This is a genomic window from Staphylococcus sp. FSL W8-1268 (assembly GCF_038003965.1).
Lineage (GTDB): Bacteria > Bacillota > Bacilli > Staphylococcales > Staphylococcaceae > Staphylococcus > Staphylococcus hominis.
Genome location: NZ_JBBOQE010000001.1, coordinates 2,112,501 through 2,170,171 on the forward strand (window position 1 = coordinate 2,112,501; position 57,671 = coordinate 2,170,171).

General features: G+C 34.8%; 46 protein-coding genes, 9 tRNA genes, 6 rRNA genes and 1 other RNA gene (2 of these 62 cut by a window edge). All 62 read right to left on the reverse strand.

Annotated elements, in window-relative coordinates; genetic code table 11:
• A 23S ribosomal RNA gene (locus NST64_RS10715) occupies nucleotides 1–1,334 on the reverse strand (it extends 1,588 nt beyond the left edge of the window).
• Nucleotides 1,335–1,634: 300 nt separating this feature from the next.
• A 16S ribosomal RNA gene (locus NST64_RS10720) occupies nucleotides 1,635–3,185 on the reverse strand.
• A 122-nt stretch (nucleotides 3,186–3,307) separates the two neighbouring features.
• Nucleotides 3,308–3,383: transfer RNA gene (locus NST64_RS10725), tRNA-Ala, on the reverse strand.
• 15 nt (nucleotides 3,384–3,398) lie between these two features.
• Nucleotides 3,399–3,472 (reverse strand) — tRNA-Pro (locus NST64_RS10730).
• A gap of 23 nt (nucleotides 3,473–3,495) precedes the next feature.
• Nucleotides 3,496–3,572 (reverse strand) — tRNA-Arg (locus tag NST64_RS10735).
• An 11-nt stretch (nucleotides 3,573–3,583) separates the two neighbouring features.
• Nucleotides 3,584–3,672: transfer RNA gene (locus tag NST64_RS10740), tRNA-Leu, on the reverse strand.
• An 8-nt stretch (nucleotides 3,673–3,680) separates the two neighbouring features.
• A tRNA-Gly gene (locus NST64_RS10745) sits at nucleotides 3,681–3,755 on the reverse strand.
• 18 nt (nucleotides 3,756–3,773) lie between these two features.
• Nucleotides 3,774–3,846 (reverse strand) — tRNA-Lys (locus tag NST64_RS10750).
• 5 nt (nucleotides 3,847–3,851) lie between these two features.
• A tRNA-Thr gene (locus NST64_RS10755) sits at nucleotides 3,852–3,927 on the reverse strand.
• An 11-nt stretch (nucleotides 3,928–3,938) separates the two neighbouring features.
• Nucleotides 3,939–4,014: transfer RNA gene (locus NST64_RS10760), tRNA-Val, on the reverse strand.
• Between the two features lie 10 nt (nucleotides 4,015–4,024).
• A 5S ribosomal RNA gene (rrf, locus tag NST64_RS10765) occupies nucleotides 4,025–4,139 on the reverse strand.
• The 16S, 23S and 5S rRNA genes sit together here with 8 tRNA genes alongside, the layout of an rRNA operon.
• 330 nt (nucleotides 4,140–4,469) lie before the next feature.
• Nucleotides 4,470–5,960 (reverse strand): lysine--tRNA ligase, encoded by a 1,491-nt coding sequence (gene lysS / locus NST64_RS10770; RefSeq protein ID WP_002455832.1) that lies wholly within the window; start codon nucleotides 5,958–5,960, stop codon nucleotides 4,470–4,472.
• Between the two features lie 161 nt (nucleotides 5,961–6,121).
• Nucleotides 6,122–6,601: a 2-amino-4-hydroxy-6-hydroxymethyldihydropteridine diphosphokinase gene (gene folK / locus NST64_RS10775; protein ID WP_002449970.1), complete on the reverse strand. Its 480-nt coding sequence runs from the start codon at nucleotides 6,599–6,601 to the stop codon at nucleotides 6,122–6,124.
• Nucleotides 6,601–6,966 (reverse strand): dihydroneopterin aldolase, encoded by a 366-nt coding sequence (gene folB, locus NST64_RS10780; protein ID WP_002449960.1) that lies wholly within the window; start codon nucleotides 6,964–6,966, stop codon nucleotides 6,601–6,603. The genes folK and folB overlap by 1 nt, the downstream gene beginning before the upstream one ends.
• The gene (folP, locus tag NST64_RS10785; RefSeq protein ID WP_002488167.1) at nucleotides 6,944–7,747 is read right to left on the reverse strand and encodes a dihydropteroate synthase; all 804 of its coding nucleotides are present in this window, start codon (nucleotides 7,745–7,747) and stop codon (nucleotides 6,944–6,946) included. The genes folB and folP overlap by 23 nt, the downstream gene beginning before the upstream one ends.
• Before the next feature lie 187 nt (nucleotides 7,748–7,934).
• On the reverse strand, nucleotides 7,935–8,867 hold the full coding sequence (cysK, locus tag NST64_RS10790) for a cysteine synthase A (protein ID WP_002488166.1): 933 nt from the start codon (nucleotides 8,865–8,867) through the stop codon (nucleotides 7,935–7,937).
• A 196-nt stretch (nucleotides 8,868–9,063) separates the two neighbouring features.
• A complete protein-coding gene (hslO, locus tag NST64_RS10795; protein ID WP_002488155.1) occupies nucleotides 9,064–9,948 on the reverse strand; it encodes an Hsp33 family molecular chaperone HslO in 885 nt (294 codons plus the stop codon).
• Between the two features lie 211 nt (nucleotides 9,949–10,159).
• Nucleotides 10,160–12,292 (reverse strand): ATP-dependent zinc metalloprotease FtsH, encoded by a 2,133-nt coding sequence (ftsH, locus tag NST64_RS10800; protein ID WP_002488156.1) that lies wholly within the window; start codon nucleotides 12,290–12,292, stop codon nucleotides 10,160–10,162.
• Nucleotides 12,293–12,575: 283 nt separating this feature from the next.
• On the reverse strand, nucleotides 12,576–13,115 hold the full coding sequence (hpt, locus tag NST64_RS10805) for a hypoxanthine phosphoribosyltransferase (protein WP_002455836.1): 540 nt from the start codon (nucleotides 13,113–13,115) through the stop codon (nucleotides 12,576–12,578).
• Nucleotides 13,116–14,417, reverse strand: a complete 1,302-nt coding sequence (gene tilS, locus NST64_RS10810) for a tRNA lysidine(34) synthetase TilS (RefSeq protein ID WP_107632326.1) — start codon at nucleotides 14,415–14,417, stop codon at nucleotides 13,116–13,118.
• Nucleotides 14,418–14,624: 207 nt separating this feature from the next.
• A complete protein-coding gene (locus tag NST64_RS10815) occupies nucleotides 14,625–15,026 on the reverse strand; it encodes a S1 domain-containing RNA-binding protein (protein ID WP_002449946.1) in 402 nt (133 codons plus the stop codon).
• A 134-nt stretch (nucleotides 15,027–15,160) separates the two neighbouring features.
• A complete protein-coding gene (gene divIC, locus NST64_RS10820) occupies nucleotides 15,161–15,556 on the reverse strand; it encodes a cell division protein DivIC (RefSeq protein ID WP_002449948.1) in 396 nt (131 codons plus the stop codon).
• A 35-nt stretch (nucleotides 15,557–15,591) separates the two neighbouring features.
• On the reverse strand, nucleotides 15,592–15,873 hold the full coding sequence (locus tag NST64_RS10825) for an RNA-binding S4 domain-containing protein (RefSeq protein ID WP_002449975.1): 282 nt from the start codon (nucleotides 15,871–15,873) through the stop codon (nucleotides 15,592–15,594).
• A complete protein-coding gene (locus NST64_RS10830) occupies nucleotides 15,870–17,060 on the reverse strand; it encodes a MazG nucleotide pyrophosphohydrolase domain-containing protein (protein ID WP_107632325.1) in 1,191 nt (396 codons plus the stop codon). Before NST64_RS10830 ends, NST64_RS10825 begins: the two co-directional genes overlap by 4 nt.
• A gap of 2 nt (nucleotides 17,061–17,062) precedes the next feature.
• Nucleotides 17,063–18,637, reverse strand: coding sequence for a polysaccharide biosynthesis protein (locus tag NST64_RS10835; RefSeq protein WP_107632324.1), 1,575 nt, complete (start codon nucleotides 18,635–18,637; stop codon nucleotides 17,063–17,065).
• Nucleotides 18,621–22,130 (reverse strand): transcription-repair coupling factor, encoded by a 3,510-nt coding sequence (gene mfd, locus NST64_RS10840; RefSeq protein ID WP_107632323.1) that lies wholly within the window; start codon nucleotides 22,128–22,130, stop codon nucleotides 18,621–18,623. Before mfd ends, NST64_RS10835 begins: the two co-directional genes overlap by 17 nt.
• On the reverse strand, nucleotides 22,127–22,699 hold the full coding sequence (pth, locus tag NST64_RS10845) for an aminoacyl-tRNA hydrolase (protein ID WP_049334921.1): 573 nt from the start codon (nucleotides 22,697–22,699) through the stop codon (nucleotides 22,127–22,129). Before pth ends, mfd begins: the two co-directional genes overlap by 4 nt.
• Before the next feature lie 305 nt (nucleotides 22,700–23,004).
• Nucleotides 23,005–23,661: a 50S ribosomal protein L25/general stress protein Ctc gene (locus NST64_RS10850; protein WP_049334922.1), complete on the reverse strand. Its 657-nt coding sequence runs from the start codon at nucleotides 23,659–23,661 to the stop codon at nucleotides 23,005–23,007.
• A 172-nt stretch (nucleotides 23,662–23,833) separates the two neighbouring features.
• Complete coding sequence (locus tag NST64_RS10855; protein WP_002449951.1) at nucleotides 23,834–24,799, reverse strand: ribose-phosphate diphosphokinase; 966 nt, start codon at nucleotides 24,797–24,799, stop codon at nucleotides 23,834–23,836.
• Between the two features lie 210 nt (nucleotides 24,800–25,009).
• Complete coding sequence (gene glmU / locus NST64_RS10860; RefSeq protein WP_002455843.1) at nucleotides 25,010–26,365, reverse strand: bifunctional UDP-N-acetylglucosamine diphosphorylase/glucosamine-1-phosphate N-acetyltransferase GlmU; 1,356 nt, start codon at nucleotides 26,363–26,365, stop codon at nucleotides 25,010–25,012.
• A 262-nt stretch (nucleotides 26,366–26,627) separates the two neighbouring features.
• Nucleotides 26,628–26,939, reverse strand: a complete 312-nt coding sequence (spoVG, locus tag NST64_RS10865; protein ID WP_002449945.1) for a septation regulator SpoVG — start codon at nucleotides 26,937–26,939, stop codon at nucleotides 26,628–26,630.
• A gap of 68 nt (nucleotides 26,940–27,007) precedes the next feature.
• The gene (locus NST64_RS10870) at nucleotides 27,008–27,388 is read right to left on the reverse strand and encodes a RidA family protein (protein ID WP_002449962.1); all 381 of its coding nucleotides are present in this window, start codon (nucleotides 27,386–27,388) and stop codon (nucleotides 27,008–27,010) included.
• Nucleotides 27,389–27,403: 15 nt separating this feature from the next.
• The gene (purR, locus tag NST64_RS10875; RefSeq protein WP_002449943.1) at nucleotides 27,404–28,228 is read right to left on the reverse strand and encodes a pur operon repressor; all 825 of its coding nucleotides are present in this window, start codon (nucleotides 28,226–28,228) and stop codon (nucleotides 27,404–27,406) included.
• Between the two features lie 14 nt (nucleotides 28,229–28,242).
• Nucleotides 28,243–29,091 carry a 4-(cytidine 5'-diphospho)-2-C-methyl-D-erythritol kinase gene (gene ispE, locus NST64_RS10880; protein WP_002455844.1) on the reverse strand — a complete coding sequence of 283 codons (849 nt, stop codon included), beginning with the start codon at nucleotides 29,089–29,091 and terminating at the stop codon, nucleotides 28,243–28,245.
• 276 nt (nucleotides 29,092–29,367) lie between these two features.
• On the reverse strand, nucleotides 29,368–29,631 hold the full coding sequence (veg, locus tag NST64_RS10885; protein WP_002449940.1) for a biofilm formation stimulator Veg: 264 nt from the start codon (nucleotides 29,629–29,631) through the stop codon (nucleotides 29,368–29,370).
• A gap of 99 nt (nucleotides 29,632–29,730) precedes the next feature.
• Nucleotides 29,731–30,621, reverse strand: a complete 891-nt coding sequence (gene rsmA, locus NST64_RS10890; RefSeq protein ID WP_002455845.1) for a 16S rRNA (adenine(1518)-N(6)/adenine(1519)-N(6))-dimethyltransferase RsmA — start codon at nucleotides 30,619–30,621, stop codon at nucleotides 29,731–29,733.
• Nucleotides 30,622–30,623: 2 nt separating this feature from the next.
• On the reverse strand, nucleotides 30,624–31,172 hold the full coding sequence (gene rnmV, locus NST64_RS10895; RefSeq protein WP_039984282.1) for a ribonuclease M5: 549 nt from the start codon (nucleotides 31,170–31,172) through the stop codon (nucleotides 30,624–30,626).
• A 150-nt stretch (nucleotides 31,173–31,322) separates the two neighbouring features.
• Nucleotides 31,323–32,093, reverse strand: coding sequence for a TatD family hydrolase (locus tag NST64_RS10900; RefSeq protein ID WP_002449955.1), 771 nt, complete (start codon nucleotides 32,091–32,093; stop codon nucleotides 31,323–31,325).
• 23 nt (nucleotides 32,094–32,116) lie between these two features.
• The gene (gene metG / locus NST64_RS10905) at nucleotides 32,117–34,093 is read right to left on the reverse strand and encodes a methionine--tRNA ligase (protein WP_002449967.1); all 1,977 of its coding nucleotides are present in this window, start codon (nucleotides 34,091–34,093) and stop codon (nucleotides 32,117–32,119) included.
• A gap of 225 nt (nucleotides 34,094–34,318) precedes the next feature.
• Nucleotides 34,319–35,161: a 16S rRNA (cytidine(1402)-2'-O)-methyltransferase gene (gene rsmI / locus NST64_RS10910; protein WP_002455848.1), complete on the reverse strand. Its 843-nt coding sequence runs from the start codon at nucleotides 35,159–35,161 to the stop codon at nucleotides 34,319–34,321.
• Between the two features lies 1 nt (nucleotide 35,162).
• Nucleotides 35,163–35,411 carry a GIY-YIG nuclease family protein gene (locus NST64_RS10915; RefSeq protein WP_049418298.1) on the reverse strand — a complete coding sequence of 83 codons (249 nt, stop codon included), beginning with the start codon at nucleotides 35,409–35,411 and terminating at the stop codon, nucleotides 35,163–35,165.
• Nucleotides 35,404–36,129 (reverse strand): tRNA1(Val) (adenine(37)-N6)-methyltransferase, encoded by a 726-nt coding sequence (locus NST64_RS10920; protein ID WP_049418300.1) that lies wholly within the window; start codon nucleotides 36,127–36,129, stop codon nucleotides 35,404–35,406. Before NST64_RS10920 ends, NST64_RS10915 begins: the two co-directional genes overlap by 8 nt.
• A 121-nt stretch (nucleotides 36,130–36,250) precedes the next feature.
• Entirely contained in the window at nucleotides 36,251–36,643 is a 393-nt protein-coding gene (yabA, locus tag NST64_RS10925; RefSeq protein ID WP_002455850.1) for a DNA replication initiation control protein YabA, read from the reverse strand.
• A gap of 16 nt (nucleotides 36,644–36,659) precedes the next feature.
• Entirely contained in the window at nucleotides 36,660–37,463 is an 804-nt protein-coding gene (locus tag NST64_RS10930) for a PSP1 domain-containing protein (RefSeq protein ID WP_002449968.1), read from the reverse strand.
• Entirely contained in the window at nucleotides 37,464–38,390 is a 927-nt protein-coding gene (locus NST64_RS10935) for a DNA polymerase III subunit delta' C-terminal domain-containing protein (RefSeq protein ID WP_002449942.1), read from the reverse strand.
• A gap of 175 nt (nucleotides 38,391–38,565) precedes the next feature.
• Nucleotides 38,566–38,895 carry a cyclic-di-AMP receptor gene (locus NST64_RS10940; protein ID WP_002455851.1) on the reverse strand — a complete coding sequence of 110 codons (330 nt, stop codon included), beginning with the start codon at nucleotides 38,893–38,895 and terminating at the stop codon, nucleotides 38,566–38,568.
• Between the two features lie 27 nt (nucleotides 38,896–38,922).
• Complete coding sequence (gene tmk / locus NST64_RS10945) at nucleotides 38,923–39,540, reverse strand: dTMP kinase (RefSeq protein WP_002488165.1); 618 nt, start codon at nucleotides 39,538–39,540, stop codon at nucleotides 38,923–38,925.
• Nucleotide 39,541: 1 nt separating this feature from the next.
• Entirely contained in the window at nucleotides 39,542–40,879 is a 1,338-nt protein-coding gene (locus NST64_RS10950; RefSeq protein WP_002455853.1) for an aminotransferase class V-fold PLP-dependent enzyme, read from the reverse strand.
• A 203-nt stretch (nucleotides 40,880–41,082) separates the two neighbouring features.
• Nucleotides 41,083–41,197, reverse strand: a 5S ribosomal RNA gene (rrf, locus tag NST64_RS10955).
• Between the two features lie 67 nt (nucleotides 41,198–41,264).
• Nucleotides 41,265–44,186 (reverse strand): 23S ribosomal RNA (locus NST64_RS10960).
• A gap of 300 nt (nucleotides 44,187–44,486) precedes the next feature.
• A 16S ribosomal RNA gene (locus tag NST64_RS10965) occupies nucleotides 44,487–46,037 on the reverse strand.
• A gap of 527 nt (nucleotides 46,038–46,564) precedes the next feature.
• Complete coding sequence (gene recR, locus NST64_RS10970; protein WP_002447967.1) at nucleotides 46,565–47,161, reverse strand: recombination mediator RecR; 597 nt, start codon at nucleotides 47,159–47,161, stop codon at nucleotides 46,565–46,567.
• Between the two features lie 7 nt (nucleotides 47,162–47,168).
• Nucleotides 47,169–47,486: a YbaB/EbfC family nucleoid-associated protein gene (locus NST64_RS10975; RefSeq protein WP_002447964.1), complete on the reverse strand. Its 318-nt coding sequence runs from the start codon at nucleotides 47,484–47,486 to the stop codon at nucleotides 47,169–47,171.
• Nucleotides 47,487–47,612: 126 nt separating this feature from the next.
• Complete coding sequence (gene dnaX, locus NST64_RS10980; RefSeq protein WP_002454505.1) at nucleotides 47,613–49,322, reverse strand: DNA polymerase III subunit gamma/tau; 1,710 nt, start codon at nucleotides 49,320–49,322, stop codon at nucleotides 47,613–47,615.
• Nucleotides 49,323–49,394: 72 nt separating this feature from the next.
• Nucleotides 49,395–49,913, reverse strand: coding sequence for a GNAT family N-acetyltransferase (locus tag NST64_RS10985; protein WP_019834724.1), 519 nt, complete (start codon nucleotides 49,911–49,913; stop codon nucleotides 49,395–49,397).
• Nucleotides 49,914–50,225: 312 nt separating this feature from the next.
• Nucleotides 50,226–50,495: signal recognition particle sRNA large type (ffs, locus tag NST64_RS10990), an RNA gene on the reverse strand.
• Between the two features lie 96 nt (nucleotides 50,496–50,591).
• Nucleotides 50,592–51,317 carry a trehalose operon repressor gene (gene treR / locus NST64_RS10995; protein WP_002447948.1) on the reverse strand — a complete coding sequence of 242 codons (726 nt, stop codon included), beginning with the start codon at nucleotides 51,315–51,317 and terminating at the stop codon, nucleotides 50,592–50,594.
• 22 nt (nucleotides 51,318–51,339) lie between these two features.
• The gene (gene treC, locus NST64_RS11000) at nucleotides 51,340–52,977 is read right to left on the reverse strand and encodes an alpha,alpha-phosphotrehalase (protein ID WP_002454507.1); all 1,638 of its coding nucleotides are present in this window, start codon (nucleotides 52,975–52,977) and stop codon (nucleotides 51,340–51,342) included.
• 78 nt (nucleotides 52,978–53,055) lie between these two features.
• A complete protein-coding gene (gene treP, locus NST64_RS11005; RefSeq protein ID WP_049418734.1) occupies nucleotides 53,056–54,498 on the reverse strand; it encodes a PTS system trehalose-specific EIIBC component in 1,443 nt (480 codons plus the stop codon).
• A 176-nt stretch (nucleotides 54,499–54,674) separates the two neighbouring features.
• Nucleotides 54,675–54,767 (reverse strand) — tRNA-Ser (locus tag NST64_RS11010).
• Between the two features lie 58 nt (nucleotides 54,768–54,825).
• Nucleotides 54,826–56,289: a glutamate synthase subunit beta gene (locus NST64_RS11015; RefSeq protein WP_002488119.1), complete on the reverse strand. Its 1,464-nt coding sequence runs from the start codon at nucleotides 56,287–56,289 to the stop codon at nucleotides 54,826–54,828.
• Between the two features lie 18 nt (nucleotides 56,290–56,307).
• Nucleotides 56,308–57,671 carry the 3' portion of a glutamate synthase large subunit gene (gltB, locus tag NST64_RS11020; protein ID WP_049418735.1) on the reverse strand. Its footprint extends 3,145 nt past the window's final position, so 1,364 of the gene's 4,509 nt are visible here — the last part of the coding sequence; its start codon lies beyond the right edge, outside the window; it ends in the stop codon at nucleotides 56,308–56,310.

Genomic DNA, 57,671 nt, shown 5'->3' on the forward strand with positions numbered 1-57,671 from the left:
GTGGACGGGATTCTCACCCGTCTTTCGCTACTCACACCGGCATTCTCACTTCTAAGCGCTCCACATGTCCTTGCGATCATGCTTCAACGCCCTTAGAACGCTCTCCTACCATTGTCCAAAGGACAATCCACAGCTTCGGTAATATGTTTAGCCCCGGTACATTTTCGGCGCAGTGTCACTCGACTAGTGAGCTATTACGCACTCTTTAAATGATGGCTGCTTCTAAGCCAACATCCTAGTTGTCTGGGCAACGCCACATCCTTTTCCACTTAACATATATTTTGGGACCTTAGCTGGTGGTCTGGGCTGTTTCCCTTTCGAACACGGACCTTATCACCCATGTTCTGACTCCCAAGTTAAATTAATTGGCATTCGGAGTTTGTCTGAATTCGGTAACCCGAGAGGGGCCCCTCGTCCAAACAGTGCTCTACCTCCAATAATCATCACTTGAGGCTAGCCCTAAAGCTATTTCGGAGAGAACCAGCTATCTCCAAGTTCGATTGGAATTTCTCCGCTACCCACAGTTCATCCGCTCACTTTTCAACGTAAGTCGGTTCGGTCCTCCATTCAGTGTTACCTGAACTTCAACCTGACCATGGGTAGATCACCTGGTTTCGGGTCTACGACCAAATACTATACGCCCTATTCAGACTCGCTTTCGCTACGGCTCCACATTTTCTGCTTAACCTTGCATCAGATCGTAACTCGCCGGTTCATTCTACAAAAGGCACGCCATCACCCATTAACGGGCTCTGACTACTTGTAAGCACACGGTTTCAAGTTCTCTTTCACTCCCCTTCCGGGGTACTTTTCACCTTTCCCTCACGGTACTGGTTCACTATCGGTCACTAGAGAGTATTTAGCCTTAGGAGATGGTCCTCCCAGATTCCGACGGAATTTCACGTGCTCCGTCGTACTCAGGATCCACTCAAGAGAGAATATATTTTCAACTACAGGATTATTACCTTCTTTGATTCAACTTTCCAGATGATTCGTTTAATATATTCCTTTGTAACTCCGTATAGAGTGTCCTACAACCCCAATAAGCAAGCTTATTGGTTTGGGCTCTTCCCGTTTCGCTCGCCGCTACTCAGGGAATCGAATTTTCTTTCTCTTCCTCCGGGTACTAAGATGTTTCAGTTCTCCGGGTCTGCCTTCTGACAAGCTATGAATTCACTTGTCGATAACACAACATAACTTGTGCTGGGTTTCCCCATTCGGAAATCTCTGGATTAACGCTTACTTACAGCTACCCAAAGCATATCGTCGTTAGTAACGTCCTTCATCGGCTTCTAGTGCCAAGGCATCCACCGTGCGCCCTTAATAACTTAATCTAATATAGTTATTAATCTGTGAGTGTTCTTTCGAACACTAGCGATTATTTTTTATGAATTCAAGCTTATTTAAAACTCTATTCACTCGGTTTTGCTTGGTAAAATCTATTTACTTACTTATCTAGTTTTCAATGTACAATGTCATTAATTAATAATCACATCTAAGTATTATAACAAAATATAATAGTAAATGCAATATTTAATTAAATATGAATGTTTTAACATAAACATTCAAAACTGAATACAATATGTCACGTTATTCCGTATCATCTCTACGAGATGTTCCGAATATATCCTTAGAAAGGAGGTGATCCAGCCGCACCTTCCGATACGGCTACCTTGTTACGACTTCACCCCAATCATTTGTCCCACCTTCGACGGCTAGCTCCAAATGGTTACTCCACCGGCTTCGGGTGTTACAAACTCTCGTGGTGTGACGGGCGGTGTGTACAAGACCCGGGAACGTATTCACCGTAGCATGCTGATCTACGATTACTAGCGATTCCAGCTTCATGTAGTCGAGTTGCAGACTACAATCCGAACTGAGAACAACTTTATGGGATTTGCTTGACCTCGCGGTTTCGCTGCCCTTTGTATTGTCCATTGTAGCACGTGTGTAGCCCAAATCATAAGGGGCATGATGATTTGACGTCATCCCCACCTTCCTCCGGTTTGTCACCGGCAGTCAACTTAGAGTGCCCAACTTAATGATGGCAACTAAGCTTAAGGGTTGCGCTCGTTGCGGGACTTAACCCAACATCTCACGACACGAGCTGACGACAACCATGCACCACCTGTCACTTTGTCCCCCGAAGGGGAAACTTCTATCTCTAGAAGGGTCAAAGGATGTCAAGATTTGGTAAGGTTCTTCGCGTTGCTTCGAATTAAACCACATGCTCCACCGCTTGTGCGGGTCCCCGTCAATTCCTTTGAGTTTCAACCTTGCGGTCGTACTCCCCAGGCGGAGTGCTTAATGCGTTAGCTGCAGCACTAAGGGGCGGAAACCCCCTAACACTTAGCACTCATCGTTTACGGCGTGGACTACCAGGGTATCTAATCCTGTTTGATCCCCACGCTTTCGCACATCAGCGTCAGTTACAGACCAGAAAGTCGCCTTCGCCACTGGTGTTCCTCCATATCTCTGCGCATTTCACCGCTACACATGGAATTCCACTTTCCTCTTCTGCACTCAAGTTTTCCAGTTTCCAATGACCCTCCACGGTTGAGCCGTGGGCTTTCACATCAGACTTAAAAAACCGCCTACGCGCGCTTTACGCCCAATAATTCCGGATAACGCTTGCCACCTACGTATTACCGCGGCTGCTGGCACGTAGTTAGCCGTGGCTTTCTGATTAGGTACCGTCAAGACGTGCACAGTTACTTACACGTTTGTTCTTCCCTAATAACAGAGTTTTACGATCCGAAGACCTTCATCACTCACGCGGCGTTGCTCCGTCAGGCTTTCGCCCATTGCGGAAGATTCCCTACTGCTGCCTCCCGTAGGAGTCTGGACCGTGTCTCAGTTCCAGTGTGGCCGATCACCCTCTCAGGTCGGCTACGTATCGTTGCCTTGGTAAGCCGTTACCTTACCAACTAGCTAATACGGCGCAGGTCCATCTATAAGTGATAGCAGAGCCATCTTTCACTATCGAACCATGCGGTTCGAAATATTATCCGGTATTAGCTCCGGTTTCCCGAAGTTATCCCAGTCTTATAGGTAGGTTACCCACGTGTTACTCACCCGTCCGCCGCTAACGTCAAAGGAGCAAGCTCCTCGTCTGTTCGCTCGACTTGCATGTATTAGGCACGCCGCCAGCGTTCATCCTGAGCCAGGATCAAACTCTCCATAAAAATTTATGATGTTTGATTAGCTCATCATACTAAATAGTGTTTGTAACATTTAAGTTACTTTATTGGAATTAACGTTGACATATTGTCATTCAGTTTTCAATGTTCATTTGATATTAATTAAATGGTGGAGACTAGCGGGATCGAACCGCTGACCTCCTGCGTGCAAAGCAGGCGCTCTCCCAGCTGAGCTAAGCCCCCATATTTTTAAAGAAGTCGGGAAGACAGGATTCGAACCTGCGACCCCTTGGTCCCAAACCAAGTGCTCTACCAAGCTGAGCTACTTCCCGTATATTAAATTAATAATTTTAAATGGCGCGCCCGATAGGAGTCGAACCCATAACCTCTTGATCCGTAGTCAAACGCTCTATCCAGTTGAGCTACGGGCGCTATATTTAAATTGGTGCCGAGGACCGGAATCGAACCGGTACGGTGATCTCTCACCGCAGGATTTTAAGTCCTGTGCGTCTGCCAGTTCCGCCACCCCGGCAAATATAATGGAGCGGAAGACGGGATTCGAACCCGCGACCCCCACCTTGGCAAGGTGGTGTTCTACCACTGAACTACTTCCGCATATTAAAATAAATCGTATGAGCCATAGAGGATTCGAACCTCTGACCCTCTGATTAAAAGTCAGATGCTCTACCAACTGAGCTAATGGCTCAAAGATGGTGCCGGCCAGAGGACTTGAACCCCCAACCTACTGATTACAAGTCAGTTGCTCTACCAATTGAGCTAGGCCGGCTAAAAAGTAAATGGTGGAGAATGACGGGTTCGAACCGCCGACCCTCTGCTTGTAAGGCAGATGCTCTCCCAGCTGAGCTAATTCTCCTATCAAGTATGCCTGGCAACGTCCTACTCTAGCGGAACGTCAGTCCAACTACCATCGGCGCTAAGGAGCTTAACTTCTGTGTTCGGCATGGGAACAGGTGTGGCCTCCTTGCCATTGTCACCAGACAATAACTTACTCAAATAATTATATTACTAATTAATTAATTTTTCAATAGTTAATTTTACACTTTATTAAAATTCTTTTTACAAGTGTTTTACAAAATTAACTTTCGTTTTTGACGACTTTTATATCTTATAATAATCAAAGTCTAATGTCAACAATTTTTTAAAGGTTTTTTAAATTAATTTTTAAAAAGGATTTAATTTTTGAACACTCATAGTATACTACCACATCATATATATAATATCTAGTCTTTTTTAATTAATTTTCCTTTTTATTTTTCATAAAAAAACGTTGCTTACCTTAGCAAGCAACGCTTTTAATTTATATTAATCTTATTTTTGTCTCATGTAAGGGAATAATAATACATCTCTAATAGATGGTGAATCAGTTAACAACATAACTAAACGATCAATTCCAATTCCTAGTCCGCCTGTTGGTGGCATACCATATTCAAGCGCTTCAATGTAATCTTCATCCATTTCATGAGCTTCATCGTTACCTTGTTCTTTCTCAACAAGTTGTGCTTCAAAACGTTCACGTTGATCGATTGGATCATTTAATTCTGTGAAGGCATTTGCATGTTCTCTACCTACAATAAACAACTCAAAACGATCAGTAAATCTTGGATCTTCTGGATTTTTCTTAGCAAGTGGAGAAATTTCAATTGGATGTCCATAAATAAATGTAGGTTGAATTAATGTTTCTTCAACTTTTTGTTCAAAGAATTCATTTAAAATATGTCCATATCTCATGTTTTCTGTAATTTCAATACCATGTGCTTTAGCTAATGCTTTAGCTTCTTCATCTGTTTTCACATTATAGAAGTTTACACCTGTAGCCTCTTTAACAGCGTCTACAATATGAAGTCGTTTCCAATCTGATTCTAAGTCGATTTCTTCGCCATTATATTGCACTTTTGCTGAACCTAATACAGTTTGTGCAATATATCTAACCATAGATTCTGTTAAATCCATAATATCATGATAATCGGCATATGCTTCATATAACTCTATCATAGTAAACTCAGGATTATGGCGTGTTGATACACCTTCATTACGGAATACACGACCAATTTCATAAACTTTTTCTAATCCGCCTACAATTAATCGTTTTAAATGTAACTCTATCGCAATACGCATATATAACGTTGCATCTAGTGCATTATGATGTGTAACAAATGGTCGAGCTGCAGCACCACCAGCGATTTGATGCATCATTGGCGTTTCTACTTCTAAATAGCCTCTTTGATTTAAATAATTTCTCATTTCTTGGATGATTTTACTACGGTTAATAAATGTACGAGTACTATCTTGGTTAGTAATTAAATCTAGATAACGTTGGCGATATCTTTGCTCAATATCTTGTAAACCATGAAATTTATCAGGTAATGGTCTTAAAGCTTTAGATAATAATGTAAATGATTTTGCTTTTACTGATAATTCGCCAGTATTTGTTTTAAACATGACACCTTCAATACCTACAATGTCACCTAAATCCGTTGTTTTCCAAAGGTTATCAAAAGGTTCTTCGCCAATTTGATCTTTACGTACATAAATTTGAATTTGACCAGTTAAATCTTGTACATGCGCAAATCCTGCTTTACCTTTACCACGTTTTGTCATTAAACGCCCTGCAATAGAAACATGACTTTCATCTTCTTTTTCATGTAATTCTTCTTTAGAAAAATGATCCCATTTTTCTTTTAATTCACTTGCAGTAGCTGTACGTTCAAAGCGTTTACCAAACGGGTCAATTCCTAAATCAATAAGTTCTTGTAATTTTTGTCGACGAACCTGCATTTGGTCATTCATTTCTTCTGACATTACTCTCTCTCCTTTAAACTTCCTGTTTTACTATTAATGGATGTTATGTACTTATTAAAAATATTGTAAAATATTTTCCATTCATTATTTTATACATAGTCACATAGTTAAATTCTTAAAATATATTTATATTTTAAGAATTTAAGCACTTATCTTAGCACTTAGTCTTTATATTTCTTAACCGTATCATCTGGAAAAACTAAATCATGAATTTTCTGATTTAATCGTGGATTCTGTTTGTCCGATGCAATATCGTTCAACGGTATCAGTACAAAAGCACGTTCTTGCATTCGTGGGTGAGGTACACTTAAATTGTCTGTTTCAATAATATCATCACTATATAATAAGATATCTATATCTAATGTTCTAGGACCCCAACGTATTTCTCTTACTCGATGCAGTTGTTGTTCAATGTCTAAACAATGCTTAAGCAATTGCTGAGGTGACAACTCTGTTTCAATCTCTAAACACAAATTCAAGAAATTAGGCTGGTCAGTATAGCCAATCGGTGCAGTTTCATATATCGATGATTGTTTTGTTACCTTTATACCCTTAATGTTTCCAATTAAATCAATTGCCTTAAGAAGTTGTTGTTTTCTATCACCAATATTACTTCCTAAACCTAAATATGCCTGTACCATTAACGATTCTCCCTCACTATTTCAATACCCACACCATCGTAATGACCAGGTATAGGTGGATTTTCTTTAGTGATTCTGACTTTCGTTTCCATTACACGATTATAGTGTGAATTTATACGTTTTGCAATACGTTCAGCTAGATGCTCGATTAAATTGCAAGGTGGACCTTCAACAATATCTTTTACATCTTCAAATACTTCACCATAATGCACAGTATCTTTAACATTATCTGTCTGCCCCGCTTTTGATAAGTCTACTTTTAACGTTACGTCTACTAAAAAAATTTGACCTATTTCATTCTCAGCTGTGAGTGCACCATGATATCCATAAAACTTCATCCCTTTAAGAAAGATCATGTCGTTCATTTTCATTCTCCTTCAAAAAATCTATACCTTGAGCTAAACGTACATTTAATTGAACATTATGTACGCGAACTGCTTTTATGCCTTTCATTATACCATAGGCAGTAGTAGCAGCAGTGGCCTCATCTCTTTCTTTTGGTGTCGTATCAGTAGAAATCATCTCTCTAATAAAACGTTTACGACTTGTCGCTAATAAAACAGGATACTCTGTAGCAACTAATTCATCTAATCGAGCCATTACTTCATTTTCTTCTTTTCTACTTTTAGCAAATCCAATTCCAGGATCTAACCATATTTTATGTTTTGGAATTCCTGCCATTTCTGCTTTATTTGCTTGCTTTATAAGTGTTAATAGCATTTCTTCTACAACTGGTTGGTCACGGTGTCCATCTCCATTATGCATTAACACAATTTCCGCTTCATATTTAGCAACTACATCTAAAATATGAGGATCATATAATCCAGCCCATTGATCATTAATCATTGTGGCCCCTAATCTTAGACAAGCTTCAGCAACTTCACTGCGATATGTATCAATGGAAATTTGTACATTTAGTTTCACCAGTTCTTCTACAACTGGCACGACACGTTGCATTTCTTCTTCTAAAGACACTTCTGTGTGCCCAGGTCTTGTTGATACGCCTCCTACATCAATAATATCTACGTCTTCATCAATCATTTCTTTAGCACGTGTAACTGCGTTATCAATTGAATTATACTGACCACCATCTGAAAATGAATCAGGCGTTACATTTAAGATTCCCATAATTTTTGTTTTACCCACTATCAATCATCCTTTGTTTTTTAAAATAAATATGTATACTCACATGATACACTCATTTAGTCTATATTTCAGTATTGTTAACTGAGAGAACCTTTATACTAAAAAGTAAAATAGCTGGCTTCGCCTTTTACGAAACCAGCTATTTCTTATTTAAAACATGATATTCAAATATCAACTTATATCATCATTAGTCATCGAATGAATATAATGGTGTAGATAAGTAACGTTCACCATTACTTGGTAATACTGTTACAACTGTTTTACCTTTACCTAACTCTTTTGCTTTTTCGATTGCTGCATAAATTGCTGCACCTGAAGAAATACCTGCTAAGATACCTTCTTCTTTAGCCACACGACGTGATGTTTCCATTGCAGTTTCATTACCAACTTTAATGATACTATCATAAATATTAGTATTTAAAGTATCAGGTACAAATCCAGCACCTAAACCTTGTAATTTATGTGGACCAGGTTCTCCACCACTTAATACAGGAGATCCTTCTGGTTCAATTGCTACAATTTCAACGTTAGGATATTTCTCTTTTAAGACTTTACCTACACCAGATAATGTACCACCAGTACCAACACCTGCTAAGAAAGCATCAATTTGTTTGCCTTCAAATTGTTCAACTAATTCAGGACCAGTTGTTAATGCATGTACTTCAGGGTTAGCTGGATTTTCAAATTGTTGAGGTTCGAAATAACCATGTTTTTCTTTCAATTCTTTAGCTTTCTTAATAGCACCTTTCATTGCTTCAGATCCAGGTGTTAACACTAATTCCGCACCATACGCTTTTAATAAGTTGCGACGTTCAGAACTCATTGTTTCAGGCATAGTAAATACTGCTTTATAACCTTTAGCTGCACAAACAAATGCTAAACCAATACCAGTATTACCACTTGTTGGTTCTACAATTGTATCACCAGGTTTAATTTTTCCTTCTTTTTCAGCTTTTTCAATCATTGCTAAAGCAATACGGTCTTTTACAGAGCCACCTGGATTTTGATACTCTAATTTTACATATACATCTGCCGCATCTTCATCTACTACATTTCTTAATTTTACTACCGGTGTGTTGCCAATAATTTGTGTAATATTTTCTACAGGTTTTTGTGCCATCGAAAAAACACTCCTTTAACTTTCTAATTTAAAACTTAGTTTTTCTATCGGATATAACTATATTCTATCAGAATTTTCTAAAAAGACAAAGATATTTCTTTAAATACGATGTAATATTTTACTTTCATTAGTTACATTTAGTTTTTCCCATAAAAAAAGAGCAATAAACATACGCTTATTGCTCCTCAACATTCTACTATTTTTTTATTGTATCAAGTAGTTCTTGAAGTTCGCCTTCAGAATAATGATATTTATTTCCACAGAAATGACACACGGCCTCAGCACCATGATCTTCTTTAATCATATCTTCAATTTCTGCTTCACCTAAACCTTTAATTGCATTTAGGAATTTTTCATGACTACAATTACATTCAAATTGTGCATCCATTGTTTCCAAAATTTGTACATTCTCTTCACCTAAAATTTCATTTAAGATACCTTCTGGTGTTAAGCCTTGTTCAATCAATTTAGAAACAGGCTGCATTTTGTTAATTGCATTTTCTAATTTAGTAATAGTTTCTTCTTTCGCGCCTGGCATGACTTGTATAATAAATCCACCCGCTGCTTTAATAGAATTATCAGGATTAACAAGTACCCCTAATCCTACTGATGACGGTGTTTGTTCACTTGTCGCAAAATAATAAGTAAAATCTTCTCCAAGTTCACCAGAAACGATTGGACTTGCGCCTGAGAAATAATCTTTCATTCCTACATCCTTAACGACTTGAATTGCACCCTCAGTACCTACTGCTCGTCTTACATCCAATTTACCTTGATCGTTAAGTGGAAAATGGGTTTGAGGATGGTCAACATATGCCCGTACATTTCCTTGTGCATCTGCATCAGCAATAATTCGACCAATTGGGCCCTTACCATCTACTGTGACAGTAAGCTTTTGATCTCCTTTTAACATTGCCCCCATTAATAACGTTGCTGTCATTGTTCTCCCCATCGCTGCTGAAGCTGTAGGCCATGTATAGTGACGTGTTTGGCCTTCTTGAACTGATTCAGTTGTTAATGCAGCATACGCACGTACTTCTCCATCAAAAGCCAAAGATTTAACAATATAATCATGTGTCATTACTCTAATCTCTCCTTTATGTTATTTTATTTCGTTTGTTTCATTTATTTTAAAATCTAATATTAAATCCTTTATTAAGAATATCTATTTTACACTGCTTATTTAAGAATATGAAGTAACTTGCTCTAGCGTATATAATGCTCCTATATCATATTAAAAACTCTTTCGATTAAGGTTATTTAACCCGAGTCGAAAGAGTTTTTATGACTAACTATGATTCTCTATGATTTGAATCTGTTGGATGCTCTATATTTGGAGATTGTTCATAACCTGTTTCATCTCTATCATTTCGTTGTGAATGATTTTGAGATTGATTACGGTCTGAACGATGATTGTTTCTATCATGATCGATTCTGTCATTTTCTTTGCGGTCTTCTGCTTCATCTTTACGACCTTCTTCAAGTTGTTCTTCACGAATGTCATCATAAGATTTACCATATTTACCGTTTGAGAACTCAGAATCATCTCTATCTTCATCTTTTACCACTTTAGCTGCATCATAATCCACTGTTGGTAAAACACCATCATAGAATAATGAACGTATTTGTTCTGCTACTAGTGTCTCTTCAGTTAATAATGTTTTAGCAATCAGTTTCAATTGAGATTCATGTTCTAATAAAATTTGTTTACAACGTTCATATTGTTCTTTAATAATACGTTGAACTTCTTTATCAATTTCATAAGCAATTTGGCCTGAATAGTTAGGTTCACCTTGCATATCTTTACCTAAGAAGACTTGGCCGCCACCGCTTGTAGAGAATTGTAAAGGTCCTAATTTCTTACTCATACCATATTCAGTGACCATTGAACGTGCAATTTGTGTTGCTCTTTCAAAGTCGTTTGAAGCACCAGTTGATACTTCATGGAAGTTAATATCTTCAGATACACGACCACCTAAAAGACCACAAATTTTATCTAACAATTCTGGTTCTGTCATTAAGAAGCGGTCTTGTTTAGGTAACATCATTGCGTAACCACCTGCTTGTCCACGAGGCACAATCGTTACTTTGTGTACAACTTCTGCTTCATCAAGTACCATACCAATGACTGTATGACCTGCTTCATGATGTGCTACAATATTACGTTCTTTATCAGAAATAACACGAGATTTTTTCGCTGGACCCGCAATCACTCGGTCTGTTGCTTCTTCAATATCACGCATATCAATTTTATTTTTACCTTCACGTGCGGCAATTAATGATGCTTCGTTCAATAGGTTTTCTAAATCAGCACCAGAGAAACCAGGCGTTCTTTGAGAAATAGCTTTTAAATCGACAGTTTCATCAAGTGGTTTGTTTTTAGCATGGACATGAAGAATCGCTTCACGGCCTTTAACATCTGGACGACCTACTTGAATTTGTCTATCGAAACGACCAGGACGTAATAATGCAGGGTCTAAAATGTCAGGACGGTTTGTTGCTGCAATCATAATGATACCTTCATTCTCACCGAAACCATCCATTTCAACTAATAATTGGTTAAGCGTTTGTTCACGTTCATCGTGCCCGCCACCAACACCTGCACCACGTTGACGACCAACAGCATCAATTTCGTCTATGAAAATAATACAAGGTGCATTTTTCTTAGCATTTTCAAATAAATCACGTACTCGACTTGCACCAACACCTACAAACATTTCAACGAAATCAGAACCACTGATTGAGAAGAATGGCGCTCCAGCTTCGCCTGCAACGGCACGTGCTAATAATGTTTTACCTGTACCTGGTGGGCCTACAAGTAAGACACCTTTAGGGATTCTTGAACCCATTTTCTTAAACTTCTTATTATCTTTTAAGAAATCTACAATTTCAATTAACTCTTGTTTTTCTTCGTCTGCCCCAGCAACATCTGAGAAGCGAACACGACGTTTTTGGTTGTCGTACATTTTTGCTTTGGATTTACCAAAGTTCATCATACGACCTCCACCGCCACCACCTTGTGCCTGGCTAAGGAAGAATATAAATAAGAAAGCAATAATTAATACAGGAATAAGCGTTGTCAACATACTGACAAAGACACTTTGTTTTTCTTCTTCTTTAACTGTAAAATCTAATCCTTTTTGGCTACGAGCTTCATTTGTTATTTGTTGTAAATCTTTTTCGTTATTGTATAAAATCGTTGAAGAATAATCTTCATCATTTTTAGTTTTACCACTTACCAAGTACACATTTTGTTCAGGTTGGATTTCTAAAGTTTTAAGATCACCTTTATCCAATTTCTCTACAAACTGTGAATAGGAAAGTTGTTTCGGTGTATTTCCATTACCATTGATATATGAGAAAACACCGAATATAATAACGCCAATAATTGCGATAACTAGCACATTGCGAAAAGCTTTCTGCATGCGTCATTTCCTCCTATTTCTATAATAAAGCTAACAAAGATTGTAACATAATCTAGCTTATAAAGGCTAGTATTTCAACTTTTGTAGCGCTTTTCTAATTCTAGTTAATTATTTTATATTCATCATTTACCCATTCTTTATTTCTAACTTTACATATCTATGTATAGTCGTTTCATAAAATGACAATTTTGAATATAAAATGAGTCTACACTAATTTATATCGTTAGTATAGTTATTATATTTAAAAATCTATTTCATGTATTTGCTAATACATTATAAAATTTTATTTATTATAAATTTCCGGTTTTAATGTACCAATGTAAGGAAGATTTCGATAATGCTCAGCATAATCTAAACCATATCCTACTACAAACTCATCAGGTATTTTTTTGCCAACGTATTTTGCTTCAATATCCGCTTTACGACGATTCGGTTTATCTAACAATGTAACGATTTCTAATGAGTTAACTTTGCGTGATCGTAGTAATTCAGTAATTGATTTTAAAGTTGTACCTGTTTCTAAAATATCTTCAATAATGAGTACATCTTTGTTTTCAATAGAAGCACTTAAATCTTTTAAAATTTGTACTTCTCCTGTTGATTCTGTACCACCGTGATAACTTGAAACATCCATAAAATCAATTGCTAAATGTGTATCAATACGTTTGATTAAATCTGCCATAAACATAACTGAACCTTTAAGGATACCAACACAAACAAGTGGTTTATCTTTGTAATCTCTCGTTAATTGTTCACCTAAATGTTTACAAATTTCTTGGATTTCTTCTTCAGTTAATAAAATATCTTTTAAATCATCTTTCATTTATGAGTCATCTCCAATTTTTTTAATATCTATTATATGTTTAAAGCTTGTCGTCACATAAAGTTGTCCTATAGCAATCACTCGTTGTTTTGCATCTAAAATGATGGGTATTTGTGTACGTTCTATACTATCAATTTTTTTATCAATCAATAAACGACTTACTTTTTTATGTCCATGACTACCATTTAACTTAAACTTATCTCCATCTCTACGTGTTCGAATCGTTAGAGGCCAATCGATTGCTTCATCATTCTCATTTGGATGAATTGTAATTAAATAATGACCAAATTGATATGTATAAGGATGCGTAACAATTTGTTCTTCAAGTAGAGAGTGTTCATAATGAGCCATTATTATAAATTTATCATATGCAATTTGAATTATCCATTTTTCAGTGAGGGGAATTTTAATTTGAGATTGTTTACTCTCAATTTGCTCGAACCATTCATTATAATTTTTTTCTGAAAAAGATTTATTTAACTGAAGCATCTCAAATAAACGATCTAATAAAATCATTTTTGAAATTTCATCTAGTTGATTAAAAGACGCTCGAGATAATTGTATACGTTCTTCATTAAGGTAAATGTTAACATGTTGTTCTATAAAACAACTTATTCGTTGTTGTGTAAGTTGTAATTGCATATCGTGCCAATGTTTCAACTTTAATAATTGTTCTACCTTGAAGTCCTTATTTTCATCAATAGCTGGTAAAAGCCGATTGCGAATGTCATTTCTTGCATATTTATTATGGTGATTAGATTCATCTTCATAAAAAGGCACATGGTGAATGGTTTGATACTGTTTTATATCATTTTTATATGTCTCTATCAGAGGACGACAAATAAAGTAATGATTTCGCTCAGTACATTCATGCATCCCTAATGAATTACGTGTTGATCGACCAGTAAAAACGCGATAAAAAATTGTTTCAAGTTGATCATTTAAATGATGAGCAGTTAATAAAACATCAGCATTTATCTTGCTCATCATTTCATCAAACCATTGATAACGTAAATCTCTCGCTTCAGATTGAATACTTTTTCCTTTTTCTACTGTTTCAGATAAATCTAACTGTTTAACATAACAGGGAATTTGATATTGCTTGCAAAATTGTTTAATAAATCGTTCTTCTTCGACAGATGCATCTCTTAAACCATGATTGACATGCAAACACGTTATAGATTGATATGAATGTGATAAATCATTTAATAATTTATATAATAAACACATACTATCAATCCCTGTAGATACCGCAACAGCTAAATGATCCGTCTTTTTCCAAAGAGACGTTTTCACTTTCACATTACTGAACCTCCTGACTTAGGGTAAATAATTGATATAACGAAAAAAGAGTGAGATAGAACTTTAATTTCAGTTCTTTATCTCACCCCTGGCATAGATCTTACATGATCTAATGCACTTAAGTTATTATCAATACATATTAATCTAGAATAAATGATTGGAACCAGGGCTCCGTTAACTTAGCTATATTTACTCACACAGATATAATTAACGTCTAGATCCTTTACCACCACGTCTTGATTCTGTTTGACGTTTAATAGAAGTCAATTTGTCTTCACTGTCTTTTAAGAAATTACTTAATTTCTTTTCAAAATCTTCTGCTTTTTGTTGAGGTGGTTTATTTTGATTAGATTTGTGATGTGGACGACGAGGACGATCTTTCGCTTTTTTAATTGAGAGGCTGATTTTACCATCCTCTGCAATAGATAAAACTTTTACCTCCACTTCATCTCCAACTGATAAATGATCTTCTACATTTTCAACATAATTATCAGCAACTTCACTAATATGAACTAAGCCACTTTTACCTTCAGGTAATTCTACAAACGCACCAAATTTTTTGATACCTGTCACTTTACCTTTTAGCTTGTTTCCTACTTCGATTGACATATTCTAAATAAATCCTCCCGATAATGTTTCAATTTTAACCTTATTATATTCCTGTTTTAAAATTTACACAATGCTATAAAACGATTATTTTAAATTAAGCGTTTTACTTTAATTTTTAAAGTTGAGTACTCTTTTTAATTATTACTAGAGGATTTAGAATTAGACGATGATTTATCATTAGGCAATTTAAAAATAATTTCTCCATTGTTACTTAAATAATAGTCATCTCGAGCAACTTTCTCTATATAATCTTTATCGTTAAGATTATTAAGCTCTTCTTTTAATGCTATTTCCTCATCTTGTTTTTTCTGAAATTGTTCTTCTTTCTGCTTTCGTTCTATTGTTGCTTGATTGTTACTTTGTTTTTGGAAGACAAGCATGATAGATAGAATAATAATAATCGCTAATAATAATCCTCCAAAAACTGTTACTCTTCGACGAACGACACGCATTCGTTTTTGTTGACGTTGTTTCTTTCGATTTCGTTCTGAAGTATATTGATTATCAATATGTTCTACCTTTTTACTCATAACTTGTCACCTCCTTTAAGCGTTTCAATCATAGACTACACTTCTTCAGATTGTGCAGATGGTTGAACTCGTTCTTCTTTAATCAGTTCATACATATTTTTAGCATTTTCTTTTGATGCGTGTTCACTTAATCCAGTTACTTTAACCGTCACACTTTTTTGTCCAAAACGAATGACTAATTCGTCTTCCACTTTTACATCTGTGCCAGCTTTAGCTACATTACCATTAATTGTTACACGTCCTTGATCGCTAATTTCTTTCGCAAGTGTACGACGTTTTACAAGTCTTGATACTTTTAAATATTTATCTAATCTCATTTATCATTCTCCCCTTGTTGTAAATAATTTTTAAGGGTTTCTTCATTAAAATCCTTATTTTTGGTTTTATCATACAATGTCATAAAATGGTCTGCAAACACTTTCTCAAATTTCACACGAGGTATTTTACCTTCTTTTGCTTTTGCATCCTTCCAGACATCATTTAAATCTTCTATTGTTTCAACTGTTTTATCACCGAATATGTGAGGATGTCGACGAATCATTTTAGCATTTAAGCTTTCAATCACTTCTTTAATATCCATATATCCTTCTTTTTTACCAATACTCGCATGGAGTAGCACTTGTAATAAGATATCTCCGAGTTCTTCAATCATATGCCAATCATCTTCATTATCTATTGCTTCAAACAATTCAAATGTTTCTTCTAATAAATAACGTTTAAGTGATTCATGCGTTTGCACACGATCCCATGGACAGCCTTTTTCATCATCCACTAGATGGTCAATAATATAAACTGCAAAATCAAAATCAGTATACATATCTTCATCACGCGTTATTTTAGGCACAAATACACTTGTTAGATTGTTAAACATATCCTCATTATGATCTAACTCAAATAACGGTACTTCTAATACTTTAGCGCCTTGACTATTAGCGCCCGTAACTATCTTCACTTTAAAATCGTCTGGATAACGTTCCATTAATGTGAGTTTAACATCTGCTGCAATCATCGCACTATATACTTGTGTAATGAGAGTATGTGTTCGAATATTTAATGTGTTTTCTTTCAAAATAGTACCATCTAATAATGTAAATCCATCATTAGGATCTTCATCGATTGCAACAAATATATCATCTATAAAACTTTTCCCACCTAAAATCTTTACTTGTATATCATCATTATTTTTATTGTAATCAAGTAATTTAGCAGTAGTCGTTTCAGCTACACGTGGATGTCCAGGCACTACGTAAACAGTATCTTGTATACGCGTTTCTTCTATTAAAATTTCAACAATATGTTGATACACTGCTTCAAATTGATCATACTTTTCGTACACGTCATCAAAGCTTTTAAATTCAATGTCACTTTTTAAATCTTTAATAACAGGATGTTCGAGTGTCCTTGCATATACACTCTGTTGCTGTTTTAAAAAGCGATAGACACCTAAAGGTAAATCATCCATACTATGATTGCCTATCCCAACAATGGTAAGGGTATGCGTCATATCTATCTTCCTTTCTTTATGCGATACAGTTTATCGCCGAATGGTAAGTGTTTTAATTCTTTATATCCTAAAATATTCATATACATAACAAGTAATAGGAATATGAGACCCCCTATTCCTACTATAATTAACAACTCAATTAGACTGCCTAAACGGCCTACAGGAGGTAATAGCATTCGCAACCCCTGTATGACTACTGACATTATAATGAGCGCACTCATCAATTTAACAATAAACGCGCGCATGCGATTAAAACGATAATATTTAACGACCTCATAATGTAAAATAGTAACAAATATTATTAGCGAAAGCACTGTGCTTATACTTGCGCCTAAAATTCCCATAAAGTAAATGAAAATCACATTAAAGATAATCTTAAATAGTAGTCCTGACATCACACCAATAAAAATAGATCGAATTTGATTCATCACTTGTAAAAGTGCGATGTCCATCATGATAAGCGATACACCAATTACAGTAAGCGTATAAATACTAAGCGTGAAGCTTAATTGGTCTGTTTTGAAAAATACATGGTTCATCATCGGTAGTATATTAATAAGACCTATACCTGCTGCTACACTAATGAGTAGTGTAATTTTTAAAGATGCATTTGTATAACGATTCATAAGAACTTGATTATGATCAGAAATGGCATCTGTAAGTAATGGAATTAGGACAAAGCTAAATGTAGTAGTCACTATTAAACCTATTTGAATAAATGAAGCGCCTCTATCATAGATTCCTTTTTGCATAATAGCTTCTCTAAATCCTAAACCATATGTTTGTAGCATATGAACGACTGTAAAACTATCTATAAATTGCCATAAAATAACTAATAATTGACTTAATGCAAATACGAGGGTCGCAAGTATTAGCTGTTTCCAAGGAATAGGATATGAATGCTGGTTTAATTGTAATCGAAAAGGTCTTGTTGCTAATAAATATAGACTAGAACCTAAAAAGCCAAGAGCTGAAGCTAATATTGCAAGTGCTCCAGCTTGATAAATGGTCCACTCTTTAAACATAAACATTAAAATAGCTATGATAATAACACATACACGAATACATTGTTCTATTACTTGTGAAATAGCTGGGATATTCATTTGTTGTCTACTTTGATAAAAGCCTCTAATCACACCCAGAATTCCTATAAACAAATAGCTAAGACTTGCCATTTTTAACATTGGTGCTAAATGAGCATCTCCCATTAATAGTGCTAATGGATGAGATAATACTAAAATCACACTAAAAATAATAAGACCTATCATTTGAAATCTTAGAAGTGTTTTTGAAAATACTTCAGTTCCACTGTGACTTCCAAATACTTGAGTGACAGCACTAGGAATTGCATTCATTGATAGTATCATACCTAGCGCTACAATAGGATAAATTTGTTGATAAGCATATAATCCAGAGTCACCTAAAATATTTTGATATGGAACTCGATAAATTGCACTTAATACTTTAACAATGACTAAAGCAAGCGTTAAAATCACTACGCCATTAAATGCTGAATGTTGTCGTGAATTCTTAGAAGAAGAGGAAACTTCAGATGACGATTTATAATTCGTACTCAAGTTCCATACTTCCTTCAAGACATTTTACTAAGAATTTTAAGTTGTCTAACCACTGTTTGGATTTTGTTAGAGTAATATGCATTTTACCTTCTTTAACACCCAACTTCATTGTTCGTCCTAAAGGTTGGGTTTGTTTAAATAATTCTTCACCATTTATCTGTTCTGTACCTTTAGTTGAAAGGAATACTTCAATTTGTTTTCCTTTATCTTTAATCAATGTCACGCCTGCATGTAAAGCGTGTATTTTAATCTCTACCATTTCTAATAAACGTTCTACTTCTACAGGATAATCATTGAAGCGATCAAGTAATTCATCTTTCACATCAAAAAGCTGTTCTTCATTTTCAACTTTACGCAATTTCTTATAAATTTCTATTTTAGCTTGTTCATTTTGAATATACTCTGCTGGTAAATAAGCGTCTAAGTGTAATTCCATTTCAACATCTGGTGCATCAGGCGCTTCTTCTGTAATACCACGTTTTTCGTTTACCGCTTCTTCTAACATTTGAGAATACAAATCAAAACCTACTGAATCAATGAATCCATGTTGTTGCTTACCTAATAAATTACCAGCTCCACGTATATTTAAATCACGCATGGCAATTTTAAATCCTGAACCTAATTCAGTGAATTCTTTAATCGCTTGTAAACGTTCTTCAGCTGTTTCTGTTAATACTTTATTAGCAGAATGTAAGAAGTAAGCATATCCAATACGACTTGAACGTCCTACTCTACCACGTAATTGATAAAGTTGACTTAAACCAAAACGATCCGCTTCTTCTATGATTAATGTGTTCGCATTAGGAACATCGACACCTGTTTCTATAATGGTTGTTGTAACTAAAATGTCGTACTCTCCATTAATAAAACTCAACATGGTTTCTTCCAAATCTCGCTCTGTCATCTGTCCATGAGCAACAGCAATATTTGCTTCTGGCATCAACATTTGTAACTGTTCACGCTTTTCATAAATAGACTGTACTTTATTGTAAAGGTAGAACACTTGTCCATCGCGAGAAAGTTCACGTTCTAAAGCCTCTTTAATAAAATTACTATTTTGCTCTAATACATAGGTTTGTACAGGGAAGCGGTTTTCTGGGGGCGTTTCGATGACAGATAAGTCACGTACGCCAAGCATGCTCATATGCAATGTTCTTGGAATTGGCGTAGCTGTAAGTGTCAATACATCTACATTTGTTTTCAATGTTTTAATACGTTCTTTATGACGTACGCCAAAACGTTGTTCTTCATCGACAATAAGTAATCCCAAATCTTTATATTGAATGTCTTTACTCAATAGTTTATGTGTTCCAACAACGATATCAACGTATCCAGATTTCAGACCTTCTTTAGTCTCTCTAACTTCTTTAGCAGTACGGAATCGACTAATCAACTGAATTTCTACTGGAAAATCTTGCATCCGTTCAATTAATGTTTCGTAGTGTTGTTGCGCTAGAATCGTTGTAGGCACTAAAAAGGCAACTTGCTTGCCTTCCATGACAGCTTTAAAGGCCGCGCGTACAGCAACTTCAGTTTTTCCGTAACCCACATCTCCACATAACAAGCGATCCATTGGACGTTCTTTTTCCATATCTTCTTTAATTTCCTCAATAGATTTAGCTTGATCTGGTGTAAGTTCATATGGGAAATCCATTTCGAAATCATGTTGCTCAGCCGTATCTTCACCATATTGATAACCTACTGACATTTCTCGTTCTTTGTATAGTGCAATAAGTTCATCTGCGATATCTTCAACACTTTGTTGTACTTTGGCTTTCGTTTTTTTCCATTCTGAGCCGCCTAGTTTATTTAATTTAGGCGATTTATCTTCTGAAGCAACATATTTTTGTACTTGATCCATTTGATCAACAGGTACAAAAAGTTGATCAGTTCCTTTATATTGTAATTTAATATAATCTCTATGGACGTCTCCAACTTCTAGTGTTTCAACACCTAAATAACGTCCTACACCATGGTGCACATGGACAACATAATCTCCAACATTTAAATCTTGATAAGATTTAATTTTTTCAGCATTAGAAATTGTTTTAGTCCGTTTTCGTTGTTTTTTCTGTTTTGTTTTAAATAATTCTCGTTCCGTAATTACAACAAGTTGCATATAAGGTAGTTCGAAACCTTCTGATAGGCTACCTTCTGTTACAATTGCTTGTCCACTTTCAATCTCTGAGTGAATATTTGTAACAGTAGGAATATGCATTTCATTAAGCATCGATTGAATACGCTCAACTTTCGTTTCAGTTTCTACAAGTACTACAATAGTGTAATTATTGCTTACATAACGTTGAAATTCTGAACGCATAATGTCATATTGTCCATAAAATTGTTGCACTGGCTTACATGAAAATTTAATAATATGTTGCAACTTCACTGGCATAGAGGATGTGAATAATGTGAAATATGTAACTGGATAATGATTGATTAACGTTTCAAACCCATCATATTCCATAAATGACTGTCCAATAAACCCGTTACCACTTTCAATTAAATTCTGGATAAAATCATCTACTTCAGTAGTCAATGTCTTTTCAGTTTCTTTAATACGATTATATTCATCAACTACTACAATGGCATCTTTTTGGAAATAATCGATTAGTGTAGAAGGTGTGTCATACATAAAAGCAACTAGACGGCGAAGTAATTGATGATCAAAGAAAGTGGATTCAAATAATTTAAAACTTTCATATGTTTCTTTCAAATCATTTCGTACAGATTTATCAATTTTAGGACGTGTTTGTTCATATGCTTTTTGTAATTCTGTTTGAAGATGATTAATCACATCTTCTGTAATAATATAATCACTCGCTGTAGTGATATCTACCTTTTCAACATTATCATTTGAACGTTGTGTTTCTACATCAAAGTCTCGAATCGAGTCGACTTCAGTGTCAAACAATTCAATTCTAACTGGTTGACCGATAAGGGGGTAAATATCAATGATGCCGCCTCGTAGAGAAAACTCACCAATGTGAGAAACGACACTCTCACGTCGATATCCCATGTTTACTAGTTTATTTAAAAATTCATCCACATCGATATCATCGCCAACTTCTAAAGTCATTTGATGATGTTTCCACAATTCTACTGGAGTTAACCATTTTTTCAAACCATTTAAAGGAACGATAAATAACCCTTTCTTATCATGAGATAATGCCGTTAAAGTTCTAACACGTTCACTCATAAGTTGTGGGCTTTGAGTTGAAAATTCTTCTGTCATAATATCTTGGACTGGATATTTATAAACTTCAGAATGATCAATGTATTGCAATATATCAGTTTCTAATTTATCTGCTTGATATAAATTATTTGTGATTAATAGCATTTGCTTATCATCATTCAAGTATTTTTCAGCAATAATGGTTGCTTTGGCTGAGGGAGATAAACCTGTAACTAAAATATTTTGGTTGCCAAAGACTTCGTCAAGTTCCTGGAATCGTTTGTCATTTTGAATATAATCAGAAATAATCGTTCTCAATTGACTTCTCCATTATATTCATTCATAACATGATCGAAACGAGACGTCTCAATAAATGCTTCCACTGCTTGTGCAACATGTTCAATTACTTTTTCCATTGTCATCATTTCTTCATTAGAAAATTTTTGTAATACATAATCTGGAACTGACATACCATTCGTTGGTCTCCCTACTCCAATACGAATACGCTTAAATTGATCTGTACCTAAATGTTTAATAATCGATTTCATTCCATTATGTCCACCTGCACTTCCTTTTTGACGTAGACGAATATGCCCTTGAGATAAATCCATATCATCGTATAAAACGATTAAATCTTCAACTTCTACATTATAGTAATCCATTAAAGGTCCTACAGCTTCTCCTGATAAATTCATCATAGTCATTGGCTCGATAAATAGCACTTTATCCCCATTTAAACGTTCAATAGTATAAGCGCCTTTGAATTTTTGTTTATCTAATGTAAATTGATTTTTATCTAAAATATAGTCAATCACTTCAAAGCCAATATTGTGTCTTGTTAGTTCAAAACGTTTACCTATATTACCAAGACCCACAATACATTTCATACGTTGCAACCTCCATTGTGTTCATCTTTTTGATTGATTTGAACATTTAATTTAATATGTGTCGATTACTCCTTATTTTATAATATTACTCAATATAATACAAAAAGAGAGTAGGAAAGAAATTCAATGATTTCGTAACCCACTCTTTTATAAGTTATCAAACTTCAACTTTTATTTTAACATTCATTTTTTAAATGTCCGATATACATAAGAAAAAGCCTTCTACATATGAAAATGTATCAGGCTCTTTCTATCAATTTAATTAAAGACATTCTCACTTAAAGTGATACATAGTCATCAACGAATTATTCTTCGTCTTTACTTTCTTCGTCTTCTTTGTCTTCACCAGCTACTTCAGGTTCTTCAGTTGCTGATTCACCTTCCATTGCTTCAATTTCTTCTTCAGAAGGTTCATCAGTTGGAGGAACTACTGTAACAACAGATTCTTCTGGATCGTTTTCAATTGTGAAATCACCAGACACTTTAATATCCGCAACTGAATAGCTATCATTTATTTGTAAATCAGTGATATCTACTTCAATTGATTCTGGGATATTTTCTGGAGTTGCTGTAATTTGTAAATCAAATAATGGTTGTTCAACTACGCCGCCTTCTTTAGCGCCAACTGCTTCACCAACTAATTGAACTGGTACATCAACAGTACGTTCTTCAGTCATGTTAATAGCTAAGAAGTCGATATGAGTAATTTGGTTTTTAAGTGGATCAAATTGATAATCTGATACCATAACTTTAATTGTTTTAGAACCAACGCCTAAATCAATAACACCGTTACGTCCAACTTCACGGATGACTTTGATGAATTCAACTTCATCTACTTTAACTGAAGTGTTTTTAGTACCATAACCATAAACAACAGCAGGTACTTTACCTGTATTACGTAATTTTTTAAGGTCAGAACGAGTTTGTTTACCTTGACGAATGATTGACTTTAATGAAGCCATTCGTATTTCCACCTTTCATTTTCAAGTTGAAACAATAATAATATATTGTCTTAACTTCTCCTCACTTGCCCATCAATTTAAACATTGCTTGCAAGTGTTTATTTATTCGTTAAATCACGAACGAATAAATTATACATGGTTAAAAATAATAAGTCAAATTCATTTGTAAATTTTAGTCAAATAATACACTTACTGACTCACGTTCATATACACGAACAATAGCTTGTGCTATTAAACCAGCTACAGATAATTCTTTGATGTTTGATGGTTTTTGACTATCATCAAGTAAGATTGAATTTGTAACAATAAGTTCTTTAATCGCTGAATTTTCAATACGTTCTTTTGCAGGACCTGAAAGTACAGGATGTGTACAACAAGCATATACATCTTTCGCACCTTTATCTTTTAATGCTTGAGCAGCTAAAGTAATTGTTCCTGCCGTATCAATAATGTCATCGATAATAATAGCTGTACGTCCTTCAATTTCACCAACGATGTTCATCACTTCTGCCACATTTGGTTTAGGACGACGTTTATCAATAATAGCAATCGGAGTTTTTAAAATGTCTGCTAATTTACGTGCGCGTGTTACCCCGCCATGATCAGGAGATACAACAACACATTCTTCTGGGTTGATGTTAGGATCATTTTCAAAATATTGTCCAATAATCGGTACGCCCATTAAGTGATCGATTGGAATATCGAAGAAACCTTGAATTTGTGGTGCATGTAAGTCTAAAGCAATCATACGATTTGCACCAGCAGTTTCAATTAAATTTGCTACTAATTTTGCAGTAATTGGTTCACGACTACGTGCTTTTCTATCTTGGCGCGCATAACCATAATAAGGAACAACAATATTAATATTTGCTGCAGAGGCACGTTTACATGCGTCAATCATAATTAATAATTCCATTAAATGTAAGTTAACTGGATAAGATGTCGGTTGAATGATAAATACATCACAACCACGAATACTTTCTTCAATATTAATTTGAATTTCACCGTCACTGAAGCGTTTAACAGAACATTTCCCTAATTCGATTCCTACACGATCAGCAACCTCTTGTGCTAATGGTTCATTTCCCTTTAAAGAAAAAATCTTTAAAGACGAATTTTTGTACTCATTATTTAACATTTATAGTCCTCCAATTTTTTACTTAGACAATACTATTATATAAAAATTATAGCATTTTTACTATATTCCACTAAAAACTGACCAATAATATGTTTATTACGTATCATTCAACTTAGCATAATAGTAATACATTCAAAATTTTATATTTATATATTCATTTATTCCCTTTAACAGAAAAATGACACAGTCTTTTTGTTCTTATATTAATCTTTATTTTTTATTGTAACCTTCTTTGGTTACTTGACGTGCACGTGCTAATGCTAAGCTTTCTTTAGGTATGTCATCTGTAATTGTCGATCCTGCTGCAATTAAAGCGCCATCTCCTACTGTTACAGGAGCAATCAAATTCGTGTTACAACCAATGAAAGCATCTTTTCCAATGACTGTTTTAAATTTATTGACTCCATCATAATTAACAGTGATTGAACCACAACCAATATTTGTCCGTTCACCAACTTCCGCATCGCCAATATAACTTAAGTGTGATACTTTTGCACCATCTTTTAATTCTGCTTTCTTAACTTCTACAAAGTTACCTACTTTAACTTCAGTACCTAGATTTGAACCAGGTCTTAATTGAGCAAACGGACCAACTTTTGTCTTATTTCCTACACTAGAATCATTGATGACTGATTGTATAATATTAACTTTGTTGCCAATACGACTGTTGTTAATTTCTGAATATTGGCCAACGTGTGTATCTTCACCGATGAATGTTTTTCCATTGATACGTACGCCTGGTTCAATAACAGTATCCATACCTATCTCTACATCTGAACCTATAAATGTAGTATTGGGATCAATGATTGTAACACCATTTCTCATATGATGATGATTAATACGGTGTTGCAACGCTTTTTCAGCATGACTTAACATGATTCGATCATTTACACCCATAATTTCATCAAAGTCATCAGTATGATACACTTCTGCTTTGCCATTATCTTCTAAAATTAAAGTAACGACGTCGGGTAAATAATATTCACCCTGTGCATTATCATTTTTAACTTGTTTAAGTTTTTCGAATAACGTTTTATTATCAAATGCAAATATACCTGAGCTGATTTCATTGATGTCTTTTTGAGCATTTGTTGCATCTTTTTCTTCTACAATACGATTAAGGTGATGATTTTGATCACGTACGATTCGCCCATACCCGAAAGGCGTCTGAGCTGTAGCCGATAAAACAGTGACTTGTGCTTGTGTTTCTTCATGGTGTGCAATTAAACGTTGTAAAGTTTCTGAAGTAATAAGTGGTGTATCTCCACATACCACTAATGTTGTACCTTCTTGAGTATGTAAATGTTCTTCTGCCATTTTAACAGCATGTGCAGTTCCTAATTGTTCATTTTGATAACTATATAATGACTGATTACCTAATGTATCTTTTACTTGTTCTGCTCCGTGACCTACAATAGTGACGATTTGATTTACGCCCGCTTTTTTAACATTTGTCAGTACATGTTCAACCATTGGTTTACCAGCAACCTCATGTAACACTTTATATTTCTTTGATTTCATTCGTGTTCCTTTTCCAGCTGCTAATATGATTGCATTTCTTTGCATGAATAATAATCCTCCAATAAAATTTGCATTTCACAAGTAATTATAATTTAACTTAACTTATAGTTTCAAGATTTAACAAATTTTGTAAACAGAGTTTAATTATTTGCATCATGCATCTAATTTTTAAAAAATATCGATAAAACAATAAAAATGGACACGAAACAAAATTCAAGTTTGAATTTAGAGTTTCGTGCCCACGTCATTTAGCTTACATAATTAATAAAATAAGCATTATCAAAAATATGATTTGCTTTTTGTTATTTTAAGCTTCGTCTGATTCTTCTGTTACGTCTGATGAAGCATTTTTATCTGGAATCACTTCGTCAGTTTCATCATATACTTTCATCACAGCATCCTGTATTTCTTGTCTCATTTCTGAATTGATTGGATGTGCGATATCGCGGAATTCACCATCTGGTGTACGTTTGCTTGGCATAGCAACGAAAAGACCTGAGTTGCCTTCGATTACGCGTAAATCATGAATTACAAAAGCTTCGTCTAATGTGATAGAAACGAGTGCTTTCATTCTGCCATCTGTTTGTATTTTTCTAAGTCTTACATCTGTCACTTTCATGCAGTGAGCCCCCCTAGTATATATATCTTTGTGTGGTTAGAAGCATGACAATGTGTTAATTAAGTAAATTATATTCCTTTAACTTTACCTACTAATTCAATTTCAACTTTAACGTCTTTTGGTAAGCGAGACACTTCTACGCAACTTCGCGCAGGTTGATGCTCATTAAAGTAGCTACCATAAACTTCATTAATTTGTTGAAATTCATTCATATCAGAAATAAAAATGGTTGCTTTTACAACAGAGTTTAAATCAGAACCTGCTTCTTCAAGTACAACAGATAAATTTTCTAATACTTGTTTTGTTTGTTCTTTGACATCGCTACTTACGATGTTTCCTTCAGTATCTAATGGAATTTGTCCTGATGTGAATACTAAATTATTCACGACCATTGCATGAGAATATGGTCCTAACGCTTCAGGTGCTTTATTAGTATTAATTGTTTTCATGGTGTATAACTCCTTTTAAGAAAATTTAGACAAGATATTACCAGGTTCAACTTTAAATTCTTGATTATATTCGTCAACATCTGATAATTTGACTAAAGAAGTATAATCCTCAATCAATCTTTGTTTTACTTCTTTTGATTCTACTAGTACAGATACCCCTTTCACCTCTGCTTTAAACTCATTCATAAGATTCATTACACCATTTATTGAACCGCCTGCTCTCATAAAGTCATCTACAACTAACACATTTGAGTTTTCGGCTAATGTGCGTTTCGATAAGACCATCGTTTCAATTTTTCTTGATGAGCCTGAAACATAGTTAATGGAAACCGTAGAACCTTCAGTAACTTTATTGTCTTTTCTAATAACTACTACAGGTAAATTTAATACGTTTGCTACTGCATTGGCAAGTGATATCCCTTTCGTTGCGATCGTCACTACTGCATCTAGTTTCTCATCCATGTAAATACTAGCAATGAGTTTCCCTACTTTATTAAGTAATGATGGGTTCCCAACTAAATCCGATAAAAATAAATATCCACCTGGTAATAAGCGCTCTTTTTCTTGTAGCATCGTAATGATCTCTTCTATAATTTCGATTGCTTCTTCTTTGCTCATCATTGGTTTATAAGTTACACCGCCGCTTGCGCCAGCTGTTGTAATTACAGTTCCTAATTTTTCTTTTTGGAACGTATTTTTGATGATTTGAACGTCTTCACTAATCGATGACTTTGCTTGTTTAAATTTTTTCACGAAAAAAGTTAATGGAATTAACTGATTTGGATGGTTCATTAAATATTGTGTCATAAAGACAATACGTTCACTTCTTTTATACCTCATAAGTTCCAGCCTTTCTATCCTAATAATCTTACTAAATACACTTCGTTACAACAGCCATTTACAGCATTATATACTTTCTTTGCTTGGCTCTCCTTTTGAGCGAATGCATATACAGTAGGTCCACTCCCACTCATTAGTGCTCCATCAGCACCACAACGCAACATATTATTTTTAATTTTTTTAATTTCTGGATACATGGACATAGAAACGGTTTCTAAACGATTAGATAAACTCTTACACAATTTCATATAATCCCCCTGTCTAATCGCTTCTTCACACATTTCTGTATGTACATCATAATCATCTTTCAAATTAAGTTCTTTAAAAATATCTGGAGAAGATATTCCAAGATTAGGTTTTGCTAATACCACCCATGCAGAAGGAGGCTTGTCTAGAAATTTAATTTTTTCGCCTCTTCCTTCACATATAGCAGTTTTATTATAGATGCAAAATGGAACATCTGTCCCAATTTGAAGGCCTAATTGGCTTAGTGTTTCTAAAGATGCGTCTAATTCATATAAACGATTAATTCCTCGCATCGTAGCAGCAGCATCAGCTGATCCCCCAGCTAATCCAGCAGAAACCGGAATATCTTTATCAATCGAAATCGTGACGCCTTGTTTAAGTTGATATGTTTCCATCATCAGTTTAGCTGCTTGGTAGGCGAGATTTTTATGATCATTAGTAACATAGTTATGTTCTATATCTACAACAATTTTATTATCATTTCTTTTCTGAAAAGACAATCTATCATTCAGATCTACTGTTGTCATTATCATAGCAATTTCATGGTAACCATCATTTCTTTTGAAAAGTGTATCGAGCGTCAAATTAATTTTGGCTGGTGCCGTTTCATATATCATTTTTCCGCCCTCTCTTCATCAATAGTATTAAAATGATTTTAACATAAAGACTTAAAATATTTGATAGTTACATTATAAATTATAATTAAAAGTTAATAAATCAGGAGATAAATGATCTTAATTTCAACTGCAAATCTTGATTTATTTAAATTATTATTTTATTAAAAGGGATTAAGAACTAAAAAGAGTGTTGAACTTAAACAGCCCAACACCCAATATGTTTTTAATGATAGAGTTTGTAGTACACTAAACAACTCTATATTTATATGTTCGAATTTAGTGTGCAACTACTTCTTGATGATTATCTTCTTCAAATGAAACTTGTACGTTCTCTGTAAGAACATCCGTATATGTATACGACACTCTTTCAAAATTATGCTTATCTTGATCTAATTCAACAATAAATACTGAAGGATATGTCTCTTTTAACACTCCACAACGTTCGATTGTTTTTTTTCGACCACCGTTGGCTTTAAGTACAATACGATTTCCTAAATGACAATCAATAGAATTTTTGATGTCCAAAATTGATTTTGGCATATTGCTCCACCTCGCTACAGATTACATAATATCACATTTCGAAGTAATATGTCAAATAAAATTTAAATTTTATCAAGGTAATGACACTTTGTCAATAATTTAATTTTCTAATTCTGGGAAATTTTTCTTTTCTTCATATAATCGTGCAAAATCTTGTATAGAAAGGGTTTCTCCACGACGTTTAGGATCAATATTTGCATTTTCTAACCATTGATGAATTTGTGATTTATATTTTTTACCATCTTTAAAGAAATTCTGATAGTTATTATTAATCGTTTTACGTCTTTGAGCAAAAGCAGCTTTTGCAAGTTTAAAGAAAGCTTGTTCATCATCTACTGAAACAAGAGGCTTCTCTCTTTGCATCAATTTTACAACAATCGAGTCAACATTTGGTGGCGGCATAAACACTGATTTAGGGACAGTGAGTACTTTACTCGTTTCTGTATAGTATTGAGTCACAATAGATAAAGAACCATATGCTTTTGTACCTACTTCTGCATTTAAACGCTCTCCAACTTCTTTTTGCATCATCACTACATAACCATCAATGGGGATATCTTGTTGCATTAAATTAAGTAAAATCGGAGTCGTAATATAGTAGGGTAAATTCGCTACTACCATAATTTTATCGCAGTCATTTAAATACATGTTCACAGCGGTAGCTATATCAGCTTTTAATATATCTTCATTTATAATTGTTACATTGTCATAGGGATGAAGTGTTTCTTTTAAAACTGGAATTAAACGTTGATCGATTTCAAATGACAACACTTTTTTAGCACTTTTAGCGAGTTGCTCTGTTAATGATCCCATACCAGGACCCACTTCAATTATGCCTGTCGACTTATCAATATGACTTGCATCAATAATTTTATGAATAATATTAACATCTACTAAGAAATTTTGACCTAAGCTTTTCTTAAAATTAAAGTCAAATTGATTTAATAGTTCTTTTGTTCTAGAAGGTGTAGCTATATCTTTTCTATCCATCTTTACTTATTCTCCTTATCCATTGATAATGCACGTCGTACGTCTTCTTCAGTATAACCAAAAGCATTTAATTTTTTTAGTAATTGTTTGCCATTAGAATGTCCAATATGCAATTTACGTCCAAGTATTTCTCTCTTACGTCTCGCATCTTTACCAATAATTAAACCTAAATCAATTAATACACTTTTATCTATCGACTCTTCTCCTTCTTCAAAAGGAGAACTCACATGCATTAAGGCTGTCTTTATATCGTCAGGATGTGTATGTTCTATCCCAATTTTTCCACGCTTATTTTTCGCTTTTTCACGATCGACATAGGCATGTTTAACTCCCGGTACGTGTTCAGTAATAATATTTCTAATTCTATCACCTGGAAAGTCAGGATCAGTTAATACAATCACGCCTCTTGTTTCTTGAGCATTCTGAATCACTGCCAACGTTTCTCTATTAATGGCACTTCCATTTGTTTCAATCGTATCACATTCCACAGCTGTCTTAACTCGTTCTGTGTCATCTCTGCCTTCGACAACGATAAATTCATTTATTCTCATATTCATTTACCATTACCTTTCACTTAATCTCATTTCTATTATAACGGTTATACTATAAAAAAAATGAGAAAGATGCACATATTATCGTCATTCACTATTAGATAGCATTACGATAGATGATGTTTTACATCTTTCTCATACTGAGGATTATTAATTTAAATTAAATAATCTTTCTGCATTTTCTGTAGTTTGACGGCATACCTCTTCGTATGTCATATCACGTAAATCTGCAATTTGTTGTGCAACAAGCGTGACACGTTCAGGTTCATTACGTTTTCCTCTATAAGGATGTGGAGATAAATAAGGTGCATCTGTTTCAACTAATAAACGATCCATTGGAACATGTTTAGCGACCTCTTTAGGCTGTTTTGCATTTTTGAATGTGACTGGTCCGCCTAATGAAACATAGAAATTAAGTTTATTAATAACGACATCTGCAATTTCAGGTGATGCACTAAAACTATGCATAATACCTCCAACTTCTTCTGCATGTTCTTCCATTAAAATATCTACACAATCTTGAGTTGCTTCACGATTATGAATGACAATAGGTAACTTAACACGTTTAGCTAAAGCAATTTGCTTTCTAAACACTTCTTTTTGAACATCAGCTGGAGATTTATCCCAATGATAATCTAATCCCATTTCTCCAATACCGATAATTTTAGGATGCTGAGCTAATGATTCAATCCATTCTAAACGCTCTTCAGTAAAATCTATTGCATCTACAGGATGCCAACCGATAATACCATAAATAAAATCATATTCATCAATAAGTTCCATAGTACGTTCAATTGTCTTAGTATCAAATCCTACGACAAACATACGGTCAACGCCCGCTTCTCTTGCACGAGATATCACTTCACTTAAATCTTCATCATATTGTTCGTCATTTAAATGAACATGTGTATCTATTAACATTTTATCTCTCCTAACGGCTATATTTATTTTATAATTGCACCATTTGGAATTGCACTCGGTAAGCTTACTAACGTTAATACTTTATCTTTTTCAGCTGATAATATCATACCTTCAGATTTGTGCCCCATTAATTTTGCTGGCTTTAGGTTAGTTACAACAGCTACTTTTTTGCCAATAATATCTTCTGAACGATAGAATTTCGCAATACCTGAAACAATCTGACGTTGTTCTGCTCCTAAATCAACTTGTATTTTTAATAATTTATCTGATTTCGGTACATTTTCTGCATCAATAACAGTTGCAGCTTTAATTTCAACTTTATCAAAATCTTTAATATCAATTTGCGATTTACTTGGTACTTCTTCTTTATCATCTTCACTAGATTTAGGTGGTTGCATTGATTCTTTAATAAATGCAATTTCATCCTCTGAATCTAATCTTGGGAAGATTGGAGAAGGTTTTTCAGTAACCATAATTGGTTCTTGTAATGCACCATAATGCTCTAAACTTGATAATTCGTATAAATCTGAATTATTAATATTCAATTGTTTAAAAATTTCTTTAGGCGCATGTGTTAAGAATGGACGCAATAATACAGTTGCAAAACGAATATTTTCAACTAAGTGTGCCATTACATTTCCTAACATATCTTTTTGACTTTCATCTTTAGCTAAAACCCATGGAGTGGTTTCATCGATGTATTTATTTGTTCGACTTATTAACTTCCAAACTGTAGATAATGCTACTGAGAATTGGAAACTTTCCATATTGTCATGGAAATTCTTCACAGTTTCAAGTGCTAATGCTTCCATATCTTCATCCAATTCATGTTTTGGTCCTTGGTATGCAGGGAGCTCTCCTTGGAAATATTTATTAATCATAGAAATCGTACGGTTAACTAAGTTACCTAAATCATTTGCTAAGTCGAAATTAGTACGTTCAACAAATGCCTCCGGAGTAAATACTCCGTCAGATCCGAATGGTAATTCACGCATTAAGTAATAGCGTGTAGCATCTAAGCCATAACGATCAATGAGAACATTAGGATCTACTACATTACCTTTAGATTTACTCATTTTTCCATCTTTCATTAAAATCCATCCGTGCGCGAATACTTTTTTCGGTAAAGGTAAATCAAGAGCCATAAGTAAGATAGGCCAAATAATAGAATGGAAACGAACAATTTCTTTTGCCATTAAGTGTACATCTGCTGGCCAATATTTTTGGAATAATGAATCATCATCTGATAAATATCCAAGAGAAGAAATATAGTTTACTAAAGCATCAATCCATACATAAACTACATGTTTAGGGTTAGATGGAACTCTTACCCCCCAATCAAATGACGTACGTGAAACTGCTAAGTCTTCTAATCCTGGTTTAATAAAGTTATTAATCATTTCATTTTTTCTAGATGGAGGTTGAATAAAATCAGGATTCGCATCGTAAAATTCTAATAAACGATCTGTATATTTATTAATATTAAAGAAATAACTTTCTTCTTTAACTAATTCAACTTCATGTCCAGAATCTGGACTTTTACCGCCTGCGATTTTACCATTTTCGTAAACAGGGTCTACAAGTTGAGATTCAGTATAATACGTTTCATCAGGAACAGAATACCATCCCTCATATTCACCAAGATAAATATCACCTTGTTTTAATAAACGTTCAAATACTTTTTCTACCACTTGTTTATGACGTTCTTCTGTAGTTCTAATAAAATCATCATTTGAGATTTCCAATTTAGCCCATAAGCGTTTGATTCCAGCAATCATTTCATCTAAATACTCTAATTCTGTTTTTCCTGCTTTTTGCGCTTTTTCTTGGATTTTCTGACCATGTTCGTCTGTACCTGTAAGGTAACGAACATCATATCCTTGCATGCGTTTATATCGTGCAATTACATCACCAGCAACTGTAGAATATGCGTGACCAATATGCAGATTACCACTAGGATAATAAATAGGGGTTGTAATATAAAATGTTTCTTTCGCCATCAGTAGTCCTCCCTTTCGTTCATGTCTTAATGACTAGTTCACTTTAAATTTTATCTAAATTTTTAATTATTTTCTAATGAATGTTTAATATAACGTTTGTCATAAAACAGCTATCTTATTCATTATAACCCATATAGAATATACATTATCGTATCTTATTAACATTACCATAAATTAATATTTTATGGTATTTTTCTATCACTATGATACAAGATTTTATCAATTTTACGATTTAATATTATGATAAATATCATAAATCTCACTTGTTTTCATCTGTCGTTCTTCTGCTACTACTTTTATTGCTTTCTTAGGTTTTAAATTTTGAGTCTCAATATAATGATTAACATGATCTATAATCGTTACATCTTCAAACCATTGTTTTGTTTCTTGAGCTTTGGCACCCTCAATTAAAATCACAAATTCTCCCTTTTGTGGAATCTCTTGATTTTCAATCGCTTCTAATAATTGTGATACTTCAAGCATAACAATTTGTTCAAATTTTTTAGTAAGTTCACGACCTACTGCTACACGTCTTTTTGAATCTACTTTAATAATCGCTTTTAGGGTATCAATCACTCTAAATGGAGACTCATAGATAATTAAAGTACTATCTTGATACATTCGTTGAGATAAAATATTCACTTTTTCCTTTTCTTTTCGTGGCAAGAAGCCTAAAAAAGTATATGTAAATGAAGGTAAACCACTTGCCATTAGTGCAGTTAATCCTGCATTAGGTCCTGGAATGGTTTCTACAGCAATGTTATGTTTATGTGCTTCAACAACAAGTTCATATCCTGGATCGCTAATTAACGGCAACCCTGCATCTGATACAAGCGCAATATTATTTTCTTCTTTAAGTAATTGAATTAAATAATCTGTCTGCTGTTCTTTATTATGTTCATGATATGATTTTAATAGAGTGGTAATATCATAGTGGTTACATAACTTTTTAGTTACTCTCGTATCTTCACATGCAATGATATCTACTTGCTTTAATGTTTCAATTGCTCGAAATGTAATGTCACCTAAATTACCTATAGGTGTCCCTACTAAGTATAAAGTTGCCATATTATCCCTCCTCAATCAATTTTAATTTTCTTTGTCTTGTAAATGTCTTAATTTCATATTCTCTGCGTAAAGCTTCTGATTTTGTCTCGTACATTTCTTGATATACTAACACTACCGGACGTCTTGTTTTTGTATATTTAGCACCTTTCCCAACATTGTGTTTATTGATACGTACCTCAATATTATTCGTATACCCGGTGTATAAACTGTTATCACTGCAACGTACGATATATACAAAGTGATTACCCATAATAAACCTCTTTCATTTGCTCACTATATTCGCCATTTTCATTATAAATATAAAATGGTGGTGCAATCTCTAGACCTTGATTACCATTTTTTCTTCCTTCAACAATAATAGTGACTGCTGATTTACCATGCTTACTATAAATAAATACAATACGTTTAGGTTCAATATTAGCTTGTCTCATTTCAGTTAATACATCCATAAGTCGTTCAGCACGATGAACCATAACTAGACGTCCACCCTGTTTTAATAAATGTCGTGCTGCAAACATGCAATCTTCTAAACTACACATAATTTCATGTCGTGCTATTTTATGTGCTTCTTTTTGGTGTTGATGAAGTTGATTCTGTTTAAAGTAAGGTGGGTTACAGGTTATTAATGTAAACTGAGAGGGTTTAAATGTTTGATACACATCTTTTAAATCCATATTATGCATAGATAAACGCTCTTCTAATTGATTATATTTAAAGCTTCGTTGAGCCATGTCTGCCAACTGTTCTTGGATTTCAATACTTTCTATTTTTTGATGACTTTTTGCAGCTAATAATAAAGCAATAACACCATTTCCGGCACACAAGTCTAGAATGCTATCATTTTTTCGTACTTTAGTAAAATGTGCTAATAAAAGTGCATCAGTAGAAAAAGAAAACACCTCATCATTTTGAATGATCTTTAAGTTCTCCTTAATTAAATCATCTAATCTTTCTTGTTCCTTCAACATATATGTTATCTCCTAAAAAAGAGATGTATCACAACACAAAATCTGAAATTTTATTGTGTTGAAATTCATCTCTCCTAAAAATTAAGATTATACCATCCGCTTATCATTCTCCGTTATGGATTTAACTATTTAAAACATTCATGCATAATAAACAATCTTCACCATAACGATGTTTACCAAATAATTCACCATTACAAATATGAAAACCTTCACTATACAAAACAGCCAAATTGTCTTTACTTGGTAAAGGTTTTTTTACATTTTTAATTGCACTTTTAAAGTCATTTTCATTTGATTTTTTATTATGTGGACTTTCACTATTGGCTTTTGTTGATTCAACATCTTGTTCACTTTTAGCCATTAGCGCTTTTAAATTATCGTTCTCTACTTGTAACGTTACATTTTCTTCTATCAATTGAATAGCTAAAGATTTAAGTTCAGTCATCTCTTGAGTTAATACATTAACGTTACTTTCTAATTTTACGATTTTTTCGAATAAATCATTGCGATTCAAAAGAAAGACACTCTCCTTAATTAAATGTAGATAATTCCTCCATTTTGTATTCTAAAGGTTGCTCTAAACCATCAATCTTCACTTGCATCGAAATATCTAATATATTTAATCCTACAACTTTTCCAGTACCTTCCGGTGTATGAATTTCATCGCCTACATCAGGTAATTGTGCACGAGCTTCTTCATAATAATCATTTTCATATTTAAGACAACACATTAAACGTCCACATGCACCAGAAATCTTAGTTGGATTTAATGATAAATTTTGATCTTTTGCCATTTTGATAGATACCGGTTGAAAATCTCCTAAAAATGTTGAACAACATAATGAACGTCCACATGGTCCAATTCCACCTAGTAGTTTTGCTTCATCACGAACGCCAATTTGTCTAAGTTCAATACGTGTTCTTAAATTTTGAGCTAATACTTTCACTAACTTTCTAAAATCGATACGATCATCAGCAGTAAAATTAAAAATGACTTTCGATTTATCTAAAGTATACTCACAATTCACTAAGCGCATATCTAAGTCTTGATCTTTCACTAACTGTTTACATAAAATTAGTGCTTGCTCTGCATCTTTTTCATTTTGTTTGTATTGTTGTATATCTTCTTCAGTTGCAATACGTAGAATATCTTTTAACGGTAATGTCACATCTTCATCATTTACACATTTTGAAGTCAACTTTACTATACCTATTTCAATGCCTCGCTTAGATTCAACTACAACCCAATCTTCACTATCTAATTTTAAATCATTCGGTGCATAATATTCCAATTTACCTGCTTTTTGAAATTGCACACCTACTACATTTGGCATTTAACTCACACCTTTAATTACGATTTGTTCAAATACGAGCATCGGATTCACATTCTGTATCAATTTTTTATGTGCTTCTATAATTTGATCATACATTAATATCATTTGATTAAGTGTTAATCGTGTTGTGTATTCCTTAATGAGTGGTTTAAGATCAGTAAAAATGAAATTATCCTCAATCCCGACTTTAGCATGCATCATATCTTCAAAAAAAGCATTGATAACAGACAAAGTAAGAAGTTGTAGTTTTCGATTTTTAGCATTTTTTAACACATCAATCACACTAATCAAGGCCATTGGTTTATTTGTTAATAATAATTCACACCAATGAACGATTACTTTTCTTAATTCAATTAAATCATACTCTTCATTAAGGTCTTTGGCTACCTCAATTTGTGTCGTATATGAACTTAACATTTCAGCAATAGCCCGATTAATACCATTATCGACAAGTTTATCGATAAAATGCGATGTGTCACTTGGTTTAAAATACATATGTTGACATCTAGAGTGAATCGTATTTAATATTTGTTCTGGTTTAGTAGAAATTAAAATTGCAATAGTATTTTCTGGAGGTTCCTCTAAAAATTTTAAGATACTATTTTCACCTTGAACAGTTAACTTTTCAAAGTCCTCTATGATATAAACTTTATATGTACCTTCAATAGGTAATTGGTTCATTTGGCGTACAAGTTGTTCAATTTGTTCTTTTTTTATAGTAGATTCTTCAGAGGATATATATGTAAAATCAGGATGATTAAAATTACGCAATTTTAATTCACATTGTTCATTTCCATTACAAAGAATAAGTTGTGCAAATTCCATCGCTACATGTTTCATTGATTGTGCATCATCACCTTCAAATAAATAGGCATGTGATAATTTATTCGAATGAAAAGCATTAGCTAATTTTTGTAATTCCTCCATATTTGCATACTCCCTATTCATCGTTCATTTTAAAATTATATCATTAAATTTTTCAGTCGCATTTATCATTCAGCAATTAATTATAATGTATATGATAAAGAGCCGATAACATAAAAATATGTTTCAGGCTCTTTGAAAATTATCTTTTAAAACTTTATTTACTTTTAAATTAAGTTTAGAATCTGTGGAATTTTTCTACTGGCATTACAAATACTGTAGCGCCTCCAACTTCAACTTCAACAGGATAAGGTATGTAAGAGTCTGCACTACCACCCATTGGCGTCATTGGTGAAACAAGTTGATCTCTATTACCACACGTATTATCAATGACGGTTAACGCTTCATCAACACGTTCATCATCTACACCACATAAGAATGTTGTATTTCCTGCTCTTAAGAATCCACCAGTTGTTGCTAGTTTAGTAGCTCTAAAATTATTTTTTACGAGTTGGTCTGAAAGTTCTTGACTATCTTGATCTTGAACGATCGCTATAATCATTTTCATTTTAATACACCTCTCTATATTATTATATCATAAGTTTTTTAAGTAACTTAAAATGATCTCATACGTATCACTTATGACGCTTTCGATGCTTTGTGTAGCATCAACTACTTTAAAACGCTCAGGATTAGTTTTAATTAATGTTTTATACCCCTCAATTACTTTTTGATGAAAAGTTAGTGTTTCTTTGTCTAATCGATTCTGACTTCTTTGATTTTTTAGTATTCGTTCTCTCCCCACTTCAGCATCAATATCAAGATAAATTGTTAAGTCTGGATAAAGTCCATTAATTGCAAATTCATTTATTTTTTTAACTTCTTCTATACCTATACCCCGTGCATACCCTTGATATGCTAAAGAACTGTCAATATATCGATCACATAAGACTACTTTATTATTTTTTAAAGCGGGTATCACTTTTTCAACCAAATGTTCTCTTCTAGATGCTGCAAATAACAATGCTTCTGTACGTATATCAATATTTTCACCATCTAGTAAGATATTACGTATTTCTTCCCCTGTAGATACTCCACCTGGTTCTCGAGTAGAAATAACATTATAATTTTCAGATAACAACTTATTAATCTGATTTAACACTGTAGTTTTCCCAGAACCTTCAGGCCCTTCAAACGTTATAAATGCAGCCATATTATTCATCCTTAACTAATATTTTATCGTTTTTAATACCTTCAACACGTACACTATGTGAAAGATAATATTGCATCAATTTTATCATATTTTTAGTCACTTTTTCTCCTTTCCAAAACACAGGAATTCCAGGAGGATAAGGCACAATATGTTGAGCTAATACTTTATCTTGTGCTTTATTAATATTTATCCAATATGCATGATTAATATATTTTGATACATAAACACTTTTCTCTAGCGGCAATAAAACCGGCTCTAGCTTTTCTTTTGCTTTTTTAGGTAATTGTATAGTTTTTATTCTATGCAGTAATGTTTCGAAAGGATATCTATCATTAAAATGCCATAATGGTAAGACAATGAGTATTTGATAATCATCAGCTAATTCAATATAAATATGATTCTTTTCAAAATAACGTTGTACTTCAACGCCCGTATGCCCATTTGCTCGAACAATAAGCTTTAATGGATCCTCGACTTCAATAACTTCAAAATGCTGTTGTCTTAACGTTTCAATAAATTGTTTTCTTTTTTCGAAAAAGAGACTACTGTCATAGGAGTTATAAAATTGATGCGCTAATTCAATGCTCGACATTACTAAATAAGATGGACTAGAAGTTTGAAAAATACCTAAATATTTAATAACTTCATCTTTCAAAGGTGCATTTTTATGAATAAATAATACTGATCCCATAGTAAGTGTAGGCAAAGTTTTGTGATACGATTGAACAACATAGTCAGCTTCCGATTCTAAAGCTGATTTAGGAAAGTGTTTCAAATTAAAATGGGCACCATGAGCCTCATCAATTAAAACAGGTATATTGTAATCGTGAAATTGTTTAACACACTGATTGATATCAAAGCATTCTCCATAATAATTTGGATAAGTAACTACAGCGAGTTTTTGATGTCGTAACATTTTAGTATCTATCAAAGGTGCTAAATACTGGTAACTTTTATCACTTCTATACATAGGCAAAATATCTGCAGATTGTTGAGTTAAATCTAAAGCATTAAAAACTGATTTATGTACATTACGGCTAATTAAATAACGACCTTTTATATGAGCAAATGCTTGTATAACTGATAAAATGCCTGCAGTTGTACCATTAACTAAATAATAAGCATCATAATTGGGATGCTTATTCACACGATTCATACTTTCTAAAATAGTATCTTCTGGATGATGTAAATCATCTAGACCCGTAATTTCAGTCATATCCATTTTCAAAGATAATGCATCTAAATAACCGATAGTCATATTTTTATGTCCTGGAACATGTAATGAGATAGCATGATGACGAATTAAATCATCAAGTTTTTGAGTGATAGGTAATTTCAATTAAGTCCTCTCCTCATATACCTTATATACCTTTAAATATCTCCTATTTTAATAGATAATTCAAAAAAATAAAAGAAACGCTAAAATTTCTGTTGCTTGATTTCTTCTCGATTCATTAGCTCCAAACACTTTCTATAAATTTCGACATAAAAAAAGAGACCTCACGGTCTCAATATCGGCTCATCGCATCCATACAATGATTTGCCTGGCAACGTCCTACTCTAGCGGAACGTCAGTCCAACTACCATCGGCGCTAAGGAGCTTAACTTCTGTGTTCGGCATGGGAACAGGTGTGACCTCCTTGCCATTGTCACCAGACAAGTGAATGATTATACATTCAAAACTAGATAGTAAGTAAAGATTTGCGTCGCAAAACTTGAAAAAATTGATTAAGTCTTCGATCGATTAGTATTCGTCAGCTCCACGTGTCACCACGCTTCCACCTCGAACCTATTAACCTCATCATCTCTGAGGGATCTTATAACCGAAGTTGGGAAATCTCATCTTGAGGGGGGCTTCATGCTTAGATGCTTTCAGCACTTATCCCGTCCATACATAGCTACCCAGCTATGCCGTTGGCACGACAACTGGTACACCAGAGGTATGTCCATCCCGGTCCTCTCGTACTAAGGACAGCTCCTCTCAAATTTCCTACGCCCACGACGGATAGGGACCGAACTGTCTCACGACGTTCTGAACCCAGCTCGCGTACCGCTTTAATGGGCGAACAGCCCAACCCTTGGGACCGACTACAGCCCCAGGATGCGATGAGCCGACATCGAGGTGCCAAACCTCCCCGTCGATGTGAACTCTTGGGGGAGATAAGCCTGTTATCCCCGGGGTAGCTTTTATCCGTTGAGCGATGGCCCTTCCATGCGGAACCACCGGATCACTAAGTCCGTCTTTCGACCCTGCTCGACTTGTAGGTCTCGCAGTCAAGCTCCCTTATGCCTTTACACTCTATGAATGATTTCCAACCATTCTGAGGGAACCTTTGAGCGCCTCCGTTACCTTTTAGGAGGCGACCGCCCCAGTCAAACTGCCCGCCTGACACTGTCTCCCACCACGATAAGTGGTGCGGGTTAGAAAGCCAACACAGCTAGGGTAGTATCCCACCAACGCCTCCACGTAAGCTAGCGCTCACGTTTCAAAGGCTCCTACCTATCCTGTACAAGCTGTGCCGAATTTCAATATCAGGCTACAGTAAAGCTCCACGGGGTCTTTCCGTCCTGTCGCGGGTAACCTGCATCTTCACAGGTACTATGATTTCACCGAGTCTCTCGTTGAGACAGTGCCCAAATCGTTACGCCTTTCGTGCGGGTCGGAACTTACCCGACAAGGAATTTCGCTACCTTAGGACCGTTATAGTTACGGCCGCCGTTTACTGGGGCTTCGATTCGTAGCTTCGCAGAAGCTAACCACTCCTCTTAACCTTCCAGCACCGGGCAGGCGTCAGCCCCTATACATCACCTTACGGTTTAGCAGAGACCTGTGTTTTTGATAAACAGTCGCTTGGGCCTATTCACTGCGGCTCTTCTGGGCTTGCACCCTAAAGAGCACCCCTTCTCCCGAAGTTACGGGGTCATTTTGCCGAGTTCCTTAACGAGAGTTCGCTCGCTCACCTTAGAATTCTCATCTTGACTACCTGTGTCGGTTTGCGGTACGGGCACCTAATCTCTATCTAGAGGCTTTTCTCGGCAGTGTGAAATCAACGACTCGAGGAAACAATTTCCTCTCCCCATCACAGCTCAATCTTAAGAGTGCCGGATTTGCCTAACACTCAATCTCACTGCTTAGACGTACAATCCAATCGTACGCTTCGCCTATCCTACTGCGTCCCCCCCTCGATTAAAACGATTATAGGTGGTACAGGAATATCAACCTGTTATCCATCGCCTACGCCTGTCGGCCTCAGCTTAGGACCCGACTAACCCAGAGCGGACGAGCCTTCCTCTGGAAACCTTAGTCAATCGGTGGACGGGATTCTCACCCGTCTTTCGCTACTCACACCGGCATTCTCACTTCTAAGCGCTCCACATGTCCTTGCGATCATGCTTCAACGCCCTTAGAACGCTCTCCTACCATTGTCCAAAGGACAATCCACAGCTTCGGTAATATGTTTAGCCCCGGTACATTTTCGGCGCAGTGTCACTCGACTAGTGAGCTATTACGCACTCTTTAAATGATGGCTGCTTCTAAGCCAACATCCTAGTTGTCTGGGCAACGCCACATCCTTTTCCACTTAACATATATTTTGGGACCTTAGCTGGTGGTCTGGGCTGTTTCCCTTTCGAACACGGACCTTATCACCCATGTTCTGACTCCCAAGTTAAATTAATTGGCATTCGGAGTTTGTCTGAATTCGGTAACCCGAGAGGGGCCCCTCGTCCAAACAGTGCTCTACCTCCAATAATCATCACTTGAGGCTAGCCCTAAAGCTATTTCGGAGAGAACCAGCTATCTCCAAGTTCGATTGGAATTTCTCCGCTACCCACAGTTCATCCGCTCACTTTTCAACGTAAGTCGGTTCGGTCCTCCATTCAGTGTTACCTGAACTTCAACCTGACCATGGGTAGATCACCTGGTTTCGGGTCTACGACCAAATACTACACGCCCTATTCAGACTCGCTTTCGCTACGGCTCCACATTTTCTGCTTAACCTTGCATCAGATCGTAACTCGCCGGTTCATTCTACAAAAGGCACGCCATCACCCATTAACGGGCTCTGACTACTTGTAAGCACACGGTTTCAAGTTCTCTTTCACTCCCCTTCCGGGGTACTTTTCACCTTTCCCTCACGGTACTGGTTCACTATCGGTCACTAGAGAGTATTTAGCCTTAGGAGATGGTCCTCCCAGATTCCGACGGAATTTCACGTGCTCCGTCGTACTCAGGATCCACTCAAGAGAGAATATATTTTCAACTACAGGATTATTACCTTCTTTGATTCAACTTTCCAGATGATTCGTTTAATATATTCCTTTGTAACTCCGTATAGAGTGTCCTACAACCCCAATAAGCAAGCTTATTGGTTTGGGCTCTTCCCGTTTCGCTCGCCGCTACTCAGGGAATCGAATTTTCTTTCTCTTCCTCCGGGTACTAAGATGTTTCAGTTCTCCGGGTCTGCCTTCTGACAAGCTATGAATTCACTTGTCGATAACACAACATAACTTGTGCTGGGTTTCCCCATTCGGAAATCTCTGGATTAACGCTTACTTACAGCTACCCAAAGCATATCGTCGTTAGTAACGTCCTTCATCGGCTTCTAGTGCCAAGGCATCCACCGTGCGCCCTTAATAACTTAATCTAATATAGTTATTAATCTGTGAGTGTTCTTTCGAACACTAGCGATTATTTTTTATGAATTCAAGCTTATTTAAAACTCTATTCACTCGGTTTTGCTTGGTAAAATCTATTTACTTACTTATCTAGTTTTCAATGTACAATGTCATTAATTAATAATCACATCTAAGTATTATAACAAAATATAATAGTAAATGCAATATTTAATTAAATATGAATGTTTTAACATAAACATTCAAAACTGAATACAATATGTCACGTTATTCCGTATCATCTCTACGAGATGTTCCGAATATATCCTTAGAAAGGAGGTGATCCAGCCGCACCTTCCGATACGGCTACCTTGTTACGACTTCACCCCAATCATTTGTCCCACCTTCGACGGCTAGCTCCAAATGGTTACTCCACCGGCTTCGGGTGTTACAAACTCTCGTGGTGTGACGGGCGGTGTGTACAAGACCCGGGAACGTATTCACCGTAGCATGCTGATCTACGATTACTAGCGATTCCAGCTTCATGTAGTCGAGTTGCAGACTACAATCCGAACTGAGAACAACTTTATGGGATTTGCTTGACCTCGCGGTTTCGCTGCCCTTTGTATTGTCCATTGTAGCACGTGTGTAGCCCAAATCATAAGGGGCATGATGATTTGACGTCATCCCCACCTTCCTCCGGTTTGTCACCGGCAGTCAACTTAGAGTGCCCAACTTAATGATGGCAACTAAGCTTAAGGGTTGCGCTCGTTGCGGGACTTAACCCAACATCTCACGACACGAGCTGACGACAACCATGCACCACCTGTCACTTTGTCCCCCGAAGGGGAAACTTCTATCTCTAGAAGGGTCAAAGGATGTCAAGATTTGGTAAGGTTCTTCGCGTTGCTTCGAATTAAACCACATGCTCCACCGCTTGTGCGGGTCCCCGTCAATTCCTTTGAGTTTCAACCTTGCGGTCGTACTCCCCAGGCGGAGTGCTTAATGCGTTAGCTGCAGCACTAAGGGGCGGAAACCCCCTAACACTTAGCACTCATCGTTTACGGCGTGGACTACCAGGGTATCTAATCCTGTTTGATCCCCACGCTTTCGCACATCAGCGTCAGTTACAGACCAGAAAGTCGCCTTCGCCACTGGTGTTCCTCCATATCTCTGCGCATTTCACCGCTACACATGGAATTCCACTTTCCTCTTCTGCACTCAAGTTTTCCAGTTTCCAATGACCCTCCACGGTTGAGCCGTGGGCTTTCACATCAGACTTAAAAAACCGCCTACGCGCGCTTTACGCCCAATAATTCCGGATAACGCTTGCCACCTACGTATTACCGCGGCTGCTGGCACGTAGTTAGCCGTGGCTTTCTGATTAGGTACCGTCAAGACGTGCACAGTTACTTACACGTTTGTTCTTCCCTAATAACAGAGTTTTACGATCCGAAGACCTTCATCACTCACGCGGCGTTGCTCCGTCAGGCTTTCGCCCATTGCGGAAGATTCCCTACTGCTGCCTCCCGTAGGAGTCTGGACCGTGTCTCAGTTCCAGTGTGGCCGATCACCCTCTCAGGTCGGCTACGTATCGTTGCCTTGGTAAGCCGTTACCTTACCAACTAGCTAATACGGCGCAGGTCCATCTATAAGTGATAGCAGAGCCATCTTTCACTATCGAACCATGCGGTTCGAAATATTATCCGGTATTAGCTCCGGTTTCCCGAAGTTATCCCAGTCTTATAGGTAGGTTACCCACGTGTTACTCACCCGTCCGCCGCTAACGTCAAAGGAGCAAGCTCCTCGTCTGTTCGCTCGACTTGCATGTATTAGGCACGCCGCCAGCGTTCATCCTGAGCCAGGATCAAACTCTCCATAAAAATTTATGATGTTTGATTAGCTCATCATACTAAATAGTGTTTGTAACATTTAAGTTACTTTATTGGAATTAACGTTGACATATTGTCATTCAGTTTTCAATGTTCATTTTCTTCAACACAAGAATTAATTATACTCGCTATCGATATGAAAGTCAACAACTTTTTTTAATTAATTTTTTTGTGTTTTTAATGTTCGTTGATTTGTTTCGCTCAACAAATACATACTATACAGGGTTTCTTCCAAATGTACAATGGTAAAAATTACACTACAAAAGGTAAGAGATAGAGTCTAATCTACAAAATACGAACATTATATAAAATAATTTGTTAATAGTTAATATTAAGTATGTTTTGTTTCAGTTTATAGCTTTTTTTACATTGCTCTTCTCCTATAAAACAAACTTTTAAAAATTTACATTTTTTTAAAATAATTTTAAAAAAAGCTATTTACAGTGTGATTTAGTATTGTTGAAGGTAAAATATCCTCGTTATTCAATACTAATCTACTATAAATAGCACATAAAAATTTACATTTCTGTTCTACCAGCAATTGCTTTAGAAAGCGTTACTTCATCAGCATACTCTAAATCGCCACCAACTGATAACCCTTGTGCAAGGCGTGTTACCTTTATTCCAATAGGTTTTACAAGTCTTGAAATATACATGGCGGTCGATTCACCTTCTAAGTTTGGATTCATAGCTAATATAAGTTCTTTAACTTCTTCATCTTTTAATCTATCAATAAGTGTAGGTATATTGATATCTTCAGGTCCTATACCATCCATTGGAGAGATAGATCCATGTAATACATGATAAAGGCCTTTATACTCTCTCATTTTTTCCATTGCAATAACATCTTTATCATCTTCAACCACACAAATAATTGAACGATCCCTTTGTTTATCTTCACAAATGTAACACGGATCTTTTTCAGTAATATGACCGCAAATACTACAATAGGTAAGTTCTCGCTTAACATCTACTAAGGCTTTAGCAAATTTTACGACATCGTCTTCTTTCATGTCTAATGTATAAAAAGCCAGACGTTGAGCCGTCTTGGGACCAATGCCTGGCAGTTTCATAAAACTATCTATAAGTTTTGAAATCGGTTCAGGATAATGCATACTTAACCTACATTCCTGGAATATTTAAGCCTTGAGTATGTTTACCTAATCGTTCTTGTGTTAAATTATCTGCTTTATTCATTGCTTCATTTGTTGCAGCTAAAACTAAATCTTGTAACATTTCGATATCATCTGGATCTACTGCTTCTTCTTTAATTTCTACATCTACAACTTCTTTATGACCAGTTACAGTTACAGCAACCATACCGCCACCAGCTGTTCCTACAATACGTTCGTCTTTAAGTTTTTCTTGTTCTTGTGCCATTTTCTTTTGCATTTTTTGCATTTGTTTCATCATTTGTTGCATATTTCCGCCACCGCGCATAATTCATTTCCTCCTTAAATTTTCACATTAATTTTATTATAATTTATATTTTATTATACATACGTTTATATTTATTGTCATGTATGACTCATTCAACTTACTTTGTAAACAAACTGACCTATTTTATTATTCATCTATAATATTCACAGTATCTTCACCAAATAAATCTTTCGCTTTTTGAGCGATATCAGACGTTTCCTCTTTAGTATTATCTTTTGTACTTTCAGAAGAATGATGATCATTTTGTTTTCTATGATTAATATACTCGCTTCTTACTCTCATCCATTGATCTGAAGGGACACCTACTACTTCAACATTTTTATCTATGATATTACAAACGACGTTTTCAATGTTTTTCCTTTTTTCTTCATCTTTATTAACAATTTCACAATGTATTTCTTCATCAAATTGAATTAATACACGTTTTCTACTTGCTGCTACTGGAATTGAGTTTTGCAATAAGCTGACTAAAGATTTTTTATCATTACTTTTAGCATAATCAATGACTTCTTGCCAATGTTCTTTGAGTAGTTGAATATCTTCTTTATTTGCTTCATCTAACACTTTAGCTATCTGAGTCATAGAAAATGCTGCTTTACTTTGACGTTTACTTCTAGAATGTGTGTTTGTTTGTGTGTGCTTGTTATTACTCTGTGAAATACCTTGTGCTTTTAGAGTTTTTAACTCATTTTCAAGTTGTTCCATTCTTTGTAATAACACTTCATTATTAGGTTCTGTAGCAACAGGAGTTGTTGCTACATTTTCTACTTTCGTAGGATTTGTTTTTACCATTTCAGCTAATTTAACTAATAACACTTCAAAGTGTACATTCTGATTCACACTAAATCTAATAGAAACGAGCGTATCATTTATAATATCTATCATATAATATAACGTTTCTAAATCAAATTGAGTTAAGGCATCGTAACTTGTTTGTTCATTGATGGTTTTATTCATAATTGTATCTCTTACGAAATAAATCATATCATTAATAAGTCTATTTACTTCTTTACCTTCAGATACAAAGTGATGATAACGAGAAAATGCTTCTTTTACATTTCCATTAACGATATCGTTAAACAATTCATTAAGCGACGCTTCATCTACACTACCCGTTACGTCTAATACATCTTGTAATGTAAGATGCTCATCTCCAAAAGCAATTGCTTGGTCCATAATGCTTAATGCATCACGCATACCACCTTCTGATGCTTTAGCAATAAATTCTAATGCCGCTTCCTCATAATCTAGTGATTGTTCTTGTGCAACAAAACGTAATCGTTCCACAATCTGTTCCGTACTAATCGCTTTAAAATCAAAACGTTGTGCACGTGAAATAATCGTAGGTGGTATTTTATGCGGTTCTGTTGTTGCTAAAATAAAAATAGCGTGTGCTGGGGGTTCTTCTAATGTTTTTAATAAAGCATTAAAAGCACCTGTTGTAAGCATATGAACTTCATCTATAATATAAACTTTATATTTTGATTCACTAGGTGCGTATTTAACTTTATCTCTAATATTTCTAATTTCATCAACACCGTTATTACTAGCAGCGTCAATTTCAATAACGTCACCATTTGTTCCTTGTGTAATGCCTTTACATATTGCACACTCATTACAAGGTTCACCATCATGGGGATTTAAACAGTTAATAGCTTTAGCAAACACTTTAGCTATACTTGTTTTACCAGTTCCTCTTGGCCCACTAAAAATATATGCATGAGATTGCTTTCCTTTTGAAATAGCATTTCTCAAAGTTTTAGTGACATGTTCTTGACCTACAACATCACTAAAACTTTGAGGTCTAAACATTCGATATAAAGCTTGATAGTTCACAGTCGCACCTCCAATACAATTACTTATCAATTATATCATGCCATATCTTTGATATATTAATTTTTTATACTTCTATGATATCGGTTCTAGTTTCCCATGTGGATATTCACTTAATTGATCCCACAAGAATTTCACATAAAGAGGCTTATCATCATTTTTCGATATAATATGATGTTGCGCCGCTGATGCATAACCTAACGTTGTAAAATAATCAGGACAACCATCTACAATAATAGCAGTATAATGATGAGCTTTCGCACGCTCTTCTACAGCTTGTACTAAAGCTTTTCCTATACCTTGGTTTCGATAAGGTGTTGCTACAATCAAAGAAGATAATTGTAATACTTTAAATGTATCTTCATTATCAATGAGATTCACTTCATTTAGCATGATGTGCCCTATAATGTCCCCATCTTCTTTTTTGGCAATAACTTCTAATTCATAATTATATGTAGGTTGTTTTCTTAAATTAGAAATTATTTTACTATGTGATTTACCATCTAAACCTTCGTTATTAGTATAATGTTGTTCAAGTTTTTCTAAAGTCTCGATATAATCCATTTCAGTTAAAGTACTTAAATAAACTTGCATAACTTCCCCCTATATTAACATGTTCCTAATCATATTTCTGTTAAATGAAGTAAGTGAATGTATCAGTGTATACACCCATGACCCTCATTATAAAAATAATTTAGGGCATTTTTTCTCAAAATGCTTATTTTGAATATCTGTATATAAGTATGATGTTTATAGTTGTTCGATGCCAACTTATTTAAATGATTTAAGAGTCTTTATCTGTATTCTAAGTTCTTCTATAGTTTATATAAAAAAGGAGTGACTTTAAATTAAAGTCACTCGTAAAGTATATCTATTTATAGAAATGATTAATTTTAAATTAAATAACCGTGCACCTTCGAATCGAATGTACATCATAAACGTTACCGAAGTCGATAGCTAAATCTCGGCTACCCTACGGCACATATGAGTGTCCACTTAATGCTGCTTCCGTCAGGACCTGACATGATTCATGGGTTCATATTGCATAGGACCGAAATCTTCAAACACCTCGTGCTTCGGGCAGACTTCACAAAAGTACACCCTCAACGAAGGAATTAAGTCTCGCATAAAGCGGATTTCGAGTACAGGGAACCGCTACCTCCCCACCTAGCACGGTAAGTTTTATAATACTATAAAACGTATTAACGTTGCAAGTAAAATAATATATTTATTTATAAATCATTCAAGTTAAAAACAAATTCAAAAATATTACTATTTATTTTGTCGACGAGAAAATTCATTAAACTTAAACTCTGTCGCTAAATGCTTTGAAACATTATATTGAAATCGCGTCGTATCTTTAAGAAAAACGGTACTTCTTACTGTCGCTGTATATGGATGGTGCACTTTACCAAACACTTGATATTCAAAATCCTTAAATGGTTCAAATGTAATTGATTTATTGGAATAGCTAATATTTAAATGAAGTTCTTTTTCTAAATAATCATAAATAGACTTTCTAGCTATCTCATTAGATATTTTAGGAACTAATGATGTTAGAAAATAATCTTCATCTAATATTTTAACTTTTCCATCCACACTTCTACTTCTTACTACATGACATAATAAATCGTTATTTCTTAAACACAATTGTTCTTTCACTAAAGGAACATCAGACGCCTTTATTATTTCATTTACAAGTACATGTGTTTCATGAGTTAAGTTTAACTTTTCTTTAACTTCTTTAAAGCTAATTAAATCTGAAAAAGGAAATTCAGTGATATCTTGTTGAATAACTATCGATCCTTTTCCTTTAATTTTTTGAATCATCCCATCATTTGCAAGTAATTCAAGTGCTTTTCTTACCGTTTCTCGAGATGAGTGATACGTTTCTACAAGCTCACGTTCTGACGGTAGTTGTTCACCATGTAAGTATATTCCCTCAGAAATATCTTTTTTTAATTTTTCATAAATTACTGCAAATTTTTGTTGACCCATTTTTAATTTTTCACCCTATCATTTAATATGACTTACTAATAACTATCGCACCATATGGTGAAATCTTATTGTCAAGAATTGTACCACTTTGAATAATAATATCTCCTACTATATCAAGATCATCTGGAATCCTAACAGTTTCATTTGAAAAGTTAGCAATAATTAACCAAGAATCATTTTTATAGTTGCGACGATAAATAAACAATTGTGGATGATCCATATACAATGGTTCAATATCTCCATAAGTAATAATATCATAATGATGACGTAACTTAATAAGTTGACGATATACATGTAAAACTGAATCTTTATTACTTATAGCATCTTCAACATTAATCGCATCTATATTATTAGGTAAATCTATCCATGGCGTACCAGATGTAAACCCCGCATTTTCATTTTGATTCCATTGTATAGGAGTGCGTGAATTATCACGCGATTTTTGGGATAAAATGGTCAAGATTTCTTCTTCTGGTATTCCTTCTTCTTTTAGATGTGTATACGCATTAAGAGATTCGACATCTCTATATTTTTGTATTGATGTATAATGAGGGTCAGTCATGCCAATTTCTTCACCTTGATAAATATAGGGTGTCCCTTGTAACATATGTAACGCAATAGCTAACATTTTTGCGCTTGCTTGACGATTCAATTCATTTGTATCATCGCCAAATCGTGATACTACTCTTGGTTGGTCATGATTACACCAAAAAATAGCATTCCAGCCACCACCATTATGGATACCTACTTGCCATTCCATTAAAATTTTCTTTAATTTAAGAAAATCATATTTTTCATTTGTCCACTTTTCACCATCTTTATAATCCACTTTTAAATGATGAAAATTAAATACACTATTCAACTCTTGACGCTCAGGACGTGTATATTTAATACAATTGTCAATCGTCGTTGAAGACATCTCACCTACTGTCATCATATTTCTATTTCCAAAAGTATGACGGTTGAGTTCATGTAAATATTGGTGAACACGGGGGCCATCAGTGTAAAATTCTTTTCCGATAGCTTCCGAATTTTTAAATTCATCTTTAGAAATAAGATTTATTACGTCAAAACGGAAGCCATCAACGCCAAATTGAATCCAATAATTTACCATTTCATAAAGTGCTTGTCTTACTTTTTCATTATCCCAATTCAAATCAGCTTGTGTCACATCAAATAAGTGTAGATAGTATTCATCTGATTTCTCATCATATTTCCAAGCATTTCCACCAAATTTAGATTGCCAATTTGTTGGTGGTCCATCTGCTGATGATTTGAAAAAATAAAAATCTCGATAAGGATTATCTTTTGAACGAATTGCTTCCTTAAACCAATGATGTTCCGTAGACGTATGATTAATTACAATGTCTAGCATAACTTTTAAGTCTCGACGATGTGCTTCATAAATCAATTTTTTAAAATCATCTAACGTTCCAAACTCTTCATTAATTTTAAAATAATCACTGATATCGTAACCATTATCATTCATTGGAGATTCATAAATAGGTGTTAGCCAAATATAGTCCACGCCTAAATACTTTATGTAATCTAATTTTTCAATAATACCATTCAAATCTCCTTTACCGTTTCCAGTCGTATCATTAAAAGATTTAGGGTAAATTTGATACACTACTGATTTTCTCCAATCGTTTTGAATCATATTAATGCCACCTTTATCTAAAAATATATTCTTCAAAATAATTAATTATTCACATCTTATAATGAAAGTTCTTAAGTCTCATTTTATATCATCCGGATTTTCTATCATTTCTTTAGCTTTAACTTTAGTGAATTTAGAAAAAACCACCGTTAATACTGCTGGCAAAATCATTGCTAATAGGATAACAGGTATATAAATATACCAATATTTACTTTGGATTGAAATAAAAGCTGGAACGCCTCCTACCCCTACATTACCAAGTACTCGGTTTGCTCCAATGACTGCCCCTAAAATACCCGATGTACAAATAGCAGCAAAAAACGGTACTTTTAAAGGTAAATTCACTCCAAACATAGCTGGTTCAGTGACACCTAAGAAAGCAGAAACGCCAGATGTTAATGCTAATCCTTCTTCTTTTGCCATTTTTCGACGTTTATAAATTAACCATGCACCAAATGCAGCTGATCCTTGACAAATATTAGAAATGGCTACAATTGGCCATAAATAAGTTCCCTTTAAAGAACTGCCCATCAATTGAAAATCCACTGCTAAGAACATATGGTGTAATCCAGTAATAACAAGTGGTGCATAGAAGAAACCATAAATTGCGCCCCCTAACCAACCCGCATGTTCAAAAATAAATTGTATAGCACCTGTAATCGCTGTTCCGATACCTAATGCTATAGGCCCAATAATAATAAATGATAGGAATCCTGTAATTAATAATGCCACAGGCCCTACTACAAGCATCTTAATTGAATCATGCACGACTTTATTAAGTGCTTTTTCAATTAAAGAAAGTACATAAGCCGCGATAAGTACCGGAAGAACTTGCCCTTGGTAATTTAGTTGTTTAATTTCTAAACCAAATAAATTCCATGTAGGAATTTGGCCCTTAGCTATATCATATTGTGAAACAAGTTGAGGATGCATTAATATCAACCCCAACACTAATCCTAAAATTGGACTACCTCCAAAGACTTTCATACTACTCCAACCAATTAAAGCTGGTAAAAAGATAAATGCTGTACTAGCTATGACATTAATAATATTAGAAATATCACCTAATTGATGATGTTGTTCCACTAAGGCCTTAGGACCAAATAAATGTTCCATAGTTAAAAGATTATTAATCCCCATAAGTAAACCAGCTGTTACTAGTGCTGGCAAAATTGGAATAAAAATATCTCCTAATAATTTTACTAATCGTTGTAATGGATTCCCTTTTTTTGCAGCGGCAGTTTTTGCTTCATCTTTAGATGCAGTTTCTACACCGGTTTCATTTACAAACTGTTTATACACTTCATCTACTGTACCAGGACCAATAACAATTTGATATTGATTGTCAGCTTTAAATTGGCCTTTAACAAGCGTATTATTAGATAAAGCTTCCTTATCTACTTTATTATCATCTTTCAAAACTAATCGTAATCGCGTTACACAATGAGTAGCAGTATCTACGTTTTCTTTTCCACCTATTGCTTGAACAATATCTTGTACATCTTTTCTTTTTACACTCACGATGTCCACTCCTTTGTTTCTAACTTAAACAAAGTATAACTTGTCTAGACAAGTTGTGTAAAGGCTTTCATTAAATAATTTAATTTTTTAAAAATTTAGTACATAAAAATAAGCACTCAGTAAGTTACTGAGTGCTTATCTTCTTTATATTGATTAGTCTTGGATTTAAATGATAATGGCGGAGGAAGAGGGATTCGAACCCCCGCGGCCCGTTAAGGCCCTGTCGGTTTTCAAGACCGATCCCTTCAGCCGGACTTGGGTATTCCTCCAATGAACACAATAATCATCATATAATATTATTCATTGGAAGTCAATCTTTTTATATTATTATGCTAAAACTTTTTGTTTGAGATATTGATCTACTGATTTAGCTACAGCTCGGCCTTCTTTAATTGCCCACACAACTAAACTTTGTCCACGACGTGCATCTCCTGCAGCAAATACCTTTTCTTGATTTGTACGGTAATCCTGCTCATTTGCTACAATTTTATTTTGTTTGGTTTTAATATCAAATGATCGTGGTACTGTTGTTTCAGTTCCTTCAAATCCAATTGATAATAATACTAAATCTGCTGGCCAGTGTCTTTCTGTACCATCAACCACTACCATACCTTCAGGTGTTTCTTCTAAAATTTGGGTATAAACGCCGCGAATATTACCCATTGTATCTACATCATATCGCATAGTTTGAACACCATATGCACGAGGTTCTCTTCCAAATCGTGCTTCATATTCTTTATGAGCATAATCCATTTTAAATACAGGTAACGCTAAAGGCCAAGACGTGTTACTTTCAAATGTAATCTCTTCTGGTGCTTTTGTATACTTGTTAAACTGTACAATAGATTTACAATTTTCGCGTAAAGCAGTTGCTACGCAGTCTGCTCCAGTATCCCCTGCTCCTATAACAATTACATTTTTATCTTTAGCCGTAATTGAAGCTTCTTCAATCTCACCATTTAAAACTTGCATTTGCTCAGTAAGGTAATCCATAGCAAAATGAATACCTTGTCCCATTCTACCTTCTAAAGGTAAGTCGCGTGCTTTTTGAGCACCAGTACATAATATAATCGCATCAAATTGTTCTTCTAATTCATCACGTGTTATATCTACACCGATATTAGTATTTGTCTTAAAAGTAATACCTGCCTCACGCATGATTTCAATTCTACGTCGAACCACAGTTTTGTCTAACTTCATATTTGGAATACCATACATTAATAAACCACCTGGTTCAGCTGCTCTTTCAAAGACAGTAACTTGATAGCCTACATGATTTAATTCTTCCGCCGCTGCTAATCCTGCAGGACCGCTTCCAACAATTGCCACGCTCTGGTCTTTGTGTTCTTTTGGATATTTTGGTTTTACCCATCCATTGTCATAAGCTTCATCAATAATCGTGCGTTCGATGCCTTTAATTGCTACAGAATCACGATTAATTTTCATAACACATGATTGCTCGCATGGTGCAGGACAAATACGTCCTGTAAATTCAGGAAAATTATTTGTCTCACTTAGACGTTCGTATGCTTCTTTAAAGTCTTGATGATAAACTAAATCATTCCATTCAGGTATATAATTTCCTATTGGACAACCAATTGTTTCTCGTCCGAAAGGAAGTCCAGTTTGACAAAATGGCGTTCCACAATCCATACATCTTGCCCCTTGAACAGAGGCTTCTTCTCTAGAAAATCGTTGTTGGAATGCTTCGTGTCCTTCTAAACGTTCAATGAGTGACAATTCTGCTAATGATTGTTTCTCATATTTCATAAACCCTTTAAACTCACCCATAACTTTTCCTTCCTTTCTTTAATAAATCACAGCTGGTTGCAAGTCTTTTTCAATCGATGTGCGATGATCATAAAATGCAGCTAATTTTGCTTCGTTATCTTCTGATAAATGACGACGTTGTAACTCAATTTTTTGCATCATTAATTCATAATCTTTTGGAATTACTTTTATGACATGTTCAGTGACATTTTCAAATTGATTTAAGATATCTTTAGCTTTTGTACTTTCTGTATAACGATAATGTTCTTCTAACATTGATTTAAGTAAGTGCTTTTCTTCATCATGTTGCACACGTTTAAATGCTAATGTTGAAAGTTGATTCGCTTTTTTAAATGCTTCGATATCACTTGGGAAGATGTAACTTACTCCACCACTCATACCTTGGCCAAAGTTTTTGCCAACATCACCAAGTATAACCACGTGTCCACCTGTCATATATTCCAAACCATGATCTCCAATTCCTTCAACAACTACATCAACACCACTATTACGAATACAGAAACGTTCTCCAGCACTGCCATTAATATAGGCTTTACCACTAGAGGCTCCATAGAAGCATACATTACCTGCAATAATTTCATTTTCACGAGCATGCTTTGGTGCTTTCACAACGACTGTTCCACCAGATAATCCTTTCCCTACATAGTCATTGGCATCTCCAGTATGATGTATTAATAGTCCTTTAGGAGCAAATGCACCTAAACTTTGCCCAGCATGGCCCATCGTTTCCGCAATAATCGTTTCTTCAGGTAAACCTTTACTACCATGTTGCTTCGTAATATAACTACCCGTAATTACACCAACATTTCGTTGAGTGTTATTAATTGTATATTGTCCTTTAAATGTTTCCCCATTTTCAATACTTTGTTTTGCCTCTTTATATAAATAATTTAAATCGAATCCAATATCTAAATGATGATTTTGAGCTATTTCTTTTGTGTTCGGTCCATCAACTGCATGAAGTAATTTCTCAATATCAAGTGATGCAGCTTTAGATTTAGGATTAATATGACGAGAACGTTGTAATAAGTCCGTACGTCCTACTAGTTCTTCGACTGTTTTCAAGCCAAGTTCTGCGAGAACTTCTCTTAATTCTTCAGCGATGAAATGCATAAAATTGACAACGTGATCCGCTTTACCTCTATAAAGCGCACGTAAATCTTTATTTTGTGTTGCTATTCCTACTGGACAAGTATCATTATGACACACTCTCATCATAATACACCCGAGAACAACAAGAGGTGCAGTTGCAAAACCAAATTCTTCTGCTCCTAATGCACACGCTAATGCTACATCTCTACCTGTTAATAACTTACCGTCTGTTTCTAAACGTACACGACTACGTAAATCATTTAACTTTAATGTTTGATGTGTTTCTGCTA

Coding starts and splice junctions, on each gene's coding strand:
- lysS (WP_002455832.1), bottom strand. CDS start 5,960: ATGTCAGAAGAAATGAATGACCAAATGCAGGTTCGTCGACAAAAATTA.
- folK (WP_002449970.1), bottom strand. CDS start 6,601: ATGGTACAGGCATATTTAGGTTTAGGAAGTAATATTGGTGATAGAAAA.
- folB (WP_002449960.1), bottom strand. CDS start 6,966: ATGAACGACATGATCTTTCTTAAAGGGATGAAGTTTTATGGATATCAT.
- cysK (WP_002488166.1), bottom strand. CDS start 8,867: ATGGCACAAAAACCTGTAGAAAATATTACACAAATTATTGGCAACACA.
- hslO (WP_002488155.1), bottom strand. CDS start 9,948: ATGACACATGATTATATTGTTAAATCTTTGGCTTTTGATGGAGAAGTA.
- ftsH (WP_002488156.1), bottom strand. CDS start 12,292: ATGCAGAAAGCTTTTCGCAATGTGCTAGTTATCGCAATTATTGGCGTT.
- hpt (WP_002455836.1), bottom strand. CDS start 13,115: ATGAAAGATGATTTAAAAGATATTTTATTAACTGAAGAAGAAATCCAA.
- NST64_RS10815 (WP_002449946.1), bottom strand. CDS start 15,026: ATGTCAATCGAAGTAGGAAACAAGCTAAAAGGTAAAGTGACAGGTATC.
- divIC (WP_002449948.1), bottom strand. CDS start 15,556: ATGAGTAAAAAGGTAGAACATATTGATAATCAATATACTTCAGAACGA.
- NST64_RS10825 (WP_002449975.1), bottom strand. CDS start 15,873: ATGAGATTAGATAAATATTTAAAAGTATCAAGACTTGTAAAACGTCGT.
- NST64_RS10830 (WP_107632325.1), bottom strand. CDS start 17,060: ATGACGCATACCCTTACCATTGTTGGGATAGGCAATCATAGTATGGAT.
- pth (WP_049334921.1), bottom strand. CDS start 22,699: ATGAAATGTATTGTGGGTCTTGGTAATATAGGTAAACGTTTTGAACTA.
- NST64_RS10850 (WP_049334922.1), bottom strand. CDS start 23,661: ATGGCTTCATTAAAGTCAATCATTCGTCAAGGTAAACAAACTCGTTCT.
- NST64_RS10855 (WP_002449951.1), bottom strand. CDS start 24,799: ATGTTAAATAATGAGTACAAAAATTCGTCTTTAAAGATTTTTTCTTTA.
- glmU (WP_002455843.1), bottom strand. CDS start 26,365: ATGCAAAGAAATGCAATCATATTAGCAGCTGGAAAAGGAACACGAATG.
- spoVG (WP_002449945.1), bottom strand. CDS start 26,939: ATGAAAGTGACAGATGTAAGACTTAGAAAAATACAAACAGATGGCAGA.
- NST64_RS10870 (WP_002449962.1), bottom strand. CDS start 27,388: ATGAAAACAATTAATACTAATAAAGCACCTGAAGCGTTAGGACCATAT.
- purR (WP_002449943.1), bottom strand. CDS start 28,228: ATGAGGTATAAAAGAAGTGAACGTATTGTCTTTATGACACAATATTTA.
- ispE (WP_002455844.1), bottom strand. CDS start 29,091: ATGATATATGAAACGGCACCAGCCAAAATTAATTTGACGCTCGATACA.
- veg (WP_002449940.1), bottom strand. CDS start 29,631: ATGCCAAAATCAATTTTGGACATCAAAAATTCTATTGATTGTCATTTA.
- rsmA (WP_002455845.1), bottom strand. CDS start 30,621: ATGGATAGAAAAGATATAGCTACACCTTCTAGAACAAAAGAACTATTA.
- rnmV (WP_039984282.1), bottom strand. CDS start 31,172: ATGAGAATAAATGAATTTATCGTTGTCGAAGGCAGAGATGACACAGAA.
- NST64_RS10900 (WP_002449955.1), bottom strand. CDS start 32,093: ATGTTAATAGATACACATGTTCATTTAAATGACGAACAATATGATGAA.
- metG (WP_002449967.1), bottom strand. CDS start 34,093: ATGGCGAAAGAAACATTTTATATTACAACCCCTATTTATTATCCTAGT.
- rsmI (WP_002455848.1), bottom strand. CDS start 35,161: ATGGCAACTTTATACTTAGTAGGGACACCTATAGGTAATTTAGGTGAC.
- NST64_RS10915 (WP_049418298.1), bottom strand. CDS start 35,411: ATGGGTAATCACTTTGTATATATCGTACGTTGCAGTGATAACAGTTTA.
- NST64_RS10920 (WP_049418300.1), bottom strand. CDS start 36,129: ATGTTGAAGGAACAAGAAAGATTAGATGATTTAATTAAGGAGAACTTA.
- NST64_RS10930 (WP_002449968.1), bottom strand. CDS start 37,463: ATGCCAAATGTAGTAGGTGTGCAATTTCAAAAAGCAGGTAAATTGGAA.
- NST64_RS10935 (WP_002449942.1), bottom strand. CDS start 38,390: ATGGAGGAATTACAAAAATTAGCTAATGCTTTTCATTCGAATAAATTA.
- NST64_RS10940 (WP_002455851.1), bottom strand. CDS start 38,895: ATGAAAATGATTATAGCGATCGTTCAAGATCAAGATAGTCAAGAACTT.
- tmk (WP_002488165.1), bottom strand. CDS start 39,540: ATGGCTGCATTTATAACGTTTGAAGGGCCTGAAGGTTCTGGGAAAACT.
- recR (WP_002447967.1), bottom strand. CDS start 47,161: ATGCATTATCCTGAACCGATTTCAAAACTTATAGATAGTTTTATGAAA.
- NST64_RS10975 (WP_002447964.1), bottom strand. CDS start 47,486: ATGCGCGGTGGCGGAAATATGCAACAAATGATGAAACAAATGCAAAAA.
- NST64_RS10985 (WP_019834724.1), bottom strand. CDS start 49,913: ATGCAAGTTTATTTAAGTACTTTAACTGAAATGGATTATATCGAGACT.
- treR (WP_002447948.1), bottom strand. CDS start 51,317: ATGGGTCAACAAAAATTTGCAGTAATTTATGAAAAATTAAAAAAAGAT.
- treC (WP_002454507.1), bottom strand. CDS start 52,977: ATGATTCAAAACGATTGGAGAAAATCAGTAGTGTATCAAATTTACCCT.
- NST64_RS11015 (WP_002488119.1), bottom strand. CDS start 56,289: ATGGGTGAGTTTAAAGGGTTTATGAAATATGAGAAACAATCATTAGCA.